The organism is Brevibacillus sp. NPDC058079 (assembly GCF_042885155.1).
Classification (GTDB): Bacteria; Bacillota; Bacilli; order Brevibacillales; family Brevibacillaceae; genus Brevibacillus.
Window position 1 is genome coordinate 57,672 of sequence record NZ_JBHVSO010000005.1, and the last position, 57,671, is coordinate 115,342.

43 protein-coding genes and 1 pseudogene (1 of these 44 only partly in view) are annotated in these 57,671 nt (G+C 48.6%); 40 read left to right on the forward strand and 4 right to left on the reverse strand.

All coding sequences use genetic code 11. From position 1 onward, the window contains the following. Nucleotides 1-53: 53 nt before the first annotated feature. Complete coding sequence (locus ACFVS2_RS16245; RefSeq protein ID WP_390235588.1) at nt 54-1,904, reverse strand: SgrR family transcriptional regulator; 1,851 nt, start codon at nt 1,902-1,904, stop codon at nt 54-56. 148 nt (nt 1,905-2,052) lie between these two features. On the opposite strand from ACFVS2_RS16245, the gene ACFVS2_RS16250 reads away from it, so the two are divergent. The 3 genes from ACFVS2_RS16250 to ACFVS2_RS16260 all read left to right on the forward strand — a co-directional run bounded on the left by ACFVS2_RS16250 (nt 2,053) and on the right by ACFVS2_RS16260 (nt 5,077). Beyond that, nucleotides 2,053-3,273, forward strand: a complete 1,221-nt coding sequence (locus ACFVS2_RS16250) for an MDR family MFS transporter (RefSeq protein ID WP_390235590.1) — start codon at nt 2,053-2,055, stop codon at nt 3,271-3,273. Between the two features lie 14 nt (nt 3,274-3,287). Beyond that, on the forward strand, nt 3,288-4,058 hold the full coding sequence (locus ACFVS2_RS16255) for an isocitrate lyase/PEP mutase family protein (RefSeq protein ID WP_390235593.1): 771 nt from the start codon (nt 3,288-3,290) through the stop codon (nt 4,056-4,058). Nucleotides 4,059-4,150: 92 nt separating this feature from the next. Then, nucleotides 4,151-5,077: a serine/threonine protein kinase gene (locus ACFVS2_RS16260; protein WP_390235595.1), complete on the forward strand. Its 927-nt coding sequence runs from the start codon at nt 4,151-4,153 to the stop codon at nt 5,075-5,077. On the opposite strand, the gene ACFVS2_RS16265 is transcribed toward ACFVS2_RS16260, so the two are convergent. Continuing rightward, the gene (locus ACFVS2_RS16265) at nt 5,058-7,097 is read right to left on the reverse strand and encodes a VWA domain-containing protein (RefSeq protein WP_390235598.1); all 2,040 of its coding nucleotides are present in this window, start codon (nt 7,095-7,097) and stop codon (nt 5,058-5,060) included. The genes ACFVS2_RS16260 and ACFVS2_RS16265 overlap by 20 nt on opposite strands. A gap of 550 nt (nt 7,098-7,647) precedes the next feature. On the opposite strand from ACFVS2_RS16265, the gene ACFVS2_RS16270 reads away from it, so the two are divergent. The 25 genes and pseudogenes from ACFVS2_RS16270 to ACFVS2_RS16390 all read left to right on the forward strand — a co-directional run bounded on the left by ACFVS2_RS16270 (nt 7,648) and on the right by ACFVS2_RS16390 (nt 36,118). Continuing rightward, the gene (locus ACFVS2_RS16270; RefSeq protein ID WP_390235601.1) at nt 7,648-9,816 is read left to right on the forward strand and encodes a transcriptional regulator; all 2,169 of its coding nucleotides are present in this window, start codon (nt 7,648-7,650) and stop codon (nt 9,814-9,816) included. 150 nt (nt 9,817-9,966) lie between these two features. Further along, nucleotides 9,967-10,392 carry a hypothetical protein gene (locus ACFVS2_RS16275; protein WP_007728098.1) on the forward strand — a complete coding sequence of 142 codons (426 nt, stop codon included), beginning with the start codon at nt 9,967-9,969 and terminating at the stop codon, nt 10,390-10,392. A gap of 102 nt (nt 10,393-10,494) precedes the next feature. After that, nucleotides 10,495-10,947 (forward strand): J domain-containing protein, encoded by a 453-nt coding sequence (locus tag ACFVS2_RS16280; RefSeq protein ID WP_390235604.1) that lies wholly within the window; start codon nt 10,495-10,497, stop codon nt 10,945-10,947. A 332-nt stretch (nt 10,948-11,279) separates the two neighbouring features. Then, a complete protein-coding gene (locus ACFVS2_RS16285; protein WP_173618743.1) occupies nt 11,280-11,834 on the forward strand; it encodes an FHA domain-containing protein in 555 nt (184 codons plus the stop codon). 69 nt (nt 11,835-11,903) lie between these two features. Next, a complete protein-coding gene (locus tag ACFVS2_RS16290) occupies nt 11,904-12,434 on the forward strand; it encodes an FHA domain-containing protein (RefSeq protein WP_017252081.1) in 531 nt (176 codons plus the stop codon). A 5-nt stretch (nt 12,435-12,439) separates the two neighbouring features. Beyond that, complete coding sequence (locus tag ACFVS2_RS16295) at nt 12,440-13,279, forward strand: PP2C family protein-serine/threonine phosphatase (RefSeq protein WP_390235606.1); 840 nt, start codon at nt 12,440-12,442, stop codon at nt 13,277-13,279. Nucleotides 13,280-13,299: 20 nt separating this feature from the next. Then, the gene (locus ACFVS2_RS16300) at nt 13,300-15,168 is read left to right on the forward strand and encodes a PP2C family protein-serine/threonine phosphatase (protein WP_390235609.1); all 1,869 of its coding nucleotides are present in this window, start codon (nt 13,300-13,302) and stop codon (nt 15,166-15,168) included. Continuing rightward, nucleotides 15,165-16,442: a normocyte-binding protein gene (locus ACFVS2_RS16305; protein WP_390235612.1), complete on the forward strand. Its 1,278-nt coding sequence runs from the start codon at nt 15,165-15,167 to the stop codon at nt 16,440-16,442. The genes ACFVS2_RS16300 and ACFVS2_RS16305 overlap by 4 nt, the downstream gene beginning before the upstream one ends. Continuing rightward, entirely contained in the window at nt 16,433-17,128 is a 696-nt protein-coding gene (locus tag ACFVS2_RS16310; RefSeq protein WP_173618739.1) for an iron-dependent peroxidase, read from the forward strand. The genes ACFVS2_RS16305 and ACFVS2_RS16310 overlap by 10 nt, the downstream gene beginning before the upstream one ends. 51 nt (nt 17,129-17,179) lie before the next feature. Further along, on the forward strand, nt 17,180-19,852 hold the full coding sequence (locus tag ACFVS2_RS16315) for a molecular chaperone (protein ID WP_390235615.1): 2,673 nt from the start codon (nt 17,180-17,182) through the stop codon (nt 19,850-19,852). A gap of 44 nt (nt 19,853-19,896) precedes the next feature. Beyond that, nucleotides 19,897-20,676 (forward strand): DNA and RNA helicase, encoded by a 780-nt coding sequence (locus ACFVS2_RS16320; RefSeq protein WP_390235618.1) that lies wholly within the window; start codon nt 19,897-19,899, stop codon nt 20,674-20,676. Between the two features lie 14 nt (nt 20,677-20,690). Continuing rightward, a complete protein-coding gene (locus tag ACFVS2_RS16325; protein WP_173618736.1) occupies nt 20,691-21,359 on the forward strand; it encodes a hypothetical protein in 669 nt (222 codons plus the stop codon). After that, complete coding sequence (locus ACFVS2_RS16330; protein ID WP_173618735.1) at nt 21,356-22,780, forward strand: contractile injection system protein, VgrG/Pvc8 family; 1,425 nt, start codon at nt 21,356-21,358, stop codon at nt 22,778-22,780. The genes ACFVS2_RS16325 and ACFVS2_RS16330 overlap by 4 nt, the downstream gene beginning before the upstream one ends. A 72-nt stretch (nt 22,781-22,852) precedes the next feature. Further along, on the forward strand, nt 22,853-23,998 hold the full coding sequence (locus ACFVS2_RS16335) for a pentapeptide repeat-containing protein (RefSeq protein WP_390235623.1): 1,146 nt from the start codon (nt 22,853-22,855) through the stop codon (nt 23,996-23,998). Continuing rightward, nucleotides 23,995-24,546, forward strand: coding sequence for an imm11 family protein (locus ACFVS2_RS16340; protein WP_390235625.1), 552 nt, complete (start codon nt 23,995-23,997; stop codon nt 24,544-24,546). Before ACFVS2_RS16335 ends, ACFVS2_RS16340 begins: the two co-directional genes overlap by 4 nt. Next, on the forward strand, nt 24,533-24,955 hold the full coding sequence (locus ACFVS2_RS16345; protein ID WP_390235627.1) for a DUF4280 domain-containing protein: 423 nt from the start codon (nt 24,533-24,535) through the stop codon (nt 24,953-24,955). Before ACFVS2_RS16340 ends, ACFVS2_RS16345 begins: the two co-directional genes overlap by 14 nt. A gap of 13 nt (nt 24,956-24,968) precedes the next feature. Next, entirely contained in the window at nt 24,969-30,941 is a 5,973-nt protein-coding gene (locus ACFVS2_RS16350; protein ID WP_390235629.1) for an RHS repeat-associated core domain-containing protein, read from the forward strand. A gap of 66 nt (nt 30,942-31,007) precedes the next feature. Beyond that, a complete protein-coding gene (locus tag ACFVS2_RS16355; RefSeq protein ID WP_390235632.1) occupies nt 31,008-31,598 on the forward strand; it encodes a CbrC family protein in 591 nt (196 codons plus the stop codon). 580 nt (nt 31,599-32,178) lie between these two features. Further along, on the forward strand, nt 32,179-32,493 hold the full coding sequence (locus ACFVS2_RS16360) for a hypothetical protein (protein ID WP_390235635.1): 315 nt from the start codon (nt 32,179-32,181) through the stop codon (nt 32,491-32,493). 191 nt (nt 32,494-32,684) lie between these two features. Further along, nucleotides 32,685-32,924 carry an HNH endonuclease family protein gene (locus ACFVS2_RS16365; protein ID WP_390235638.1) on the forward strand — a complete coding sequence of 80 codons (240 nt, stop codon included), beginning with the start codon at nt 32,685-32,687 and terminating at the stop codon, nt 32,922-32,924. After that, entirely contained in the window at nt 32,893-33,423 is a 531-nt protein-coding gene (locus ACFVS2_RS16370) for a hypothetical protein (protein WP_390235640.1), read from the forward strand. The genes ACFVS2_RS16365 and ACFVS2_RS16370 overlap by 32 nt, the downstream gene beginning before the upstream one ends. Before the next feature lie 381 nt (nt 33,424-33,804). Further along, nucleotides 33,805-33,945 (forward strand): annotated as a pseudogene (locus ACFVS2_RS16375) (hypothetical protein); the annotation flags it as partial. A 23-nt stretch (nt 33,946-33,968) separates the two neighbouring features. Further along, entirely contained in the window at nt 33,969-34,472 is a 504-nt protein-coding gene (locus ACFVS2_RS16380; RefSeq protein WP_390235642.1) for an SMI1/KNR4 family protein, read from the forward strand. A gap of 533 nt (nt 34,473-35,005) precedes the next feature. After that, nucleotides 35,006-35,692 carry a hypothetical protein gene (locus ACFVS2_RS16385; protein WP_390236219.1) on the forward strand — a complete coding sequence of 229 codons (687 nt, stop codon included), beginning with the start codon at nt 35,006-35,008 and terminating at the stop codon, nt 35,690-35,692. Nucleotides 35,693-35,878: 186 nt separating this feature from the next. After that, the gene (locus ACFVS2_RS16390) at nt 35,879-36,118 is read left to right on the forward strand and encodes a DUF7660 family protein (protein WP_047071494.1); all 240 of its coding nucleotides are present in this window, start codon (nt 35,879-35,881) and stop codon (nt 36,116-36,118) included. Between the two features lie 24 nt (nt 36,119-36,142). Here ACFVS2_RS16390 and ACFVS2_RS16395 read toward each other — a convergent pair whose 3' ends face one another. Then, entirely contained in the window at nt 36,143-36,397 is a 255-nt protein-coding gene (locus tag ACFVS2_RS16395) for a hypothetical protein (RefSeq protein ID WP_390235645.1), read from the reverse strand. A gap of 310 nt (nt 36,398-36,707) precedes the next feature. Here ACFVS2_RS16395 and ACFVS2_RS16400 point away from each other — a divergent pair, with 310 nt between their 5' ends. Genes ACFVS2_RS16400 through ACFVS2_RS16425 form a run of 6 tightly spaced genes read left to right on the forward strand, consistent with a single transcriptional unit; the run spans nt 36,708 to nt 41,084 of the window. Next, entirely contained in the window at nt 36,708-38,177 is a 1,470-nt protein-coding gene (locus tag ACFVS2_RS16400) for a contractile injection system protein, VgrG/Pvc8 family (protein ID WP_390235648.1), read from the forward strand. Nucleotides 38,178-38,194: 17 nt separating this feature from the next. Continuing rightward, the gene (locus tag ACFVS2_RS16405) at nt 38,195-39,298 is read left to right on the forward strand and encodes a pentapeptide repeat-containing protein (protein WP_390235650.1); all 1,104 of its coding nucleotides are present in this window, start codon (nt 38,195-38,197) and stop codon (nt 39,296-39,298) included. Between the two features lie 15 nt (nt 39,299-39,313). Beyond that, entirely contained in the window at nt 39,314-39,835 is a 522-nt protein-coding gene (locus ACFVS2_RS16410) for an imm11 family protein (protein ID WP_390235652.1), read from the forward strand. Beyond that, nucleotides 39,832-40,461 (forward strand): hypothetical protein, encoded by a 630-nt coding sequence (locus ACFVS2_RS16415; protein ID WP_390235654.1) that lies wholly within the window; start codon nt 39,832-39,834, stop codon nt 40,459-40,461. The genes ACFVS2_RS16410 and ACFVS2_RS16415 overlap by 4 nt, the downstream gene beginning before the upstream one ends. Before the next feature lie 26 nt (nt 40,462-40,487). Then, nucleotides 40,488-40,769: a hypothetical protein gene (locus tag ACFVS2_RS16420; RefSeq protein ID WP_390235656.1), complete on the forward strand. Its 282-nt coding sequence runs from the start codon at nt 40,488-40,490 to the stop codon at nt 40,767-40,769. Between the two features lie 39 nt (nt 40,770-40,808). Further along, a complete protein-coding gene (locus ACFVS2_RS16425) occupies nt 40,809-41,084 on the forward strand; it encodes a hypothetical protein (protein ID WP_390235657.1) in 276 nt (91 codons plus the stop codon). An 82-nt stretch (nt 41,085-41,166) separates the two neighbouring features. On the opposite strand, the gene ACFVS2_RS16430 is transcribed toward ACFVS2_RS16425, so the two are convergent. Continuing rightward, nucleotides 41,167-41,775 (reverse strand): MptD family putative ECF transporter S component, encoded by a 609-nt coding sequence (locus ACFVS2_RS16430; RefSeq protein WP_047071504.1) that lies wholly within the window; start codon nt 41,773-41,775, stop codon nt 41,167-41,169. Between the two features lie 444 nt (nt 41,776-42,219). Between ACFVS2_RS16430 and ACFVS2_RS16435 the strand changes: the two genes are divergently transcribed. The 6 genes from ACFVS2_RS16435 to ACFVS2_RS16460 all read left to right on the forward strand — a co-directional run. Next, nucleotides 42,220-42,999, forward strand: a complete 780-nt coding sequence (locus tag ACFVS2_RS16435) for a thioesterase II family protein (protein ID WP_390235659.1) — start codon at nt 42,220-42,222, stop codon at nt 42,997-42,999. A 4-nt stretch (nt 43,000-43,003) separates the two neighbouring features. Then, nucleotides 43,004-43,738 (forward strand): 4'-phosphopantetheinyl transferase family protein, encoded by a 735-nt coding sequence (locus ACFVS2_RS16440; protein ID WP_390235660.1) that lies wholly within the window; start codon nt 43,004-43,006, stop codon nt 43,736-43,738. Nucleotides 43,739-44,051: 313 nt separating this feature from the next. Beyond that, nucleotides 44,052-47,012: a salicylate synthase gene (locus ACFVS2_RS16445; RefSeq protein WP_390235661.1), complete on the forward strand. Its 2,961-nt coding sequence runs from the start codon at nt 44,052-44,054 to the stop codon at nt 47,010-47,012. Between the two features lie 29 nt (nt 47,013-47,041). Continuing rightward, nucleotides 47,042-56,116 carry an amino acid adenylation domain-containing protein gene (locus ACFVS2_RS16450; RefSeq protein ID WP_390235664.1) on the forward strand — a complete coding sequence of 3,025 codons (9,075 nt, stop codon included), beginning with the start codon at nt 47,042-47,044 and terminating at the stop codon, nt 56,114-56,116. Nucleotides 56,117-56,224: 108 nt separating this feature from the next. Beyond that, nucleotides 56,225-57,340: a saccharopine dehydrogenase family protein gene (locus ACFVS2_RS16455; RefSeq protein ID WP_390235666.1), complete on the forward strand. Its 1,116-nt coding sequence runs from the start codon at nt 56,225-56,227 to the stop codon at nt 57,338-57,340. A 9-nt stretch (nt 57,341-57,349) separates the two neighbouring features. After that, on the forward strand, nt 57,350-57,671 hold the beginning of the coding sequence (locus tag ACFVS2_RS16460; RefSeq protein WP_390235668.1) for a Gfo/Idh/MocA family oxidoreductase. Its footprint extends 2,006 nt past the window's final position; 322 of the gene's 2,328 nt are visible here — the first part of the coding sequence; it begins with the start codon at nt 57,350-57,352; its stop codon lies off the right edge, out of view.

Below are 57,671 nucleotides of genomic sequence, written 5' to 3' on the forward strand. Positions count from 1 at the left end.
GGAGGCCGAAGCGTAGACTGGAAATGCACTTCTTCCTCCACCACAGATCCTTCTTAAAACTGCTGTAACACATCCGGCTGAAACCAGATCTTATGAAAGTCCAGCCAGCCCGACGAATTGATCGACACGCCTCGCAAAGACTTGTGAAAGAACGTAAGCGTCTTTTTCTGAACCAGATACAAGACTGCATAGTTTTCCTTGATCATGGCTTCGATCCTGGCGAGATGGTGTTCCCGAGCAAGCCGGTCTGGCTCCTGGAACGTCAAGCAAATCTCCTTGTTGATCGCCCGAGCCAATGTTTCATCAAATGCGGGGAGAAAGTAATTTCTTTGCAAATACATCTCCAGCTCGCTAATTTGATCGCTGTTAAACACATTGCCGTAAAGCTGGCAGTCATGTTCAGGCAAACAATCGCGATTCGAAAACTCCCATGGTTCTCTCACGGCGACTTCCAGATGAATGCCATAATTGCCGCATCGTTGTTGAATCCACAGCGCATCTTCTTCATGGTAGGCTGTGGTCACGAGACGCAATGTTTCTCCCTGATAGTCGCTTTCCTGTAGCAGGGACATGATCTCAGCATGGCAGGGCTGCTGGTTCTCTCTCGCTCTTACCTCCCTTAACACAGGGTGATACGTGCGGAAGCCTTTTGCCGGGTGGAAGCGATCTCCGCCCAAATCGGCTATCATTTGATTTCGGTCAATCAGCCTATCCAGCGCTTGGCGGAACTTGATATGATTGTGCGGACCGCTCTTCCACTGGTTAAAAACAAGCAAATTACAGCAGGAAAAAAACGCCTCCGTATCGCACCAGTCCTGACCATTCTGAATGACTGCTTCCTTCAATGCTTGTGCTTTCGTCTGGACACCGTGCGACACCATCACTGATGCCCAGTTTGGTTCTTTTAGGCGCCCCATATCCAACTCGGGGAAGATCAAAATTTCCACACGATCCAACTGTGGTCTCCCAAGAAAATGAGCTGAAAATGCCTCTAGAATACAGATCCCCTCGTCAAGGCGGGTCAGCTGAAAGGGGCCGGTTCCAATTGGCTTTTCTCCAAAGCCTTTCTCATCCTGCCGAACGATTTCTTCTGGAACAATGCTTGCGGGAATCGTTGCCAATAGCCGCAACAGCAAGTAATTCGGTTCTTTTAGCAGGATGCGCACGGTTCGCTGGTCCATAGCCTCAATCAGTTCTATGTCACGAAACATCCAGCTTGCTTCATACGTGTCTGGATGAAAACGTAGTCGATTCAAGGAAAACACGACATCATGGGCAGTCAATTCCCGTCCATGGTGAAAAAGCACGTTCTTTTTCAAATAAAAGGTCCACTGCTTGGCATCTGAGCTGCTTTCCCAAGAGTGGGCGATGGAAGGCAAAATAGATCGACTGTTCGGATCATAATGGACGAGCGTATTGAATATCTGTCCCGCCAAATGGGCATCGAAGTGATAATAAGCGTGACCGGGGTCCAGCGTCACAATCGTGCGGTACACCGGAAAGCGGATGATATCTTGGGAACGGTTCGATACTGAGTGGCGTAAGAAGCCCATTCCTTCCGAGAGCCAATCCATGATCTGGTCTTTGACGGCTGCTTTGCCGTAGCGATTCATGAGCTCCATTGCTTCTTTGATGTCGCCCTTGTCTATTTGCAGCTTCACCTCGGCGAGGAGGATTTCATCGGAATCAGCATGAAGTGTCATGACAGAGACATTCCCTCGCCCGCGTCCCGCCTTCCATTCGACCCAACGCAGCTCGACTAGCTTACGGACAATCAGCTTGGCGTAGCGAGGCGTACAGTGCCAAATCCCAGCTAACTTTTCGATGGTGACAGGGAACGGTTTCCCGATTTCTTCTTGATGAAAAAACGAACGAAGCTCTAAAAAATGCAGAACGGTAACCATGCAGGCCCCCATTTCTCATATAAAAATGCATGTGCGAAAAGGTGATCAGATTCAATCAAATCGAACCCTTTTTCCCCTTTTTCTAGTTCCATATACTGAAGATAACACGAGAGATAACAAACGGGAATGGGAAAGAGAGATGGGGAGAATGAGATTTCATCCGGTGGCATGGGGTGTCATTATCGGAACCTTTTTGTCACGCACAGGCTTTTTTATGACACTTCCGTTTTTAGGCATTTATTTAGGAAAGGTAAAAGGAATTGATCCGGCGATTGTTGGCTCGATTCTCGCACTCAGTTTGCTGGTCGGAACGATTAGCAGCTTTGCTGGGGGAGCTCTGTCAGACCGATTGGGCAGATATCCAGTGATGATCACTGCGATGGGAGCTTGGAGTATCGTCTTGATCGGGTACGTTTTTGCGACGGAGACATGGATGTTCTTTGTTTTAAGTGCTTGTAACGGCCTTTTTCGAAACGTATTTGAGCCGACAGCCCGTGCCCTGCTGGCGGATGTCACGTCGGATGAGCAGCGGGCAGCTGTTTTCAACGCCAGGTATTTCGCGATCAACCTAGGTGGAGCAATCGGTCCGTTAATCGGCTTGCAGCTGGGCGCAGGAAGCACATCCTTATTACCGTTCCTCGTCACAGCCATCATTTTTGCCGTGTATGCAGCTGTGTTGGTAGTATTTATGGTCATATTCAAGGAACAGCTGAAGAAGGACGTGGCTGCTGATCCGGTCACCATGAATCAGATGGCACGCATTGTTTTTACAGACAAAGTATTTCTTTACTTGTTGCTCGGGAATTTGTTCGTCGCTGGTGCCTACTCACATCTGGACACCACACTCTCGCAGTACATTGGGCATGATCGAGTAGAGGCGTATTCCTTTTTATTTGTGGTGAATACCATCTCGGTTTTAGCGCTTCAATATCCGCTTGCGAAGTTTATGAAGCGGTACTCATCGATGACCGCATTGAAGCTGGGCTGTCTATTGTTTGGGCTGGGGCTGTTCGGTTTCGGGCTATTTACGGATTTGTTTTGGCTCTCCGTGGCGATGGTGGTATTTACGATCGGCGAAATCTTGTGCTTTGTCGTCGGAGATATCCTGATCGGGGAGATCGCTCCCCAGCATTTGCGTGGAGCGTATTACGGCGCCAGCGGCTTTGCCTTCCTTGGACAGAGTGTTTGTGCGTGGATCGGTGGGGTGTTGCTTCAGGTACTCGGCTTTGGGCAAGGGCCAATCATCTTCGCCATCCTCATGCTGTTGACTTTTATCGCGCTTCCGTTCTATCAACGCGGCCAGTACTTATGGGAGCAGCGGCAACATCAAAGAAAAAGCTGTGATAAAACTTCACAAGTAATGATTTGAATAGGGGTGCTAAAATGAATCACATTCAAAAATTCAACGCGCTACATCATACGGACGATCTTCTGTTTTTAGGGAATGCCTGGGACGTACTCTCGGCGCGATCTCTGGAGAAGAGTGGCTTTCAAGCAATAGGTACGACGAGTTGGGGAATCGCGGCATCACTTGGTTTTGCAGATGGAGAAAAGATCGATTTTGGGCTCCATCTAGCGATTATCAAAATGATCGTAGACCACGTCCACATCCCGGTTTCAGCAGATATCGAAGCAGGCTATGGTGAAGATGCAGACACCGTCGTGGAAAATGTGTTGCGAACGGCTGACTTGGGCGTTGCTGGCATCAACATTGAGGATTCTTTTAAAACGAAGCCGGGATTAAAAGAGATAGGAGAGCAGGCAGCCCTCCTGCAAAAAATGAGAACCGCCTTGGACGCTCATGGTTTTCAAGGATTTTATATCAATGCGCGAATCGATACGTATTTTCGGAAGGATGATCCTTTCGAGGAAACGATTTTGCGAGGAAAAGCCTATGTGGAAAGCGGAGCAAGTGGCATATTTGTCCCCGGGCTATGTGCGGAAGAAGAGATGAGAAGTATTGTGCAACAAGTGCCAGCACCGCTGAATGTCTTGTCACGGCCGCATTTGACGGACACAAATAAGCTGGCAGAGCTGGGCGTGAAACGATTCAGTATCGGTAACGATTTCTATGACCAAATAGCCGCATACACTAGTAAGAGTGCTGAACGACTCATAGCCGAGAAAAACAGCCTGTCACTCTATGAGGCATAATCCATAGAACTACCATCTCTCGAAACTGTATTGCCAGAATCCCCCATCTTTCGTTATCATTTTTTGAGAGGAAAGATAGGGGAGGCCATGACATGGGACAGGTAGAGCGGGAAAGAGGTCTGAAAAAAGGCACGATCCTGCAAAAAGCTTATCGGATCAAAAAGACCATTTCCACAAGTGAGCTGTCGAATGTGTATGTGGTCTACCATATGAAAAGCAAGCGGACACTCATTCTCAAAGAGTTTTTCCCTCAAGCATTGGCGATGCGAGATTTGGATCACGTGAAGGTCATTTGTCGCAGACCATCGTTAAAAACCAAATTCGACATGCTGCTAGACGGCTTTTGGCAAGAGGCGTCCCTACACAAAGAACTAAATCATGAAAATATCATCGGATACATCGACCATTTTGCCGAAAATGGTACAGGGTATCTCGTCGTGGACTATTGCAAAGGGAAGACGCTGGATGCGTATGTATTAGCCCAAGCCGAGCTTGATCTGGGAGCATTTTTGCATCAGACGGTACTTCCGGTATTTGACGGATTAGACTATTTGCACAAAAAAGGCATCATTCATCGCGATATCAAGCCCAAAAACATCTTGGTCACCGAAGCTGGTCAGCCTGTGCTGATCGATTTTGGCTCCGCGATCTATTTCGTGAATGATGAACCCAAGCCGATTGTGACGACAGAAGGATATTCACCGCTTGAGTTTTACTCGGGTCAATCCAAGCAAGGAGTCATCTCGGATATTTACAGCCTGGCTGCCACGCTGTATTACTGTCTAACCAAAGAGCGTCCCGTTGATGTGGCGGCAAGAGTGATTGAGGATCACTTACCATCGATCCGAAAGATCAACCCTGATGTTCCGCTGCTGCTCGCGAATGTCATTATGTGGGGATTGGCCGTCGACTCGAAAAAAAGATGCCCCACACTCAAGCTGTTTGCGACAGCGATTCGTGCAGAGCATCTGATTTGGAAAGGAAAGGCTCGCTTCTCTCTTAGGAAGCTTCCTCACTAGATGATTTCTTAAAGCGAATTTCGATCTCGGTCATCCGATCCTCGAAGGTCACATACACCTTGTCGTTGTATTGGAGGACGAGCTTTTTATGTCGGGGCATGGTTTCCTTGCCCCGCTCAACTGTGCAGTGACTATTATTGACTAGAAGCAGCGTCTGATTTTTTCCTGGCTGGAAGTAAATCTTTTGCGCTTCGGGCAAATGCTCATTCACATCCAAACTGGTGAACAGCTCCTGCAACGTGATCCGTTGTTTTTTGCCAAAGGAGGCGAGAGGCCAAAACTTGACAGGGATGTCGTGGCCGCTTGCCGTGTGCAGGAAATACCCCTCCAGACGACCCACAAAGGCAGGCTTGGGACGTGTAAGCAGGTAAACACCGTAGCCGATCGCTGCTACGAGCAACACAATCATGCCGATGGTAATGTAGCGATCCCATACCGAGTGCACGGTAATGACGAGCGGGCCTGTGACGCTTGCTCCTTCCGCATCCGTGGCGGTAATGGTGATTTCTGATGTGCCACTTTTCTCTGGTGACAGCTTCAGAGCCGCGTCTTGAATCGTAGCGACAAATCGTTCGTCGGGATCAGCAGTGACGATGGTATAGGTCAGCTTGTCGTTATTGGCGTCCGTGAAGAACGAACCCAAATCAATTGCCTGCTCGCCGTTTTCCTTCTCGATCGTCAAGGTATTGACCGAGGCAGCAACTGGCGCGATATTCGTGATATCAAAAACGCTCGAAGTCGTCTCGCGATAAAAGTCCGGGCCGTTCATAAAGATTTTCCACTCGTACTTGCCCGTGTGAGGGAAGACGTAGTCGACCGTAAAGCTATCACCAAGATTCTTCATCGGGATCTTTTCTTCTTTTTTCCCCACAAGATCGTTTACGATCAGTTCTGCTTGCATAGAAGCGTACACATCCTTGTCTTCCAGTCGTTTGCCACCCTCCAGATGGTGGAGATAGGTAGTAAACGCAGCAGGATTCCCCTTAATAACAGGTTCAGGCTTGACCTCTACACCAGCCATCAAGCTGTAATTCCCCAGTAAATTGATTTTCACCAAATCCCCGGGTTTGCCTCTAAATTTAACGAGATAGTTTCCCTTCTTCGGCTTTTCTATTTTCATCAGCGAGTATTTTTTAGATTTCATAAAATGCACATTTTGCGATTGATAGTACACTTGCGATTCCAGCAGCGGATTGTTGGACAACAGGATGATGTTCGCTTCCTGCATGCTGGAGTTAGGAATGGTCACGGTCACTTCCTGTAAGCCCCCGGTAGCTGTCATGGCTGCCACCGACACGAGCTGCGATTGAATATGCTTGGCAAAAATCTGATTGAAGATTTCAGGCAGATCATCCGTGCTTTGTGTGACAAAGGAAGTTCCGCCTGTTGCCTCTGCGATTTTTTTCAATTGATCCTTTTGGACGGAGCCATCGCTATTGAGGCCAATCGTATAGATCGGATAGCCTTGCGCTTTTGCTTTCGAGATAGCTGTCTCTGCGTCCTTGTTGGATGCTGCCACACTCCTGCCACCCGCATTTTGCCGCAAATCTGTTCCCCCGTCTGAGAGAAGGATCAAAAATGGCTTGCGAGCCGGGTCCTTTGCTTTTTCAATCATCTCTGCCCCTCTGCGCAAACCGAGCCCCAAATCCGAATACCCAGAGTAACGCAACCCTTGAATGGTTCGCTTGAGCTGTTCCCGATTTCTTGCTTCTGCCATGCTCGCTGGAGACTGAGCCTGTACAATCCGATCATTATAAGCGACAAAGCCAATGCGGGTACGCGTGGCTTCGCTCATATCAATGAACATACTCATGACCTCAGCGGCTGTTTTGCCAGGGTCTGTTTTGTTCATGGAATTACTCGTATCAATGACAAAGACCGCGTCTACTCCCGCATCTGCTGTTCCATTTGCCCCCGCAGTAAGAGGGGCGGACAAGAAGAGCATGGGAAGGAGCAGTCCAATGACCACCAGTCGAAAAAGTGGCGGCAGAGAGAGGGTTGACTGACGATTTTTGTACATACATTCACCTTTTTTCTGAAAAAAATTTTAAAAAGTTCATGACTTACTAAAATGGGACGATTTACCTATAAATGTTTGTTCGTATAAAAGATCGGTTTCCTATTGCCGATGTATATAAAAGTTAATAACACCCATTTTTGTAAATATGAGGTGAATGCATAATACTCCCCAGCGGCAACTAGGGAGAAATATCTATCAGTCCTTGTGCTTCTTTCCTAGTAAGAGAGTGGACAAGACGAGGCTTATCCCTATTTTTTCGAAGACCTAGGAAAGGAGACTCTGTGTCTTCAGCATAAAACGGAAATCCAAGAAAAGGAAGATTCGTGGAATAAAATGGGTCTAAATACTGAGAATGGTCGCAGAGGCATAGGGATTTTGTCACAATCTGCGGAATGTTGACAAATAATGCGGGCAAAGTTTAATTTAAAGGCAAGATTTTTTGTTTGTTTTTGGTATAAATGTCACGATTTGTATCTTTATTCGTGGAGTAGGACTCATCATCTATCAAGTAGGACTAAGTGGTTATGTAGACAACAGAAAGGGGCCATTTATGGACATTATTAACCAGACCAACCGAACCATGCTGTTCGAAGAGATCAATCCGGAAAAATTGGACCTGATCACCATTGTTGGAGATGTAAAAGGCATCGACAGTCTCAGCGACGACAAGATCAAGGAGATCAACGAGCATCTCCTCGTTCGCAGCTTCGATGAATTTTTGGACAAGTTCTCCCCAAGTGTGTATTCGTTCTACAATGCAGCGAACCAAAAAGTGATGTACACCTTGAAAAAGCCTGACGGAATTGCAGAGGATGCGATTTCCGAGATCAAGATCGATCAGAGCAACGACTTCTTGAAAATGCTGTTTACCCTGATTGATACGAAGCGTAGCCAAGGTATCACCAACGTGGATTTCAAATTCGAGAATTTGCTCGATATGATTTCCCCGAAAAAAGTGATGGATGACATCCGTCAGGTGCGCAAAGAGATTCACTACTTGTACGGTCATTACGAAAAGCTCGATGATGGCGATCCGAAGAAGCTCGATCTCGGTGACAAGCTGAACACGATGTTCGAGGATGCGAGCAAAAACTACAACAACGTCATGGCAATGCTGCCGCTGGCGATTGAAGATATCAAAACACGACTGCTCTTGGGCGGCGCACAAGAGGAGAACCAATCCGAAGCGATTCAGATCGGGATGCTGACGATTGGGGAAGACGGAGAACTGAAGATCATCGAGGCACCGAAGAGTGACAGCCGCGAGCTGATGGTTCTCGATGAAAACAGCGGAAACGGACTGATGAACGTTTTCGAAGAGGATTACGAGTCGATCACAGAGACGCCATCCTCCTATGTAAAAGATCTCGTGGTGCGCACCTTCTGCCCGCTGCCGACGGTACATACCGAAGTCAACATTGAGACAGAAGTACAGAACTACAATACGTATCTGGAGTTTTACAAAAACGCCAAGGACGACTTCGTAAAAACGGTGAAGCCTTTGGTCGAGAAAATTTTGGGCGTGAAGATGTTCTTCGATCAGTACGTGACCAAGAACAAAGGCATGCAGCCAGCTATGGTGATCACGAATACGAAGCTCGACATGCTCGTGAAAAGCAGCAACATTCCACGTCTGGAGACTTATCTGAACACGGTCAACGCGAAAAACGACTTCACGGATACGATCTGGTTCGGAATCGTGCCATCGGTTGATATGGATTCCGCTGGAAAAGCACAAGTGACTCGCGAGCGTTTCCGTGGGAATGAAAAAGTCGTCAAGCAGGACGGCAATACGATGGAATCGCTCACCATGCTGCTTCAAGTCGTCAAGGACTTCAAGGTACAAGTGTTCTTCAGCTTCAGTACAGGTGAAGAGACGACCTTCAACAGCATGGCGACAGCGGGTATTGATAAATACATCGACAAGTGCGGAATTCTGGTGCGCAAAGAATTTAGCGAATTCGCTATCCCGTGCATTCCGAACTTCACGATTATTCCGAAAGATAAATCAGGAGTCGTCATAGACAGCAGAATGCTGAAAACCGAAGACGGCGTGAAGCTGTCCCAGGAAAAAGAAGACATCCTGAAGCTGTGGATCGAGGGTGTTTACGTCGGTGCCAGCTATGTAGCTGCTGGTGTCGTGGCAGCATACCAGTGTCCAGAGTACTTGCGCGAAACATTCAAAGTGGTTAGCCGCGAATATCCGGGTGTGCGCTTTGACATCGAAGCAGGTGAAAATGGACTGCGCGCTATCACCACAATGGCCAAAGAAATCTCTGGCTTCACCAACAACATCAAAGATTCCATCAACCGCAAAAACTTTGGATTCGTCTTCTCTTCGGAAAATGCACAAATCCAAGGCAAAGATATCAAGCGCATCACGGTGTACAAGGCACGCAGCCTCGCCATGGCAGAGGACGGCTTTGATTCCATCTACAAAACACTGGTCAGCACCTATATCGAGCGGATTCTCCGCTTCCAGACGGGTGATTTCAAACACGATAACATCGTGAAGTTCTTCAGTAACAATCCGAGCAGCCAAAAAAGCAAATGGCTGGGCACACGCGGCTTCGTGAACTCCATCATTCACGATGGTGATGACATGAGCTACATCATCGATGATAAGAGCAATCTGTGCCATATCGATCTGGTGTTCAACGGCAATGTGAAAAACCTGGAGGTCACCATCACCAAAGGAACGACTCCGGTCAAAGCATAGCATTGATCCCCTGGAGAGCTGTTTATGAAACTTTTTGACACATTACGCAGGTGGTTAGAGGTGTGTTTTCCAAAACGCACCCTTACACATAAGCCTCGAAGCCAATCAGGTAATTCGAGAGCAAGATTTCATTTCAAGGAGGTTTTATTCATGGGTTTTCGACTCAAAGTAGAAGGTTCTGAAACAATTGAGCTGGGCATGGACAACATTCAGACAGTAAAGTACGACACTGACACGCCAGACGATTCCAACGCGCGCTCCACAGATGTGGGTGCAACACTGAAACTGACTGGCAAAATTATCACTGCAACAGATGGTGACAGTGCGGATGACACCATGAAGCTGGCTCTCTGGTCTTTGGTACCAGCAGAAAAAGCGGATTGCTACCGCAAAGTAACATTGGAAGTAATCGCTGCTGATCAAGTGATCCGCAAAATCTACTTCCCGAACGCTTTCGTAGTAGATTACAACGAGAGCTTCGGTGATACCGAGGGTGTAGGAACATTCAGCATCTTCATCAAGCAAAAGAAAGACAAAACCGAACTCACCAAAATCGAAGGCGGCTACGCTGTTTAGGTTTTGAGAGAAGTAAGGTAGGAAGAGCCGTATCTCGAAAGCCGTGTTCGAGGTACGGCTCTACAAAATAACCAAAATCATTGCCAGACAGAGGGTGCGAGAATGAAAAATTATTACGAGATTCTGGGGCTAACCAAACAAGCTTCCACGAATGACATCAAAAAAGCATACCGTCAACTGGCAAAGCAGCATCATCCGGATGTCAATGCCGGGAGCAGTGAGTCAGAGCGAATCTTTAAAGAAATTACCGAGGCCTATCAGACATTGCAGGACCCAGCCTTGCGCGAGGCGTACGACGCGCGCTACGAAGCTTTTCAGCAAAAGAAACAACAACAGACCAGCCATACAAGCAGCACAAAACAAGGACAAAGCAAACAGCAAGCACAGTCTGCAGCGGGTGTGAACTTCGAGGATTTGGGGAGCACCTTTGAACGATTTTTTGGTTTTCATCCGAAGACAGGAGAGATTAATCCAAACACCATGAAATCCGAAAAGAAAAATCCACTGGATACGACGGATATGTTTGAACAGTTTTTTCGCATGAAGAAAAAATAAAATGGAAAAATCGGGCTTGGATGACAGCTCTTTCATGACATAGAGGTAGTAGCAACCTGCTCCTGTCTTTGGATGGATGTCCATACATACACCATTCTCCCAAAGCTCGGAGCATTTTTCTTAAAAGGAAGTTCAAAAATTCGTCTTTTGATCACGAAGTCATTCTCGAAGGTAATTCGGCATCGAAATTTACGTTCACCTTTGAAGTCCGGTGCTCATGTAGGTCCCCTACACTGCGCTCCTCCTTCTTCAGGTTCACGTAACTTTCTCGGTGCTGAAAAGACAAATTTTTGAACAAGAGCATTTTGAGGTAGTTGATTGGGGGTAAAGATGTGGCGAAGAAAAAAGGGTACCAAAAGTCCATCAGAGTGAAGCTCATAGAGCTGCTGATTTCCATTCTTGTGATTAGTGCACTCATTTATGTCTTTGGTTATACGGACAGCAACGCTCTGAAAATTTTTACAGGAATTGCCTTCGGACTCTTTTTGTTCGGGGTCATTATCGTCAGATTCGGAAGCCCCGACGAACCGGAGCCAAAGAAAGAGGATGGCGTCACCAAACTGGTTCTATTAGATGAAGAGGGAGAGAGCGTGAAGGAGTGGTTCATCCAAGGGGAGACATCCCTTTTGATCGGCAAAAGCTCTGCGCAAAACGAGGTCGACATCGACTTGGCGGATGCGGAATACGCTGCCTTGATCAGCAAGCAGCATGCGGTTCTGAATCAAGCGTCTGGGGACTGGTTCATCGAGGATATTCATTCCAAAAACGGCACAGGCATCAAGCAGCCGAACAAACGCGACAAGAGCAAGCTGGAGATTGAACAGCCGCATAAAGTTAAGGCTGGCGACGTCATTTACATAGCTAATACCCGCTTATTGCTGAAATAACAACGGGGTAAACATCGCTTTTACACATATATATCGTCCTTGCACGGAACGAAACGGGGGAGCAGAAGAATGAGTTTGACAAGATGCGCGAATGGTCACATGTTTAGCACTAGAAAACACGGAAGCACCTGCCCTTATTGCAGTATGGTCGTTGAGCCTGGGGCGAAACCGGACAACAAAGCACCAGCGAGAGTGGCAGACGACGATAAGACGATGCCGTACCTGGGGGAAACAGAAGGAATTGAGCCTGTTACCGGCTGGCTGGTATGTATTGAGGGGCCGCAACAAGGTCAAGATTACCGCATTATGGCGGAGAAGAACTTCATCGGTCGCGCAGAGGATATGCATATCCGAATCGTCGGAGACAACACGATCTCTCGCCGCAATCATGCGGTAATTGTCTACGATCCGAAAAAACGCAACTTTTACTTGCTCCCGGGTGATGCGTCCGGGCTTGCCTATCATAACAATGAAGCGGTGTACACTCCAGTTGAGCTCACTGCGTACGATGTGCTCCAGCTCGGAAAGAGTACCTTTATTTTCATCCCGCTGTGCGGTGTTCACTTCGAGTGGGACAACTCCAACAAAGGCAAGGAATGATGAGCATGTTTCAACAGGGCGCAATCCCGTATCTGGTCGTCCTTGGCGTGATCATTGCCATTACTCTTTTGTTTCGTCTACGTGCAGCTTTGATTCGGGAAGAAAAGAATCCTGTCATCCAGATCGGAAATGGACAGACGATCGGCAGACGAGAAGAGCAGGATGATTACTTTTCTACGGCAACATCGTCTCATGGGACGATTGCGGTCTTGGCTGATGGAATCAGTGGACTGGCTAACGGCAGACTTGCTTCAACGCTTGCCGTGACTACTTTTATCCGTGAGTTTACAAAGCTCGACAATCCGAAGCATATGTCCCTCTTCTTTTCACGGGCTGCTTCCCTTGCGAATTCGGAGATTTTGCAGACACTGAGAGGAAGTCGGGGTGGGACAACGCTGGTAGCTGGCGTAATCGTCGAGGACAAGCTGTACTGGGGAGCGGTTGGAGACAGTATCATTACCGTTTTCCGGAACGGAGAATTCATCCCGATCAATCAAAAAGATATTTATGAGTCGGTGCTGGAGGCGCGTTTTCTGTCCGGTGAGATTACGAAGGACGAGGCGTTGGAGCATCCGCAGAAAAAACAGCTGATCAACTACTTGGGCTACGAGAGTTTTCAAAATATCGAAATTGGCCGTGAGCCGTTTCCTCTTGAGAAGGGAGACAAGGTCATTCTCTGTAGTGACGGCGTCTACGATACGTTAACCGAGATGGAGCTGGAGCAGATTTTGTTCCAAAAAATCGCTGCCCATGACGCGGCTGACCAAATCATTGAAGCGGTGGAAAGTAAGCAAAAAGCCAATCAGGACAACGCAACCATTCTCATCCTGGAAAAAGGCTGGTAACGGGGGAGCGGGTAGTACGAATGAGAAAGGACAACAGTGAATTCATTACCGGGTTTCTATCCGAATCAGGCAGCTTCGTTCGCAACAAGGATTACTTTGCCTTCGCCGAGCTGGATGATATCGCGTGCTGGGTAATCGCCCGCGGATTAGACAACGATCAGGAAGTAGAAAGTGCGGAGTTGGCGGCCAAAAGCGTTCTGGGCTACTTTTTGCAGAAGCCGTCCATTTCGCGTTATCGTATTCGCCGCTATTTGCAGGAGGCCCATCGTGTCCTGCAAGCCGAGAGCCATCGCGTCAGACTAAAGGCGAGCTTGACTGTAATCGTAACGGACTATGCCAGAGTGAGGTACGGGGTCGCTGGTAACACCCGGCTGTATCAGTTTCGCAATGGTCGATTGCAATGGCAGAGCAAGGATCAGAGTCTTGCCCAACAGATGGTGGATGGGGAGGAAATCGCAGAGGACGCGCTTGATCAGCACGAGGAGCGACATAATCTCTTGAGCTATTTGGGGACGCCCAATGAATTTCGCCCGTTTGTCTCCAAGAAGCTCCCACTCTATGACGGTGATGTTTTTCTGCTTGCCACCCCTGGTCTGTGGGAGAAGGTAAATCCGGCCGAGATGCATGACGGGCTTCAAGAGGCAAAAGATCCAGAAGCCTGGATCGATACGCTGGAAGACGTGCTTTTGAGCAAGCAAGAGCATGTCATTCAAAACTACACGGCAGCCGCTATTTTTGCGAACAAAATATTCAAGACAGACCCGCAAAAAAAATGGCGGATTATCAAACGGGTGGCACTCATCCTTCTCGTGCTTGCCTTGGCTGGAGGCGGGGCTCTGCTGTTCAAGATGAAGGAAGCGGAGCGCATCGCGGATGCTGCGACAGGGATGTTTGAGCATGAAACAGCCGGAGACGCTTTCATTGCGGAGAGCGATTATCCGAAGGCACTAAAGGCATACAGCGATGCCAGAAATGCTGCAAATATCGTCAAAAACAAAATTCAGGCCACTCTCTTGGCGAAAAAAATCCGTATTACACAGTTGATCGTGGATGGAGATACGGCTGTAAAAGATGAACAGTATGCCAAAGCATTGGAGAAGTACGACAAGGCGCTCAAGGAAATGAAAGGGCGCGAAGATTTTAACGAACCGGAGATTTTGGAGAAGAAAGAAAAGACACAATCGTATGTGCTCGTCATGCAGTGGAAAAAGGAAGGCGATCTCTTGTTTGAGGCGCAAGATTACGCTGGTGCAGAAGCCTATTACCAAAAGGCGCGCAAGCTGGCGTTGGAAACGTCCTTTGTAACAGGAGAAAAGGAGCTTCGCACCAAGCTGGACGAGGTAGCTTCCAAAAAGACTGGTATCGATAAGGAAAAGAAGACTCTCGATGGCGACAAGCTGGAGAAGCAAGGCGATGAGAGCTATGCGGCGCAAGACTTCGAGGGAGCGATCCAATCGTATACGCTGGCGCAGGAAATTTATCAGGAGATTGGTGTGCTGGAGAAAGTTTTGGCGGTGGAACGCAAGGTGACAAAGGCAGAGGAGAAGCTGAATCCTCCTGCTGCTCCGCCTTCGGCAGGTGCGCCAGCAGGCCAGCCACCTGTGCAAGGGACGAGTGCTGCGAGTCAACCTCAGGCAGTTCAGGTGAATCAAACGGCACCAGTGAACCAGACGGCTCCGATTAACCCAACTACCCCGGTGAACCAGACAGTCCCAGGCAATCCGGTGGCTCCAACGTACCAGCCAGTTCCGGCGGCCCAAGTAGCGCCGACCAATCAAGCAGTCCCGCCAGCCGCGACAGCTCCGGCGACTCAGCCAGTTCAGCCACCACAAGCTAATCCACCAGCTACAGCCAACCCGACACAGGAGGAGGCAGCGAAAACGCCATGAAAGAGATCGTACTGGATCGTTTGAACAAAATGGAGGAGCTGGAGCAGCGCAGATTGCTCAAGCAGATCATGAACGGTGTCTTCCTCAACCTAGTCGAGTATCAGGAGGAGATGCAGAAGAAGCTGGAGGAGCGTGTTTTTACCGAGATTGAGGACAAGGAAGATAAGCATGACATCTACGTGACCCTCTGTCATCGCGATGACTTTGACCCGATTCACGAGTATTTGTACCCGATGATCCCTGGCGATGAGGAAAAGAAGATATGTGATCGCAAAGAGTTGGCGGTCAAACTCAGCAACCAGGAAGAAGCGGTCATGATGACGATCTTTTTAGAGTGTGAGTACGACAAGATACAGGCGCTGATGATGAGCAAGCGAACCTTCAAGGGTCGGCTGAATACGGGAGGCAATCACTATCCAATCGAAGTGCGCCTCCAACAAAGCCGTGTGTATATGGATGAGCTGGAAAAGCTGTACAACATGTTTCAAAAGAACGGGATGCCGTGGAAAACGGTGAATCACCCTTACGCTAGCAAGTTTTTCGATGTCATTCTGGTTGCCTGTGAGGGCACGTTTACAGAAGACGAAGAGATACTGGAAATGTCGATTACCCTCGATGAGTGGGAGCCTTACAAAAAGCTGGACGTCATTCCGCTATGGAACATCGAGCGTCTGGCTTTAAAAAACATCGGCTTTCCCGTACCTGCCATTGACCGGGTGAACTTCGAGCATGTCCTGTCGTTACGCAAGACAGGCAGTGAGCACGGTTATTTGGTGGATGGAGATGAGGAGCTGATTCGCTACATCAAGCGGTCACCGGAAGAACTGACAATAGTCTCGCCTCAGGAGAAGTCGGGAGTTTGGAACGTATGTAAAATTACACAGCCTGTCACGACCCGTATCGGAAGACTCGATTATGAATTAGTGTCCAATCGCCGCAAAAACAGCTTTGTTGGGAGCTATGCCCGGAAGCAGGCGATGACCGTACGAGCCAAAGGAGAGATTATCCGAATCGTTCATTCCTTTGAAGCCGCTGAGCAGCTGGAGCTAGTGAATGTTGAGATTCGGGACAAAAACAATCGTCCTCCCGCGACGTACGGCTTGAATCCGTTCATTAGCGATAACGTTCGTGTAGAAAACGACAAGAAGATCATGGCTCTCGGCTTTCGGAGACGCGGGGCGAACAGCTTTATTCTCCAAGATAGGATGAGCTTCCTCGTCTCCGAGGTTCAGATGTATTTTCCGGAATACAAGTGTGAAGGAGAATGGGCTTGAATTACATCTGGGATTTGGTTATTCGTGCAAAACGCGCCGGGATCGCCAATAAAGACATCCAGTTCAAAGCGGCCAAAGTGTATTCGCCCTACATGGAGCTGAGTCATGAGGCCATCAACGCCAAAACGGTGGACAAGACAGTAGAAGTGAATCCGTACTACCGCTTCGACGATATTTTCCGTGACCTTTTTGACGCCAATTACTCGGAAGATGCAGAGCTTCGGCATACCTTGTTTGATATCATCATCCATTTGCTAGCCGAGATCGATCTGTCGCAGGGGATGAACAAGCGTGAATACCACATCCGCTTTGTATTGCGCGACTTGGAAGCGGGTCTATTCGGCAGTCGGGTACAGGAAAATATCCGGCTTTTTACCAAAGAGGAGCGAGAGATTATCGCAGGCAATATTTTGCGCTTGTATGAGACCGGCGAAGCAGTGTACCTGCTCAAGGATACGATGCGCAAAATTTTCTCTCACTCTACCATTTACGCCAATTGCGAAGAAAAAGATGAGCTACTGATTTACGTCGGGCAGTCGGAGAGTGAAACCGCACATGCCAAGCTCGCTTTAATCAAGGATATTTTTCTGCCGGTTCGGTTCCATACAGAGATTTATTGGCGAAATCATTTCGGCATTTTGGATGTCGAGGAAACGATGCAAATCGACAGTGTTGCACTGTACTAAAGGTTTTTGACCGATTGACCCCAACGAAGGTCGGGAGAGAGGAGAGTTGGGATGACTACCTATTCATATAAGCTTCATCTCCAAAAAGGCAGCGGGGATGGAAATCAACGCAATCATCCAGACGAAGCGACCTACACACGGGACGAGCTGATGGAGATGACGACCTTTCAGCTACGCAATATTTGTTACAAGGAAAAGCTAGTCGGCTCTGTCGTGAACAATCTCGATCGGGAGGGACTGCTGCACACGATTCTGCGTTTTCGCGGCGCAGAAGAAAACCTCCTGATTGAGCGTGCTGTTCCAGGGGGTGTTGAACGCCTCGAAGCCGTACTCCACAAATATTTAAACACACCGATGCCAGGTGTAGATGTGATCAAAATTCCAGCGAAGATGTGCTTGTACACGGGTCTCGCCATTGACAGGCTGGACAACTATCGCGTCGAATCCTCCCAGGGCTTGTCCGAATCCAATGTGCTTTTGGTGAATGACCATATGGAGCTATGCGGCATTCTGCATCTGCACAAAGACAAAGATGATAGGAGAGCCGGGCATTTTACGTTGCACGCCCACCAAGATGCTCAGTTGAGAAAAACCGTCAATCAAAACTACAGCCTGCTCTTTTTCCGCAAGCAGGATTCGGAGTATTTGTACAAGGCGTATCATCAGGACCATCCGTTGCCGCCTGTCAATCTCCACTACTACAAAGTACCGGTGACTGACCTCGAGATCAGGGAATTGGAAGAAACAGATGCCGTTCTCGCGATTGATTTTGGTACCTCCTCGACGACAGCGGGTGCTTTTCTCGACCATCAGTATGTCAGCTCCCCTTCTAGCAACGATTTGTTGAATGGACGCATTCGCTTGAATGCGATCAATTACGTCTCTTTCCCAGATACCACGCAAAAAAACGAGGAATGGATCGAGGTGCTGCCGACGGCTGTCAGTGTGGCGGATTGCTCCTCTCCAACCGATGTTCGCTTTCACATCGGTTATGAAGCACTTCGACACATGAAAAAGAACGGATACAGCACGAACGCGACGGTGTTTCAAGGCATCAAGCGCTGGGTGAACAGCTATCACAAGATCGAAGAGGTCATGGACAGCCAAGGGAATACCGCGACTGTGAAACGAAGCGACATCCTGCGCCAATACCTTCTTCACGTCATTCAAATGGCTGAGCATCAATTCAAATGCCGCTTTCGTCATCTGCATATCACGAGTCCGGTCAAGCTGAAAACGCAGTTTCTTGAAATGTTCACCGAGATTTTACCTGAGTATCGCATCGAATCAGAGCACGCCCTCGATGAAGGAATGGCCGTCCTGTTTAACACGATTGCGGATCAAATTGACAAAAACAGCTTTCTGGACGGTGAGACATATCAAGCGCTCGTCATCGACTGCGGCGGAGGAACGACGGACCTGTCATCCTGCCATTTTCGGATCGAGGACGGACATATCTCCTACCGGATCGATATCGATACAACCTATGAAAACGGCGACACCAATTTTGGCGGCAACAACATTACGTATCGCATCATGCAATTTATGAAAATCGTCTTTGCGGACTATTACGGAAAAGGGCGGCAAGTGACCGACATCGACCAGATCATCGACATCCCTGGATCGGAAATATTCCGGTACGTGGATGAATACGGCGTCGACTCCATCTATGAACGCTTCGAGGCGAGATATCGGGAAGCTGAGGCGATTTTGCCGACTCGCTACAAGGAGTACGAGAACAAGAGCCGGGACGAGTATCAGCGTGTCCGCAACAATTTTCACTTTTTGTGGGACCTTGCTGACCATATGAAAAAAGAATTTTTTCGCCAGACCGGAATCTTGCGCAATCGCTTCACATCCGATACGGAAAATCGTCAAGAGCCTGATCTAAAGCTGACGGCAGTCGAGCGATGGGTGTTGTCGATACGAGAGGATGGTCGCTTCCGGGATGTGTTTGATTTTCCTGATGTCGTCTTCAACGCCAAAGAGATCAATCACCTGATTAAGGCGGATATTTACGAGATTTTGCGCGACTTCTTGGACGATTTTTACCAACAGGGAAGGCTGGCTGACTTCTCGATCATCAAGCTGACGGGGCAGTCGTGCCGGATTGATGTTTTCCGTGAAGCGCTCAAAGAGTTTGTCCCTGGACGCAGTATCGAGTTCCGGCAAAAGTCGGAGGATGCGGGCAAGGTGCCAGACTTAAAGCTGTCTTGCTTACGTGGAGCACTGCGCTATCAAAGTGCCAAAAAGGCAGGATTCATCGAAGCGCAAATTACGAATCATGCGCCGATCGTCCCGTATTCCGTGACCGCCTTCACTCATAACAAGCAAGAGAGAGTGCTTATTCACAGTCAGGAAAAGCTGAGTCTCGTGCATGGCTCTATCTCGCGTCCCTACGGCGTGAGCGAGGTTGAATTTTATCTCAAGGAAAATGACGGTCAGCTGCGCCAACGGTACCTGTACATGGATGATCCTGCTCAATACAAAACCGTGTTGTATGAAGACATCGCGAGCAAGTACGGTACACATATCCCGCAGGATGAGACTGACTCGATTCAAAATGGCGAGTCGAAATACTTCGTTTTTGCGAGCGGTAGCGAGTGGGGATTCCATGTCGTGCCAGTAGCTCGTCTGAATGAACAGCTTGCTTTGGGGAAAAAGGTTTTCTTTGCTTTTGAGAGTGACTTGTCCGAGCTGGATTTCTTTGACGGGATGAAATGATCAAATAACCAGGCAGCTTAAATGAACAGGAAGGGGGAACAGCGGTGTTTTCCCATCTCTATCCCAATTTTCATAAAGGGCGAATTCTCAAACGAGAGATGCTTGAAAATCTGCGTGATTACCCGCGGCATTTTGTAGATTTATACTTTCAGGATTATACAGACGGCATTATTTCCGGGATGGATGTAACGATAGGCGAAGGGCACCTCACTGTCGGCAGAGGGATCGTCAAGCATCAAGGACGCATTTACTTGTTCGACCGCGAAGAGCGTGTCCCTTATGAGGCCATAGGTATGGAGACGGTGCTCAAGATTCGCTTTCAAGAGGAGACTTCGCTGACCGACTATTACGTTTACGAGACGTCGTATGTTCTCGATCAGGAGATAGAGTCACGCCCGGATGAAAGGGAGTTGGGGCGCTTCAAGCTCAAGCAAGGGGCAAGGCTTCGCGGGGATTATCAGGATTTAGCCGATATGGCGACCGAATTCAATACGTGGAATATCGTGCATGTCGAACATGCCGGGAGAAACGAGCCAACACTTGCTCCCTACATCCTGCGGTATTTTGCGAATGAAATGCTGAAAACGGTCACCAATCACCCGTATGATCTCGCCTTTGCCATGCAGTGCTTGAATGCGGACAGAGTAGAGCGGGGGCTCATTCTTCATTATATAGGCAACAGACTGGGGACTGGTTACCGCGAGTACACGAATCTACAGATTCTCAAATACCTCGCACGCATATTGGATGACGCCAAGAGTGGCGGAAAGTCCTCAAAAACGGAGTGGAAAACAGGCGGGCGTCAGCGGGTTATTGTTGATTAACGAGAGGATGGTGAATGGAAATGGCGCGCATGGATGAAAGCATTATCGGCATGTTGAATGAGCTTTCCGGTGAGGATGCACAGCCAGCAGCAATACGTTTTGGTCCAAAGGGCAAAAACCGACTGGATGTAGTGAACAAATCATTGATTACAGTCGGTGAAGAGAGAATTCCCATGGAGGACAAGCGCGTCCTCGACGATCTCGTACAGATTAGACTCCCGAAGACATTTTCCATCATGAGTCCAGAAGTAGCTGCTCTGAAGTATCCATCGGAACGTAGGCCTTCACTGATTTATACGAACGAAACAGCGTCAATTAACATGGCTTTTACCTATACCGAGAGCAAGCTGACCGATACTCCTGCACAGCTGAAGGCCTTCATGGATGTCATGAAGCAGGTTTTGCGGAGAACACAGCCGCTCGCTCGTTGGCAGGAGGAAGGAATACGTGAGATCGCGGGGAACAGCGTCGGATTTTTCGAGTTTGTTGCGCCCGCATTGGATACGGACATTTACAACCTGATCAGCTTTGTATCCCTACAGGGACGCGCTCTTCTCTGCACGTTCAATTGCACGGAGCAGGAGTTGTCAGACTGGAAGCCAGTAGGCTGGGGAATCATGGATTCCTTGTCGCTGGTATCTAACAATTCGGATGAAAATGGGAAGGGAGAAGGGAAAATATGAGTCTTCCTGTCATTGCCTACAACAATTTGCAAATCTCTCCTTATCAATTGACGCATCTGGTAGAACTGACGATTACGAAAAAGATCAATGAGCATGCCCGCCTTACATTTACGGGGATCGTACCAGAAGAATTGAAGGACAGCTATGTAGAAATGACGGAAGCACAGACCCCGATCGAAATCAGTCAGGTGGATAACGAAGGCAACGCCACGCCGCTTTTTGCGGGGATAGTTCTGGAGATAGGTATCAAGGCCGTACGAGACGTTTATTATTTGTACGTCGAAGCCGTCTCGCCTACTTACAATCTCGACGTGAAGCGCAAGAGCCGTTCGTTTCAAAACAAAGCCATGACCTACGGTGCCCTTTTGAAAACAATCGCAGGAGAATACCCAGGCATGGATATTATGGACATGGCCTCCAATGGCGGGAAGCTGGGCTCCTTTACCATGCAGTATCAGGAGACGGATTGGCAATTTCTCAAGCGGCTTGCTTCGCGTTTTCAAACTGGACTGATGCCAGCATCCGTTTTTGAAAAGCCAAAGTTCAGCTTTGGTGTGCCAGAGGGTGCATCGAAAGGCAAGCTGGACGATTTTCATTATCGGGTGCGCAAAAATTTGAATGAATACCGCCATTCCTCGGAAAACGGGGTCAAGGGTGTGGATGAAAATGACTACATCTTTTACGAGGTAGAGACGGACCGCGTGCTCGATTTGGGCAACGGTGTGGATTTCAAAGGGAAGAGCCTGTATGTGTATGAGGCCTATACCGAGATGAAGAAGGGCTTGCTCAAACACAAGTATTTGCTTGCGTCCAAAAAAGGAATGAGCCAAAAGCCGCTCCACAATTCGCTCATTGTAGGGGCATCGGTGCAGGGGAAAGTCATTGAGGTCTCAAAAGACAACGTCAAAATCCACCTCGATATCGATGAGAGCCAGAACAAGAGCGAAGCGCACTGGTTCCCGTACTCCTCGGTTTATACGGCCGAAGGAAACAGCGGTTGGTATTGCATGCCAGAGCTCGATGACTACGTCCGCGTCTATTTTCCGAGCAACAAGGAAAGTGACGGGATTGCGATCAGCTCTGTCCGGAAAAATTCAGACGAGGGCGAAACGAACAAGCTCGGGAATCCCGATATCAAATACTTCCGCACGGCCAATGGAAAAGAACTGATGTTCAGCCCGTCGGAGGTATTGCTTAGCGCAAAGGACGGGGAAATCCTCATTCGCATGACCGACGCGGACGGCATCCAGATATTCAGCAAGAAAAATATCAAGGTTGTCTCTGAAAAGGACATTTTGATGGACTCTGCCACGAAGGTGATTATCTCGGCGAAAGAGGAGATTAGTCTCACCTGCAAAGAGAGCAACATCAAGATGGACGGAAATACAAGCATCGTCGGGCAGGAGCTCAAAACCAATTGACACACATGGTTGCCACGCGGGTAACCGTGTGTTTGGTGTATGCAAAAACGGTGAGAAGAAGGGGGGATTGGCATGGAGAGAGAGGAAGCCTTGCAGCATTTCAAGGAGCACGAGGTGCCGAAGCGAACCATCGCCAGCCTGCATGCCTTGGATGCTTACTATCAGGCGAATAAAGAGAGGCTGGCAAAAGAATTTCTTCGTTCCTTTGAAGCAATATGCCGACGCGTGGTTGATAAGCAGAAGCAAGGGACAAAGGGCAAGCTGGCGTACTTGACCTATTCCATGCTGCGTACGGAGCTCGTTGAGGGCAGTAGTCATTATTTGCTGGAAGCTACGGACAGCAGTTGGTTTTTCGATCCGGTGGAGTGTCAAACCTCTTATGATGCGAGCTGGGCGTACCACTTTTTGGATCGGCTCGCAGACGAATGGAACGAGGCTGCCAGAGCGTATGCCGGACACGTAAGACTTCCCGATATCGAACGGATCAAGCTCGTGGAGGCAGAGAAGTTTCATCAATATGTCGTTCACCTGATCCGTTATGCCATGGTGCAGGGTGTTCAGCTGGAAGCCTTTCAACAGGTGGACAAGGAGCTGGAGCTGGAGGTGCGTGTCGGAGAATATTTGGATCAAAGCGAGATCGTGTACTGTCTGGACACTCGCCACAAAGATTCTGAGATGATCCGTGCTTGGCTGGAGGAGAAGCAAGAGCTGGAATACGGCTACAAGGTTTTGGCTGGCCTCGATCTGGGACAAGGGCAATTCGATGGTCTTGATCTTCGTTATTCGGACCTCTCTGACAGTCAGCTAACGAAAGCGAACCTTCGCGAAAGTGTTTTGGTCGGAACGAGATGGCATCGTGCCCAGCTAAAAGCGGTTGATTTCGGCGAAAGTCTCATTCACGGAGCGGATTTTACTGGAGCGAATCTGCTAGGCGCGAGCTTTCGTGAAGCATCCGGGCCAAGGGGGCTTTTGGAGCCAGATGCGTGGGAGATGCCCGGTTTTGATGGCGTCTTGTTCGTCGGGGCGGACTTGACCGGGACAGATTTTACTGGGGCCGACCTGCGCGGCGCAGACTTTACAGATGCGATTTTAACTGGGGCGAATTTTAGCGGAGCGCTTCTGGAGAGAGCCGTATTCTCGAAGGAATCTAGGGAGTCCATTCTGTTGGATGAGCTTCAGGAGCGACATGTCGTTTGGCGAGAGGGGAGTCAGGTATGAATTATTTCATCTTGTCACAGGACGAGCGAATCGGGAGTGCGGTAGAGCCAACTAACGTTTTTGACGTCATCCGGCAGGAGTGGCTGACGCCAGATTATCAGGAAGAGCTTGACGAGGCGATCATCCAGTTCGACATCAAGCAAAAGAAAGAGAACGACTACCTGGATTTTCTCGACAGACCGATCCCGCTCTATTCCAACCGCTTAAAGACAATCATCCACAAGTTCGCGCCGAAGCTGTTCGTCAAATCCGTCGTGCTCGTAGACAGGGAGCGGATCAAACAGGATTTGTACTGGATGATGATTCTGCCGCGTGTGAACTGTTTGTCAGAGCAAAGCGAGTTTCACAGGGACGGCTCACTCAAAAGGCTGGTTCTCGATCCAGAAAAGATTGGGCGTCATACGATTTTTCAAATCGAAGGGATTCGTGAACCGTATATCATCATTGATTTGCGGCTGGCGGAGGCTTTGCTGCGCAGGGACTTTTTCGGTATCCGCTTGAAAAAAGCAGAGCAAGCAGGGAGGAGAATGAGTCATGCCCATGATTGAAGATGTCGATGTTGTACCGTCATCCGCTCCGAAGAAAAGCTACGTTGTGGCAGGAGCAATTCTCTCGTGCGACTACGGGAGCCAGCAGAACAAGCTGAAAACGCCGTTTAGTCATGGCGTGTACATTCGCAACCAGGCACAGATGAACGTGAATGACTATATGCCGCAAGTGAATATCATGCCGTTTGGCAAATGCAAATGCGAGAAAAATCCAACCGTCGCAGCTGCTACTGCTGCCAACAACGGTGTACTCAAGCCGATGCCTTGCATTCCCATGGTGACAATGCCCTGGATCGAAGGCAAGGCAGATGTACTCGTAGAAAATCATCCCGCCCTGTTAAACACCAGCACGAACATGTGCGTATATGGAGGCTGCATTCGCATCGAAGACGACGGACAGGAGCAATAGTGAGGGGGATTGTATGAATACGACAGAGAAGCTGGCTGGATACGAGAATATCCAGTTGGTCTCACCCTTTGAAATCCAAAGCCTAGAAGATGTCAGAATCGTGAAGAAAGTTAATGAGCACGCCAGATTGTTCGTCACCGGAATCATCCCGGAGGAGAAAAGCGACCGGTACATCGAGATGGCGACGAGCGAGGATACAGTTGCGCTGAATTTGGTGGAAAACGGTGCGCTTACGAAGACACTGTTCAAAGGTCTCGTGGATTCCGTCAGTGTGAACTTTGTTCACGGCGTGTACCATTTGGAGCTGGAAGCGGTCTCGCATACGCAGCGAATGGATGGTCAGCGCAAGATGCGCTCTTTTCAACATAAACAAATGACGTATGCCAGTCTGCTCGATGAAATCACGAAGGACTATCCCGGTTCGGATTATTTGGACCATGCTTCGAACGGAGCGCCGCTGGGAACCATCGCCATCCAGTATCAGGAGACAGATTGGGAGTTTTTAAAGCGACTGGCCTCTCGCTTCGGCTCTATTCTCGTGGCTGAGGCTGTTGCGGATAAACCAAAGTTCTGGTTCGGCATGCCCGAGGGACGCACCGCTCAACTGACAGACGCCAGCTACACCATCAGCAAAAGGCTGTCACCCTTTATGGAAACGACAGAAAACGGTTATGCGGCAGGTATGTCGGAAAACGATTTTCTCACCTATGAAGTAGAAAGCGGACAGGTCCTCCAGCTCGGAGACTGCGTGAACTACCAAGGCAAAGAGCTGGTCGTCGCCGGGTCAACAACGAAGATCGATCATGCCCTTCTCATCCACACCTATCAACTCATGCCCGAAGTAGGCATCCGCCAGAACCCCATCCGCAACGACGACATATGCGGAGCTGCCCTGGAAGGTAAGATCATCGACATCCAGAAGGACACCGTCAAAATCCACCTCGACATCGATCCAAAGCAGCCCAAGGCAGAGGCGAGCTGGTTCCCGTATGCCACGGTTTACTCGGCAGAGGGCAACAGCGGCTTTCACTGCATGCCGCAAATGGGAGACTCCGTCAAGCTGTACTTCTCCACACCAGATGAAGAAGGCGCCATGGCAGTCAGCTCCGTGCGAAAGGGTGGAGGCAGCACGGCGAAAACGGGCAATCCCGGCATTAAGTACTGGGGAACCAACTTCGGCAAAGAGCTGATGATGGGTGGCAAGGAGCTCGTTCTTACTGCGAAGGAGAGCGAAGAAGGCAATATTTTTATCAAGCTGCATGAAGAAGAAGGAATCGAGATTCACAGTATGCATCCGATCGTATTTTCCTCGGAAAAAGATATGGAGATTACGTCAGATACGAAGGTCGAGATCAAGGCTAAGGAAGCGATCTACCTCATGTGCAGCACCAGCAGCATGATTTTGGATGGAGAAGTGGATCTTCAAGCGCCGAAGATTGAGATGGTAGGGCTGACGAAGGCGCCTGTGGTTGTGGAGGATTTGCCGCAGGAAGAGGAAGAGGAAGAAGTCGTCGAAGAGGAGCAGGAGGAAGAGGATTCTGGATGGGGTTTTCTCGATAGTCTACAGCTTGGACTCGATATCGTCGGAATGATCCCTGTCATCGGAGAAGTCGCAGACGTCGTCAATGCGGGGATATCTGTCGCACGTGGCGATTATGCTGGAGCCGCTATGTCCCTTGCAGCCGCGATTCCAGGTGCGGGTACGGCAGTGACTGCGGCAAAGCTGACGACGAAAGCAGTGAAGGCAACAAAAGCGATGTCCAAGGCAACGAAAGCGGTCAAAGCAGCGGACAAAGCACTGGGTGTATCGAAAGCGGTCAAGGCGACTGCCAATGCAGCAAGTGCGGTGAAAGGCAAGGTCGTCACTGCTGCGCGGAACATTCAGGAGAGCTTGAGCAAGCTTGAGGCTGTGCAGAAGCTGAAGAAGAGCATGCTCGGCAAGTTCATGCAGAAGCCTGTTGTGAAAGAAGTACTAAAGGAAGCCGGATCTGAGGCATTAGATTATGCGACGGATGGTGTCTTCTCAACCGTTGCGGGAATGGCCGGACGCCGTAAAAAAGTTCGTGTGACGAAGAAGAACACCAATAGGCTGAAAAAACGGAACGTCAAAAAAGCGAAGCTGAAAAGTTGCCTTCGAGACCCTATCCACGGAGGGACCGGAGCACAGTTTATCGTTCATCCTGCCCTCAAGCTGTATGGAGCCGAGACGTGGACGTTTGAGCTGCATTACAACTCCCTGCTTTTGCAAGAGGGAGCACTGGGTAAAGCATGGACACACAATTACGAAATGAGCCTGGAATTCCTGGATGAGACACGCGAAGAAGTTACGGTTTGGTGGCATGCTGGTCGCGCCAACACCTTTACTCGTGTTCAGGACGGATTGTACCGCTCAAACGATGCGGACGTCTTTTTTGACGAACTGCGGGAAAGACAAGATGGTTATACGCTGTGGGTTAAGGAAACGAGAGAGACGTACGATTTTGCCAGAAATGGACAAGCACTTCGCCATACGGTGGCTGCTGGAATGTCGCTGCTCTTCGGATATGACCAGTATGGCAGGCTGAATCGCTTAACAGAAGAGCGGAGTCGTCGAGCGTTTTCTTTGGAGTATGGGGCAGAAGGCTTGGTGTCAGCATTGTCCGATGGGACTCGTTCCCTTCGCTTTTCGTATGATGCCGACCGCAGGATGACTCGCTACACCAATCCCAATGGTGTTGTCACTGACTTGTCCTATACAGGAAATGATCAATTGGAATCTCTAGCATCCGATGGTGTCATCGTCTACACGAATACGTTTGACGAAGAAGGGCGCATCATCTGCCAGACAGATGCGGCAGGCATCCCTGGTTATATTCACTACGATACCGAGAGCCGTCCGGGCATGATGGTCACGACCTTCACAGATGGCAATGGGAATGTCGAGGTTATGCTCCATGACGACAATGGCCAGTTGCTGGAGAAGACCGAGAAGGATGGGACGGTCACCAAATACTCCTATAATGAGTGGGGCCAAACAACTTCTGAAACAAACGGAGCGGGCGAAACAACCACTTACACGTATGACAATCGCGGGAATCTGGTAAAAGAGACAGATCCTCTTGGCAATACAACGACGTATACGTACAACGAAAATGACCTCATGACAGCAGAAGAAGACGCGGAAGGCGGAGTCACGACTTACGCCTATGATGAATACGAGCGGCTGGTCAGCATGACAAGACCAGATGGCTGCACCTCTTCTATCGAGTATAACGAGCACGGGCAAAGAAGCACTTATATCGATTTTACAGGTGCAAAAACTACTTATCATTACGATGGACAGGGAATGCTAGTTTCCGCTCAGGACCCAGAAGGGCGTATCTTCCGTGTTGGCTTCGACCCTACAGGCAGGATGACAACCTTTACGGATGCTTTTGGGGGTTCGCTACGTCAGGTATTCGATGCCAATGATAATCTTGTTGGTGTCACAGATCCTCTCGGAAGGATGCATTCCTTTACCTACGATACACAGGATTGTCGCGTAGAGGAGACAACGCCTACCGGAGCATCGACGAAGATCGGCTACACGATTACGGAAAAAGTAGAATCTATAACGAACGCCTATGGTGAAGCCACTCGTTATGAGTACGACAAGGAATGGCAGATCGTTGGGGTGGTAGATCCAACCGGGGCGAAGACCAGCCTCGAACGCGATGCCATGGGCAGAGTGACGTCTATCACCGATCCGTTGGGGAACACCCAGCGCTATGAATACGATGCGGCGGGACGTTTACTGGCCGTCTATGATGCAACCGGACAGAAGGTGAGCGGGCTCACCTATGATGGCGCGGGCAATGTTCTTGCCCATATAGACGGACTCGGAAGAACAACCCAATACCAATTCAACAAGCTTCATCAAGTCATTGCCACAACGAATGCGGCTGGACAAAAAAACAAGTTTTCCTATGACGCAGCCGCAAGACTAACGGAGGTATTGGAAAATGAAGCAGCCGTATACAAGCAGCAATACGACGGAGAAGGCCGTCTAACGAGCTATACGGATGCTAATGGTAATGCCACCACCCTCGCCTACGATGCCAGTGGTTTGCTTTTAGCTGAGCGTAATGCTACCGGAGAAGGATCGACCTACCGCTATGATAAGCGCGGATGGCTGACCGACAAGACCAATGCACGTGGTCAGGAAACGCACTACCGCTACGATGCAGCCGGACAGCTCATTGAGCAGCAGGACGAAGCGGGGACTGTTCGCAGGTCTTTCGACGCCGAGGGTCGCGTGGTAAGTGTCAAAGAAGATGGAAAAGACACCAAGCGCCGTACCTACGATCTTTTGGGACGAATCGTCTCCAGCACAGATCAGTATGGGAATACGCTACAGTACACCTATGATGCGGGAGGCAGACTGGCGACACTCGTCTATCCAGATGGCAAGTCGGTTCGCTATACCTACGATCTTGCAGGTCAATTGACCACTGTCACAGACTGGGCAGGTCGGGTCACAAGGTACACGTACGATGAAAATTACCGTCTCATCCGTACAGAGCGACCGAACGGTACAGTAGAGCAGCGTCACTATGACGCAGCCGGACAGCTACTGCGTCTTTGGGATCAAAATGCGCAAGGCGTCATGCTCCAGCAATATCGGTTTGTGTACAACGAGCTCGGGCAGATCATCCAAGAGGAAGAAAAGCAGTACACCTATGATGCCCTGCGGCGCCTGACGAGCGGAGCCATGGCAGGACGAAAGATTCTCTATACGTATGACCAGGGCGGGAATATTACCGCTATTGGGGATTCAGGTTCGAGTCTTGCTGTGGCGATGACGTACGCCAAGGACAATCGGTTGGACACGGTAGATGATCAACCCGTTCAGTATGACGAGGACGGCAACTTTCTGCTGCTCCCGGGCAAGCAACAGCCAGAAACGTATGTGTACGATGCCCGCAACCGTCTCGTACGCGCCGGACAAGCTCGCTACACCTATGATGCCGAATACGTGCGCACCTCCATGACATGGAACGGTAAGACGACACGGTATGTGGTTGACCAGAACGCCGATTTGACCCAGGTTCTCATGGAACTGGAGGAAAGTGGAGCAGCCAAAGCGTATTATGTATATGGACTGGGGCTCATTGGTCGCGAGGATGCGCAAGGCGATTATTTGTCCTATCACGCGGATACGCGCGGAAGCACGACCCTGTTGACGGACGAGCATGGTCGAGTCACAGACCGTTATACCTACGGATTGTACGGGGAACTGGAAGTACACGAGGGCAGGACGAAACAGCCGTTTTGCTATAACGGCCGCGATGGAGTCATGACCGATCCGAATGGGTTGTATTACATGCGGGTGCGGTATTACCATCCGGGGTTGAAGCGATTCCTGAACCGAGATGTGCTCCAAGGGGATATGACGGACGGGCAGACGTTTAACCGTTTTGCTTATGTGAATGGGGATCCGATTGGGTTCATTGATCCGTTGGGGTTGATGAAGTGTGAAAACGAAAAATTCTTAGCGTTACCTGCACCAAAATCTGCAACGGTACGACGTAATAGCCCTGGTACTGTTACTGGTGGTCATAAAGCCGGATCGCTTGAAAAAATGCTTCGTGGGACACATGGTAATGTAGGGCTTATACCAAAAGAGGTGGCAGATCAGTTAAAAGGTAAATCATTCAAAAACTTTAGTGATTTCCAGAAATCGTTCTGGAAAGCTGTATCTAATACTAAGTATGCGGACGAATTTGCTTCATATCACAAAGCAAATAAAACAAGAATGCGAAATGGGAATGCACCTTTTGCGGATATTACACAGCAGTTAGGGCAATCTGCATGGCCTCAAATGGTTTATAATATTCACCATAAAACTCCAATTGGACGAGGTGGAGCAGTTTATGACTTAGATAATTTACTCGTTGCAACTCCTAGAACGCATGCTGAGATTCTCGATGTGGTATACCATGGATTTAATGGATTTAAAAAGAAATAATTCAAAAAGGCTGATTTGTTTTGTTCTTACTCATCAGCCTTTTTCTAAATCGGAGGAATATTTTAAATGAATAACCTACCAATATTTAAGTATCAACCAAATGCGTACGATATTGGAGTATTCAAAAAGGTCCCTGCACAAAATTGTAGTATTTGTAATAAAGAAACGGATTATATCTACGTGGGACCATTTTATTCAATAGACGAAGTTGAAAATGTTTGTCCATGGTGCATTTATGAAGGAACCGCTACTAAGCAACATAATGGTGTCTTACAGGCAGCAGTAGAATATAAGGATCAGTTGTTGTCCGTGACTTATGATGACGAAAATAATGAGTATATGTATTTTATGGGATACGATGAAGTCGAACAGTTTAAAGATGATAACCTAGAGGAGTTACTCTTTCGTACCCCTGGTTACATTTCATGGCAAGAGCCACAATGGTTAAGCCACTGCGATGAATTTTGTGCTTTTATTGGATACGTGAATAAAAGTGAGATATCAGCGACGAAGATAGATTTACGAGATGAAGAATTGTTTGCAATAAAGGAAAACTATGGTATTGATACTTTGGACCAAGTAAGTGAGGATTCAGGAATATATTTGTTTCAGTGTCTTAAATGCGGACAACATAGAGTTCATATTGATCACACATAATTTGTGAAAAGAATGATGTTACTAGCTACTTAGAGTTGTTTCAAGTACGTTATCGAAAATTTATTATGAATGGCTTATTCCAACCTTTCAACTAAGTTGGAATGAGCCTTTTTTGCATCTTCCAGCCATAGGTTTGTGTACAACTGATAGGGACAGTTGATAGGGAAGTGAGACACCTATGATGCAGAATACGTGCGCACCTCTATGACTTGGGGCGGAAGAAGATACGGTATGTGATTAACCAAACGCTGACCTACACAGGTTCTTATGGAACTGGAGGAAATTGGAGTAACCAAAACGTATTATGTATTTGAAGAAACTAAGAAACCAGCAACAGGAAAAGGAACTGCATAGGATATTTTTAATATTACTAGTTTTGAAAGGATATAAAAATGAATCAAGAACTAAGAATACTAATAAATAAACTTATTGGCGGTGAAATAACAGATCTAGAATTTTTGGATTTGTTCAAGGGAAATATAGAAATAACTAGCTACATTGACAACCTGTTAGAAGTTATTTGTAGAGAAAAAATAAAGATGACCTAGGATTACTATTTTATATAGGATTTACATTTGATTTGTTTGATGAAAGACATTTGGAAATGTTAAACCAGTTAATTACTGAAGCTTGGCATAAGGCACATGAGGATATTGCTGGCTTGCTTCAATATTTTCAATCAAATTCATCGGTAGAAAGTCTTTATAAAGCAGCATTAACAAAATTTGAGTATCTTCATTACACAAATGCCCTTGCCATAAAATGTATTTGGGCTCTAGGTGATATAAATACGCCAGAGTCTAAAGAGAAATTAGAACTCTTAAGTAAATCAAAGGAAAAAGAAATGAAAAAGAATGCTTTACACCAATTAAAAAGAATCTCAATAACAAAGTAGTGTAAAATTTACCAAAGTGAACACATTTATGAAATATTCGAAAAAGCGACAGGTGGTTTAGTTACTTGTCGCTTTTTGAAATTTTTTATAATCGAATTTAAGGAGAGAGACTTCAAAAGTAGATATAACCGCAAATAATACCGGTTACAATAAAAATTGCATCCCCCACTAATCGATCAGGAAATTACAGAGTGGCAAATACAGAAGCTAAATTGAATAAGGATACGGATTCACCAGTACCGGCACCTGATAAAGCACCTGAAGGTTATATAAAGCATCATCATGAAGATGGAACAATAATGATTCTTGTTGAAAAAGTTATTCATAGGGAGTTTCCTCTTAGAAGATTAAGTGGAGTATTGGGAGTACAGTTAAAAGATGTTTCGAAAGGTGAGGAATATGATCGAATTATTAATCGGAAAAATAGATAAAATTAGTGGAATATTAAGTGACGACCCATTTAGTCTGACCTTTGCGGACATTACTAAAAATACGAATGAAGCACAATTCAAAAATTCCGAGAATAGTCTTTTAAAAGATTATTACTTGATTACAGATCGATATGAAAGATTAATTGGAGGGGTTATCAATATTTTTGGTCATCGGCAAGTTGCCGATATTCAGTTTTATGTAGAGGAAATGCAAAGGTTTGATGGTGACTGGATCTGTATAGGAAAAATTGAAAGGTATCCTTTGTTCATTAATAAGGAAAATGGTCAAGTAACGTGTTTATTTGGAGATCCCTTAGATCAAAATTTTGTTTTGGAATCGTATGGAGACTTCTATAACTTCTTACTTAACTATTTTCTAGGAGAACGATATGGAGAAATTGGATTGAAGTTTGTTGAATCTGGAGGAAGTATAAATACCGTTGGTTCAAAAGATGATGAATGGTATAAAATGTTAGAAGAGAATGGTTTGTTAACATAGCAAGAGTCTTTCAATACAACTAGAGAAATACTTTCACCTGATAAACGAAAAAAGGCTTATTCCATCTTGAAAGATGAGGATGGATAAGCCTTTTTTCATGCCAAAGAAACGAGACCGTCATGTTCTATTTTTATACGAAACATTAGCCATAGTGGTCAGATGCGGGCGCGGTGTTCCAATCCGGGGTTGAAGCGGTTCTTCAACTGAGATGTGCTACAAGGGGATATGGCGGACGGGCAGACGTTTAACCGTTTTGCTTATGTGAATGTGGATCCGATTGGGTCCATTGATCCGTTGGGGTTGATTAAGTGTGAAGTAGTTAAAGAGTATGATGTCGTACCGTAACGTCCAGCCAGTGGAAAATATGGACTTGAGAATCATTATGGTGTAATGAACGAATGGGCAAAACAAAATGTACCGGGATACTCTGAAATAGTTAATATTTCTCCTACAGTAGAATTAAGTAAAGAGAATAACGAAGAGACTATTCAGATAACCTTAGATAATCATTATATGATTTAGACTAAAAATGGAGGGAGTAATTAATGAATATCAAAGAAATTATCGACAAAATAAAAGGTTTTGACAATTGTGTTATACATCCATCTATAGGTTTACCCAAGATTGAAGACCCACACATATTACCAGATGATGTGAAAGAGTTCTATGAGCTTTGCGGGGGGATTGAATTATTTAAAGATGAAGATTTTGGTGTAGACATTGTATCTCCAAAAAAATTCGAATTAGCAAATCCGGTTATAGTAAAAGAGTTATGTGAATATGATATCTCTTCTAATTGGTTTATTGTTGCCGATGATAGAAATGGAGACTATCTCACAATTGATCTTCATAAAGATAGATTAGGTAAATGTTATGATAGTCATTGGGATTGTCATGCTATTGCAGGTAGTTGTGCGATTATAGCCAACTCTTTTACGGACTTACTTAATAGACTTATAGTGACAAAAGGTGAAGGCACAACATGGTATTGGTATGAAGAGGATTTTGAGTCTCTTGGAGATGCTTATGATGGTACCGATTTAGATTAACAATGAGATAGTAAATAAGGACTACTTATACCTCAAGCGAGTAATATTGTCAGCTTGTCTGGGGTTTCTTTTTTTTAGTTCCAAAGTGTATCACATCCAGAAGACCTTAATTTGGTTACTCGGAAAAAAAAGAAGGTTTATCTATTGAACAAATAGTAGACAAACTATTGAACTATCAACCAATTATTTTACCATCTTCACTAAGAGTAACATGACAAGCTAGAAGTGTGTTTCGAGTAACTTCCGAATTTTCCGTAAATTAGCACGACCTAACTATAGGGATATTCCACCAAATTAGGAGAGGGATATGCCTATTTTGTCTAAATCCATGAACTATGACGTCAAGACAATGTACTATGTGGCAGACAATAACGCAGACTCGGCCTAGTACTCTCCTAGGTTTTTGTGTTCTCCCAAATCCCACACTTTCCCCTTACTTTTCACGAGGTTATCCCGAACATTCCCAACGCTCGTACGGTACGATTGGTTTGTAAGAAACAATAGAAGACAGGGAGTGTTCACACGTGAAAAAAATGCTTTCCGTATCTGTAATCGCAGCGAGCTTGCTGGTAACGAGTGCAGTTGGAGCTTTTGCCGCTGAGAAAGAAGGGAAAGAAGCAGGGTGGAAGAGCCTGCCTGAAGTTCAAGCACTAAAAGCACTGCAAGTGGAGCAAAAAGCTCTCCAAGATAAACTGAAAGCTCAAACCCAGACCAACAAACAAGCATGGGACATTCTTTGGGGCGAGGTGACGCCAGAAGTACGTGAAACCGTGAAAAGCGCGCTGGCAGAGACAAAGCCGCTGCGTGAAGAGAACAAGGCGCTGTCTGCTGAATTGAAAGAAGCGAAGAAAGCAAAGGATAAAGAAAAGGTAACGAGCATCAAGGCTGAAATCGCCGCAAACCATACCGCCATCGAAGAAAAACTGGCGCATATCCAAACAGAATTGACCCAAGTAAAAGAGAAAAAAGCGTCCTTCAAAGAGATGAACCAAGAATTGAAGCCAATCCGCACAGAAAAGAAAGAGAACAAAGAGCAAGCAAAAGAACTGAAAGCAAATGAGAAAAACACAGTGAAAGTAGCAAAAGAAGTATTCAAGGCTGGTGACAAGGAGCAAGCAGCTGCATCCTTGCAAGAGGCTGCTGATCTGTTGAAAGAACTGATACAGGTACAAAGCGAGATTTTGGAGCAAAAGCAAGCGATTTCCGAGATTATTCAATAAGGAACGTCTACGAGAGTAGTGACAGCCCGAATCCTGTTATCGACTAAACAGATGTTCCCCCTCACATAAGAGACAGAAAGCCCGTTGCACGCCAGCGGGCTTTTTTCATTTCTCCAATTCGTCAAACTCCTATGAAGCATCTATACTTAAATGGAAGATAAAGACATAGGGGAGGAGGAGTTTCGCATGGATATTCTAGAGAGAGCGGGTACGGTTGAGAGTAGAGAGGATATGGTTCAATTCATTTCTCATTTGATTAAGGATTATCAGCAAAACAAAAAAGAGTGGGCGAATATATCACTTGAAGAGTTCCTAAGTGGGATGGAGTCATGGATTGAGGATTGCGATAATATGTTAGCTGATCTTGAAGGTGTAGACTGGAATTTGTTTGCTACCATTTTAATTGCAGGAAGCCGTTATGAGTAAATAGGAAAGGCCCTTGAACCAAATTCAAGGGCTTTTGACGATATAAGGGTTATCCAGTTCATCTCCGAGATTATCCAGGTCTCGCGTAATATTAATGATAATTAAGTATTTTGATTTGCCTTTATGCTTTCCCAAGTCTACAACTTGATGAACCTCGATTAGATCGTTTTCATACTCTTTCTGAGAGTAGCAGATTTCAATTAACGAGGATGAAAGGTCTGTGTTGTCCCAATTAGCTACTTCCAGTTCTACAAATACTTGATTTTTCTTTATGTTCACCTGGCTTCTCTCCCTTATTTGATCTCTATTAATCCCCTTATCATCCTATAAATGGTAGCGTAATTACAAATCGCAGGAATAGACGAGGTGAAAGAAGGACTTTCATCAGGCTCTCGAGCAGATAAGAAATGGTACGAAGCCCCTCCCCATGCCTCCAAATCATACCATCCAGGACTAACGACCCATTCAAAAAATCCCAAATAATACCGATTGTAAGATTGTGTGTAAAATAATGGTCTTATTTGGAAGGGTGAATCCATTTCCCTAGGAGCATCGGAGGAGGGGGTTCATCTGGCAGGGAGGGGATACCATGAGCAATCGAACACTCACTTATGGAGATATACAAGTTTCGCCCTATGAATTTACTCATCTGCAAACGATGAAAGTCGTGAAAAAGATGAACGAGCATGCGCGACTGACGCTCACGGGAATCATTTCTGAAGAGCGAAAAGATAGCTACGTAAACCAGACAAATGCGCAAACACTGATCAGTGTGGCACTGGCGGATGAATCGGGCAAGCCGAAAACATGGTTCCAGGGAATCGTCTTGCGCGTCCATGTCAAAGCGGTACGCGGTATTTATTACTTGTCGCTGGAGGCAATTTCTCATACCTATTTGTTGGATGTCAAAACGAGAAAGCGTTCGTTTCAAAACCCGGAGATGACCTACGCGGGGCTCGTAAAAACGGTGCTGTCCGGTTACGGAAAAGCTGACTTTATTGACTCTGTTACGAACGGCAAAGCTTTGAATACGTTTGTCATGCAGTATGAAGAAACCGATTGGCAGTTCCTGAAGAGGATGGCGTCGCGCTTTTATACAGGTTTGATCCCGACAACGGCTTTTGACATTCCAAAGTTTTATTTCGGTTTGCCAAAAGGTCAAGATAAAGGAAAGCTTGCGGTTAGTCATTATACGGTGCATAAGCGTGTCGGGGATTATCAGAGTGATGCAGAGAACAAGGTTCCAGGAATCGATGACCAAGACTATACCGTGTATGAAGTGCAGAGCGAACGAGTGCTGGAGGTCGGCAATGAGGTGAACTTCAAATCCAGACCACTTGTGGTCGGAGAAGCGGTCACGGAGATGAAGGAAGGCATTGTCACGCATACATACAAGCTTTATCCACGCCTAGGTCTGGCGCGTAAGAAGCAGTATAACCATGCCATCATCGGGGCGTCCATCCAGGGCCGGGTGCTGCAAGTCCAGAAGGACAATGTGCGAGCCAAGCTGGATATGGATGATCAGCAGGATCAGAGCACGGCATATTGGTTCCCTTACTCCACCATTTATGCTTCCGAGGATCAAACCGGATGGTATGTCATGCCAGAGCTGAACGACCAGATTCGGATTTATTTCCCGAGCAAAAAAGAAGAGGACGGTATCGCGATCAGCTCTGTTCTCAAGGAAATTCCAGACGACGACAAGCCAGCTCCCAAGCAGAAATCCTCACCGAAAAGCAGTTCAGGAGGAGGTGGCGGGGGAGACCGGATGAAGGACCCTGCTGTAAAAACGTTTCGTACCAAGTATGGCAAGGAAATCGTACTGGCTCCTGACAAAATTGTGATCACGACAGGTGATATGTCGATCACGATCAGTGATACGAGTGGAATCGATATCCAGAGTAGCCAGAATGTGAACATTACAGCCGGTAAGGACATGAAACTGTCAGCTGCTTCTCTTCATATTAGTGCGGATAAAGTAGAACTGAGTGGAAAAGGAAATACAATCAAACTGGAAGAGAAGATCGAGATGAAAGGTTCGGAAATCAAGATGAACTAGAGGGGGCACTGACATCGATGAAGAAAGAGGAAGCGCTCCAGCATCTGCACGATAACATCTTCCTGCCAGCGTTGGCTGAAAGCGTAGCGGCACTCGAGCGCTATTTCCAGCAAAACAAGGATCAGCTCGTCCGGGAGTTCGTGGAGTCTTTTCGGCAAATACTCCAGCATTTTGCCTTCATGCAGAACAATCAGGAGCTTCCCCCTGTCGGTTTTATTCACTACTCGTTACTTCGGACAACGGTATTGGATGGCACACACACATTTTTGATAGAGGCTTATACGGATCAATGGTACTGGGAGCCAGTGGAATGCTATGCACGGTACGATGCAGCGTGGGCATTGCAAGAGGTGTCCACGCTCATTTCGCTACTGGACGAACGCCGAAAAATGTACATGGGGATCATACATGCAGCTGATGTGGAGTATATGGTGTTAAAGGAAATGGAGCTTTTCTGTCAGTTTGTCACAGCGCTTGTCCGAGTAGCGATTCCGGAAGTCATCAAGCTGCCTGAGTACCAACAGATTAGGAAAGCGGATCGTCTGTACATACGAGTGGGCGAATTCAAAGACATCAGCGAAGTGGTGTACGTAGAAGAGCGAATCAAGCGGGAGGAGAAGGAGAGCAGAAGCCTGCTTGGGCAACCAAAAGGAACGTTTTGCACCCATGAAACATTCGCCCACATGGATTTGCCGCGAAGCAATGTGGATGCACTGGATTTGCGCTATTGTGATTTTAGTGGTAGTAATTTTACGGACAGTCAGTTCCGTGAGTGTGTCCTATTCGGAACAAGATGGGTAAAGAGCAAGCTTCAACGCACCGATTTCAGCCATTCGCTTCTTTGTGATGCCGATTTTCGTCATGCTAACTTGAGTGGAGCCATCTTTTCTTATGCCGAGGGACAAGGAGTGAGTGCGGACGAGCTGCATCGTGTACCGGGCTTACTTGGTGTCCAATTTGCATATGCTGATTTGGAAGGAGCGGATTTTCGCCATTCTCGTCTGTATCATGCGAATTTTCATGGAGCGAATTTGCGGAATGCCGTTTTTTTCGAGAAGGACCGGGAGCGCTTTGCATTGAGTGAAGCACAGATGCAGCAGATTGATTGGAAAACGGAATAAAGGAGGCGGGATGATATGCGCGATTATTATTTGCTAGCAGATGATGGACGAATAGCTCAAAAGGTCGTACCATCGGGTCTGGGGCTGCAAAAGGAAAACACCTTCGAGCAACTCCCTCCGATATCCGTTCTCGAGGTGAACACGGATGGGGCCAATACCTACACAGATTGGTTGGAAAAGCCGATGCCGATGATTTCGGAGCGGATGAAAACCATTACTGCCAAATACAATCCCAGCGTGCAATGGAAGCGCGTCGATTTGATCGACAGCGAAACCAATCTGCGAAACGTCTACTGGGCCATGCAAGTACCTGCTGTAGATTGCCTTTCAATGGAGACGGCATTTCATTTGAACGGAACTGTAAAGAGGCTTGTATTAGATACCGATAAGATAAAGGCACATCATTTCTTTAAAGTTCAAGGGATTTTGGAGCCGTATATCGTGGTGAGTCTGGATGCTGCGGAAAGCTTCCTTCGCAGAAGCTTGAACGGATTTGTTTTGCAAAAAGTAGAGCAGGCACTGCGGAGGGAGCTATGACGATCTACTGGGATGAAAAGATTTTGGATGTATGGAACAGCATCCAGACACGGCGTCAACTCGCTGAAAGGGAAGAACAACAGGTGCAATTGACGCTTGCGGAGTGTCTGGATGGCGTGCGAAATGGCTACCTGGAGTACGAAGGACGCAGATTCGAATTCGCGGAGAAACTCCTCTTTGACGGGCAGCTCGGCATTCAGTTGCCCCATTCGATGCAGCTCATACCGAGGGGGCGCGGGTCAAATAGCGGAGGGAATTCTCAGCACGAGCAGATTTCCTATAAAGAGGAAGAGAGCGCGGTCATGCTCGGGATGAATCATATGGCACATCTGTTGCCGATGAGCGGAGTGGAACCGTTTGTGCAGGCGATGACAGCACAAGTCAAAAAGGCGCAGGCAGGCTTGCAGGTCGTACATCATGAGCTTATCGAGCTGGATGGATGCAGGATTGCCTGCAGCGAATTCATCATTCCGATTGAGGACAAAACCTACTATCAAATCTTGTTCGCGACATCGGTAAATGGGCGGGCACTACTCGGAAGCTTTCATTTTGAGTCTGAGGAAGTGCTCGTTTGGCAGCCTCTGGCTCATGCGTTGATTCGCACACTACGGGTAGAGAAAATTTGATCATGACATAACAGGGAGGTTTCGAATTGGAACAGCAGCAACATCCACAGCAATTGCAAGTGAGCGTGCCTGAAAATGAGCAGGTCATGTCAGTCAAGGATTGGTTGATTACTTTTTTAATTATGATGGTGCCCGTGGTCAATCTCGTGATGTATTTTGTTTGGGCATTTGGCAGTGAAGGCAATCTAAACAGAAAGAACTGGGCCAAAGCGAACTTGCTCATCTTAGGTGTTTGCATCGGGTTGTACTTGAGCGTTTTCTTTTTAATTTTGATCTTGGCATTCATTGGAGCTTCGATTGAACAATAGCGAGAACGGTGGATTGGCAAAAAACGTGGAGGGTGTAAAATGGATCACCAAACGTATGTGGAAGGAAGCGTAGCGGAAAACGAAAAGGTCATGACAATGAAAGATTGGATTCTCGTCTCGTTGTTCATGATGATTCCGATCGCGAATATTGTTTTGTTATTTGTCTGGGCTTTTGGCTCAGATGGGAATCTGAATCGTAAAAATTGGGCAAAAGCCGGCTTGTTGTTAATGGCCATTCTTTTAGGTTTATACTTCGTCTTTGGTACGATAATCGCAATTATCACGTTTATTTTAATCGCCATGGAAGGGCAATAAGGGACGATACTAAGACGTCGATCAGGCATATTCCAACTCGAATCACCGAGGAGGAATATGCCTTGTTTTTTTACACGGAGCATTACACCAGTTTTGCTTTTTTGACGTGCTTTTTCATCAACAGATTGCCGAAATAGCAGCCGAGCAATCCGCCGACAAACGAAATCGAGCACATGATGAGAATCATACTGGGGGTTTCAAAGTAATAGAGCATCGCAGAAAGCTGCTCGGGTGTATAGCTTTTTTCCAAGGTCGCGAGATACGATTCGCGGAAGAAAATAAGCGGGACTACCCCGCAAAGCGAATAGCCGACATAAAAAACAGAATAGCTGATCGCATTGCGCACAGGATTCAGATAAGAGCCTTTTCCCCATAGGATCAGTTCGCAGATGAGTCCGATAACAGCTAAGGTAAGTAAGTAATTCGCGTAGCCAAAACCGACAAAATACAATCCAGTCAAGACAGCTGTAAAAAATAGAGTCCCAGGCTTGGCGATTTTATTAGACATGACCATATAAATCGGACCGTTGAGTAGGGCAGTAAAGCCGCCAACCAGTAAATGAGAAACAACGGTAATAATCGGGGCGATCGTCATCAGTATCAGCATGACGACGTTAAAGATCGCGAGCGTAATAATATCCCGCATGGTCCATCTGCCGCTTTGGGCAGCTAATGATGTTTGGGCTTGCATGTAACATCCTCCCTCAGACATAAGTAGCCGATCTGCATGACTAACTCTCTCTACTAGCGATCCCCCTTTTGTAGGAATGCTGGAAAACAGTTTGCTAGCTGTACGCACGGTTGTCAGCATAAGAACACAATATTGATAATGAGAATCGTTGTCAAAATAAAAAAAGCTCAAATTTCAATATTTTGGGATATTTTTCGAGCTTTTTCGCCTATTATCTCCGTATTTTTCCGTTTTTCTTGAACAATCGCCAAAATATTACAAGTTGGAGGATCCGCAAAATAATCATTCTGGTGAACGTAGGACGAGTAAATCAGGGATAATCGCGGAAATGTACCAGAAAACGGAAAAAGAGGGGCTTGTATCTATTTGGCAATGATGCATGAGAATCATTATCATGTTCGTTGTATTAAGCGTTTAAGCAAGAGACGAAATGGAGGAGTACATATGAGCATGGATACGATAGCGAAATCATGGCTGCTAGCTCAGCCGCAAGCAAAAGACAGCGTTCGCCTGTTTTGTTTTCCTTACGCAGGGGGAGGGGCCTCGATTTACAGGGGATGGGCACAGGCTTTTCCCAGTGATGTTGGAGTTTACCCACTTCAGCTGCCAGGGAGGGAAAACAGAATTGCCGAGCGATCTTACTCAGATATGGGAGCACTCGTGGAAGATCTGGCCCAAGTGATTCATCCGTATTTGGATCGCCCGTTTCTATTTTTCGGTCACAGTATGGGAACGCGAATTGCCTTTGAGCTGGTACGTACCATACGGAGCAAATGGGGGCGTCTTCCGCTTGGCCTCATCGTTTCAGGAGGACGAGCTCCACACATCCCGGAGCCGAAGCCTATTTACCATTTGCCTGATGATGAATTTGTCGCAGCGCTGCGACGCTTTTCCGGAACACCAGAGGCGATCCTGCAAAGCAAGGAGCTCATGCAGTTGTTCATGCCGCTATTGCGTGCGGACTTTACCCTCGACGAAACCTATGTGTATGCCGAGGAGCCCCCGCTTGATTGTCCGATTGCTGCGTATTGCGGGACAGAGGATGAGGAAGCCACGCAGGAAGAAATGGAGGCTTGGGCTAGCCATACAAGTGCCGGATTTACGTTGGAAATGGTAAACGGGGGACATTTTTTCCTGACGACAAACAAAGAGGTGCTTCTGCAATCGGTAACTAAAATGATCGGACAATACCGGCGTGCGGTAGCAGGAAAAAGGGAGCACTAACGGGATGCAGCAGGTGCGAATAACCCACTTGTCTGAGAGGACAAAATCAGCTCTGGAGGAATCGTCTTCGTTGTTACTGGCTAAAGGGGAAGTACATATTTGGTTGACGTCTATGCAAGCATGGGAACACAGGATGCAGGAGCTGGAAGGCGTGCTGTCTGCCGAAGAACTCGATAAACGGGAACGATTTCATTTCCACGCAGACAGGGAACGCTATGCTGTCGCACATGGACTGCTGAGAAGAATGATTGGGCGGTACCAAGGGATTTCTCCTCGCGCGGTTCAATGGGAGTACAATTCGAACGGGAAACCGTTTTTATGTGGACCAAACAGTGATTCCGAAGCACTTTTTTTCAATCTGTCGCATTCGCATGAGCTTGTGGCGGTCGCTTTATCACGCGATCGCCTTCTCGGCGTTGACGTGGAGCAATTGCGACACATCCCGGAAATGGAACAGCTCATGAGCTACTTTCACCCGGTGGAGCGAGAGGGAATCTTGCGTTTACCTTCTGATGAGCGGCAGCAGGCTTTTTTTGATTGCTGGACACGCAAGGAGGCTTTTGTCAAAGCGACAGGGGAGGGCCTGAGCCGTCCTCTCGATTCTTTTTTCATGGAAAAACAGGATGGCAGCTTCACGGTAAATGGAGATGGAGTCAGGAGCGGGGATTGGAAAGTTTACGGGTTTACGCCTGTCAGAGGCTATGCGGGAGCAGTTGCAATCGGGATAGGAAGACCGTAAATCGGAGTACTTGAAACGAGAATCATCTATTATACTGATAAACTTTATCGGGTTTAATGAGGTTATATAAGTGTGTAAGAATATGGAAAACTTACAGTGAGAAACGAAGAAATCGTGAGAAAACGGAAGATAATCTAGCCTATTTTTCCCAAATGTAGAAAAAACAGCTTACAGATGAAATTGACAATGAGAATCACTATCAATATCTTGTTGTTAGACAAACCAACACGATGCGTACAACGACAAGGCAGTCTCTGCATGATCCGGCTTCGGGCGCAAAGAGTGACCCGCAGTTACACAGGAGGAGGACGGAATGAAAGTAAGTACGGAGTGGTATGAGCAAGCTGCAATAGCTTATGAACAGCGTGGTTTTTGGGAGCCGCTGACACTTGGGCAGCAATTGCGCAAATGGGCGGAACAGTACCAGAACAAAGAAGCGCTGGTGGGGGACGAGGAGAGGCTCACTTATCGCGAGCTCGACAGCAAGGTGGATGCGCTTGCTTCCGGTTTTTATCACATGGGAATTCAAAAAGGCGACAATGTAGCCGTACAGCTTCCAAATCGAATTTCTTTCGTACTGACTTGCTTTGCCCTGTTTCGCATCGGCGCTGTGCCGATTCTCGTATTGCCTGCCCACAGAGAGGCTGAATTGGACGGGATTTTTGCACTCGCGAAGCCAGTTGCCTACATCATTCCAACGACGTTTCTCGGTTTTGATTATACGAAGATGGCAGAAGATTTAGTCAAAAAACATACATCGGTCAAATTCGTCATGACGGATGGGGACAGCCCGATCGGGAGGAACTTGGCTGAAATAAGCGGACCGCCAATCGAGCTGGAAGCCCCTTCGTACAAAGACACTGCGTTATTGCTGTTGTCTGGCGGTACGACAGGGATACCGAAGCTGATTCCTAGAACCCACGCAGATTACGTCTACAATGCAAAAGCAACCGCAGCCCGTTGCCAACTGACAGAGAAAAGCGTCTATCTCGCAGTTTTGCCGATTGCCCATAATTTCCCTCTGTGCTGCCCAGGTATCTTAGGCACACTGTCCGTTGGCGGTAAGATCGTGCTATGTAAAACTACTAGCTGCGACGAAGCCTTTCCGCTGATTGAGAAAGAGCGTGTGACCATTACTGGTCTCGTGCCTTCGATCGTACAAGTATGGCAGGAAGTGCTGGAATGGGATACAGAAAGCGACCTGTCGAGTCTGGAGGTTCTTCAGGTTGGCGGCTCCATGCTGGATGATAATCTCGCCAGCCGCATCACGCAAGAATGGAAATGCAAGCTCCAGCAAGTATTTGGGATGGCCGAGGGGCTCATCTGCTGCACATCACTGGATGATCTAGAGTCGATCATTACCAGCTGCCAGGGCCGTCCGATTTCTGAAGGGGATGAAGTGCGAATCGTGGATGAGCATGGAAACGATGTCGCGCCAGGTGAATACGGAGAATTGATTGTGCGGGGACCGTATACGATTCGCGGCTACTACAGAGCGGAGGAACAAAACCGCGAGAGCTTTACGCCTGATGGCTTTTATCGCTCTGGGGACAAGGCTAGAATCACGCCAGAAGGAAATATTCAGATCGGTGGACGGATCAAAGAGCAAATCAACCGAGCGGGCGAAAAAATCATGCCGGCTGAAGTAGAAACGTACCTGCGCATGCACCCAGCAATTAAAGACGCGGCGCTGATCACACTTCCCGATCCAGTACTGGGCGAGAAAAGCTGCGCATTTTTGATCACCGACGACGAAACGATCAGCCTGGCGGACGTCCATGCCTTCTTCCAGGAAAAAGGGGTGGCACGCTACAAAATGCCGGATCAAATCGAACTCATTGATTTCTGGCCGCTGACCAGCGTCGGAAAAGTCAATAAAGCCAAGCTAAAAGAACTGGCGTTAGCGCCAAAGTCAAAGGCGAAGCCAGCGGACATCGCCTATCTGGAAGAGACGTTTGCTTTTGCAGGTGATGCGCATATGGCAGCGGCGCTGATTGCAGAGCGCAGCGGGTATGAAAACTACCTGCTCTATGAAAACGGAGATGAGCTATCGCTAGGAATGGGGATTCATGCGCTTCTTTACGTGGATGGGGAGCAGACGACTTTGACTTATCGCAACGAGACTCTCCGTTTCGACAACAACGAGCTTAGTGAGACGCTCGAAAAAGCAATGGCACAGGTGCCGATTCAAAACTGGCGCGCTTATGGAACCGTCAATTTTGGCATGGCGCGTTATTATCAAGGTTTGCCGCTCATGCCAGAAGAGGATGGCTTGCTCAAGCTATTTATTCCTGAGGTTGAGCTGCGGTTCAACAAAGGCACGGTCCTATTGAGAGCCTTGCGTGAAGAGAAGCGGAGCGAATTCAGCCAACTGCTACGCGAGCTGTCTATGAACACGCAAGCCGAGCAACAGCTGACCCAAAGAGTGGACAAGCCAAAGCTGTCCGTCCCGCAAGCCGATACATACGACGCTGAAGCCTACATGCAAAACGTGGCCGAAGCTGTACGCGAGATACAGGAACGCAAATACCACAAGGTCATCTTGTCGCGAAAAATTCCGCTTGATCACGAGCTGGATCTGGTTGCGAGCTATATTGCTGGCAGACGAGTGAATACGCCGGCACGCTCTTTCCTCGTTAGCTTGGATGGTCTCGGTGCGGCTGGTTTTAGTCCGGAGACGGTAGTAGAAGTCGATAGCGACGGATGGGTGAGTACCTTCCCACTCGCGGGAACACGGGCAAAAGGCAACAGTGAAGACGAGGCGAACAGGCTCAAGGAAGAGCTGCTGAATGACCCGAAGGAAATTGCCGAGCACGCTGTTTCCGTCAAGCTGGCATTCGAAGAGCTGAAAATCGTTTGCGACTCAACAAGTATCGTCTTGAGCGATTTTATGTCAGTAGCTAGCCGAGGAACGGTTCAGCATATCGCTTCTCGCTTGAAAGGGAAGCTGAAACAAGAATGCAATTCGTGGGATGCCTTCCGCGCATTGTTCCCAGCTGTTACCGCTTCGGGAATCCCGAAAAAAGAATCGATTGAAGCGATTGGCAGATTAGAGACGGTGCCACGAGGTCTGTACAGCGGATGCGTCATGACTTTTGACAGCGACGGTGCCATGGATGCCGCTCTTGTGCTGCGAACGATTTATCAAAAGGACAAGCAAGCTTGGCTTCATGCCGGAGCAGGTGTCGTCGAAATGTCTTTGCCGTCCAGAGAACTGGAAGAAACGCGTGAAAAACTGAGCAGCTTCTCCAGGCAGCTGATTGGAAAAGAATAGGGGCTTGCACGAGAGAGGAGGGAACGAGGATGTCCAAAATGCTCAATGACAGTCTGACCGCAAGTCCCGCCGCTTCCTTGAGCTATGAGGAGATGAAGAGGCAAATTCAGGCGTTGCTGCCCGCGCCTGTCGCGTTTTCCGATGATCAAAACCTGATCGAGCTGGGACTGGATTCCTTGCAAATGATGAGGATGGTCAACAAATGGCGCAAGGAAGGCGCAAAGGTTACGTTTGCCGAGCTGATCGGTGCTCCTACCTTGCGTGATTGGCAGGCGTTGCTGCAAAAAAGCAGCCCGGCGCTTCCCCGTGTGGACGAAAGGAAAGCAGATGTGGAAGTACAGGTGAATGTGCCCTTTCCACTCACGGATGTGCAATACGCTTATTGGATTGGACGCCAGGATGATCAGCCTCTCGGAGGAGTCGGGTGCCATGCGTACTTGGAAATAGACGGTGCGGGCGTGGAGCCGGATCGATTGGAAACAGCGTGGGGCAAGCTGCTGATGCACCATCCAATGCTTCGGACTAGATTTTTGGCAGATGGACAGCAAGAGGTGATGAGTGCCCCGACGACCACTGGTGTAGTGGTTCATGATCTGCGGTCTTTTTCTGAGGGCGAATTGGCACGAGAGCTAGACCGTATACGAGATCGGTTGTCTCATCGCCGTCTGGCGGTGGAAGCGGGAGAAGTAGCCGGTTTGGAGCTGAGCTTGTTGCCAGAAGGCCGCACCCGCATCCATTTTGATCTGGATTTGCTGGTCGCTGACGTACAGAGTCTGCACATCGTATTACGCGATTTGGCGGCAGCTTATGCACGAGGCAGCAAGCCTCTTGCCCCGACCAACTGGAGCTTTGCCAATTATCTCGGGCAAGAGGCAGAGCGTCGGGCACAGGACAGACAGGAAGCAGCCCGCTATTGGCAGGAGCGCCTTTCCACAATGCCGGGAGCGCCAGGGTTGCCGTTGAAGGAAAAGCCGGAAATGATCAAGTCGCCTGTTTTTACGCGACGGACACATTTCATGAGCGCAGCCGATTGGGCACTTTTGCAAAAACGATCCGCAGCACAGCGGGTCACACCAGCGATGGTACTGTTAACGGCTTATGCAGAAGTACTGGATCGCTGGAGCACCCATTCGCAGTTTCTCATCAACATTCCGCTATTCGATCGCCAAACCGGAGACGCTGGCATTGAAGACGTTGTTGCCGATTTTACCAATCTACTACTGCTTGCGGTTGACATGCGGGAGCCAACCTCTTTTCTGGCGCGGGTGCGAGCTGTCCAATCGCAGTTTCATCAGGATGTAGCACATGCGGCTTACTCCGGGGTTCAGTTGCTGCGAGATATGGCTCGTGTTCGTCAGGGAGAGCGGGATTTTGCCCCTGTGGTGTTCGCGTGCAATTTGGGTACGCCACTAATCAATGACGAATGCCGCGACACATTGGGCAAGCTCTCATACATGATTTCGCAAACGCCGCAAGTATGGCTTGATTTCCAGTCGTATGAAATGGACGGCGGGCTCCTGCTGGCGTGGGATGCAGTTGATGAGCTGTTTCCTGACGGGATGCTTGACCAAATGTTCGGCGCTTTTTGCCAGCTGATGGACTCCTTGGTGATGGAGGACAATGACTGGCAAGGCGCATCCGTGCTGCTTCCCGATTTGGAACAGAAGAGGAACGATCCATCTGTAGACGATTCACAACCGCAGTCGAGTCAATGCTTGCACAGTGCCTTTTTTGCCTATGCAAAAGAGAATCCACACGAGCTGGCATTAATCGATAGTCATGCTTCCACTACTTTTTCGTATGGAGAGTTAGCGACGTACGCATTGCAGATTGCAGCGTATCTCCAAAAGCAAGGAGTTGAAGCAGGAGACCCTGTGGCAGTCAGCCTGCCGCGCGGAATCGATCAAGTCGCTGCGGTTCTTGGTATCGTGGCACGAGGAGCATGCTACGTCCCGGTTGGGATTGGACAGCCATCTACAAGGCGTGAGCGCATTCATCAAAAAGCGGGGATTCGCTATGTGCTTACGGATACGGAGCGGGCACAAACACTGGAGTGGCCGGAAAACGCTGTAGTTCTGGCGGTTACAGATGCGTTAAATGTCTCACCGCTGGCTGAACCCGTGTCGATTTCTTTTGACAGTCTTGCCTACATCATCTTTACTTCTGGCTCCACAGGTGAACCAAAAGGGGTAGAAATCAATCATTCCGGGGCATGGAACACCATTGCAGAAATAAACAGACGCTACGAAATCGGGCATACGGATCGGATTTTGGCGGTTTCCTCGCTTGATTTTGACCTGTCTGTCTATGACCTGTTCGGATTGCTCAGTGTAGGCGGCTCGATTGTGCTCATAGGGGAAGAACTGCGACGGGATGCGGCTCATTGGGCGAGACTGGTGGACCAGCATCAGGTGACGCTGTGGAACTCTGTGCCTGTGCTGCTCGATATGCTCTTAATTGCTGCGGAGAGCGGAGAGTACGATAGCTTGCCGCTTCGCCTGACCATGCTTTCCGGGGACTGGATTGGCCTCGAGTTACCGCAACGATTGAATCAGCTCGCACCCAACAGCCAGCTTGTGGCGATGGGGGGAGCGACAGAAGCGTCGATCTGGTCCAACTTTTTTGATGTGACGCTGCCGTTGCCCGCTCATTGGACATCGATTCCGTACGGTCGACCGCTCGCGAATCAGGCTTATCGGGTTGTCGATGCGGGTGGACGTGATTGCCCTGACTGGGTAGAGGGAGAATTGTGGATCGGCGGAGCAGGTGTGGCAGTAGGCTATCGGGGTGATCCTGTACTAACCGCAGAACGCTTTGTCAACTGGAACGGTTCACGCTGGTATCGGACTGGTGATCTCGGACGTTATTGGTCGGATGGGACCATTGAATTTCTCGGGCGCAAGGACTTCCAGGTGAAAATCAGGGGGCATCGCATCGAGCTGGGTGAAATCGAATCGGCCATGAAGCAGCATCCGGGGATTCGCGATGTAGTTGTAACCGCAGTAGGTGATCCGCGCGAGAACAGGCAGCTGGTTGGGTATGTGGTGCCAGAACGGGAAAGCGAATCAGCGCTGTTTGATCGTATAGAGGCTGATCCGAAAAAGAGCGAAGAACTGTGGGCAGATGTCGTGGATACGGGTCGTGTGCAGTCCTCATCGGAGCATTTTGCAAGCGTCAAACTGGAAGATTTCACCTCTTTTTGGGCGTACATGGAGCAACTTGCCGTTCGATTCATTTACCGCGCATTAGAGATGGCGGGAGTGAGATTTGAGCAACACGCCACCTATTCCCTCGATGATTTGATGCAGAGCTGCGGGATTCAAGAGCGTTATCGCGGGCTGGTCAGACAGTGGCTTCAAACATTGGAGGACGAGGGCTTTGTCCGTAAAGACAAATCGGATGTCTACAGCATCACGCAGGAGAGCCTGACTGAATGGTTGCAAAGGTCGCAGGTCTCCCAGGTATCGCCCGCATGGGAACCGCATGCACAAGCCCTTTTACGTTACTTGAAAAAAGTCAATGACGAGAGTGCTCCGCTTTTGCGTGGTGAGCTTGACCCGCTGGCCCATTTCTTCTCGGAGGAATTAAGTTTGACTCCGAATGATCTGATGCAGACACTCCCTGGTGTAAAGCAGCGTGACAGCGCGGCACTGGCGTTGATCGAAAGGCTGATCCACCGTCTTGGGGAAAGGTCTGAATCGGGACCGATACGTGTGCTGGAAATCGGGGCGAGGAGCCTAGCGTTAACGGAATCATTGCTGGCTGTGCTCCCGGCAGATGCGACACATTTTACATGCACAGACACCTCGACTTTCTTTACGAATGCAGCAAAAACGAAGTTCCAAGAGTACCCATTTGTGCACGATCAATTGCTGGATATTAATAAAAGTCCACTATCTCAAGGTTTTGAAGCACATCAATTCGACGTTGTTATTGCCTCCGATTCCCTGCATCGTGCGAAAAACATCGGTCTGGCCCTCTCGCATGTACAAAGCCTTTTGGCTCCGGGAGGCATGCTAGTTTTGCTGGAGATGACCCGCAACAGCCGATTGCAGCAAATCAGCACGGCATTTCTCGAAGATGGCTTTACGCATTTCGAAGATGAGCGACGTAATGAACAGCTCCCCTTGTTAGCGGTGGAAGCATGGCAACAAGCGTTGCAGCAGCAATCCTTCGCACAAGTGGCAGCTTTCCCGGAACAGAACGATTTTGGTCAGCATGTACTGGTTGCGCAGTCGCCACTTCAAGCCAAGCGCTTCAACGCTGCACCACTATCTGGCTTCTTGAGTCAAAAGCTACCTGATTACATGGTTCCGACTGCTTTTCTTTTGTTGAACGAACTGCCGCTTTCAGCAAACGGCAAGGTAGATCGGCAAGCCCTGCCGACTTCTAACAGCCTGATGAAGGCAAAAGCAGAAAAAGCGTATACAGCTCCAACGACACCAATCGAAACAGCACTTGCGGCTATTTGGTGCCAGCTATTTGAAGTGGATCGGGTAGGCGTCACAGACAACTACTTCGAGCTCGGCGGGGATTCACTATTGGCAACCAGACTCAGTGCAATGGTTCGCAGCAAGCTTACGGTAGAGCTGTCGTTAGGGCGCATTTTTGAAAAGCCGACGATTGCCGGACTTGCCGAGCATGTGCAGATGCTTCTGGAGGAAAAAGGAACAGCGTCAGGCTTGCCAGCAATGGTGCTGGCTCCACAAGACAGGCATCAGCCTTTCCCGCTTACAGATATCCAGCAAGCCTACTGGGTCGGGCGCAGTGGTGTTTACGCCTTGGGTCATGTCTCCACGCATTGCTATTTCGAAATCGAAGGGCAGCACTTGGACCTCGAGCGGATCAATCGAGCTTGGCAACGATTAATTGACCACCATGAAATGATGCGGGCCGTGATTTTGCCGGATGGCTGGCGACAGCAGATTTTGGAGCAGGTTCCTGCTTACCGAATCGAGGTCGCTGATTTGCGGAACCAATCGGCTGAAGAAGCTGAGTCTGAGCTGCAAGCGATTCGGGAGGAAATGTCCCATCAGGTATTGTCTACGGATGTATGGCCGTTGTTTGAGGTGCGCGCTTCGCGCTTTGGCGACGAACGGGTTCGCTTGCATATCAGCTTTGACAACCTGATTTTTGATGGATGGAGCATGTTTCATCTCTTGAGCGAGTGGACGAGGCTGTATCATGAGCCGGATGCGCCATTGATACCACTAGATCTAAGCTTCCGCGATTATGTACTGGCGCAAGAAGCGCTCAAATCTACAGAGCTGTACCAACGCGATCTGGACTATTGGATGGATCGACTGCCTGATTTGCCGCCAGCACCACAGCTGCCTTTGGCGAAAAATCCTGACACAATTACCGAGCAGCGTTTCCATCGTTTGGAAGCCAGACTCAATCGCCAAGCTTGGCAGCGGCTCAAAAAGCGGACAGCAGAGGTCGGTCTGACGCCTTCCGGGATACTGTTGACAGCGTATGCCGAAACCCTCGGTGCATGGAGCAAGAGTTCGCGTTTTACGATCAACCTGACGCAATTCAATCGACTGCCGTTGCACGCGCAGGTAGGCGAAATCGTGGGCGACTTCACTACGCTGACCTTGTTGGCAGTCGAGTTGTCCGCTGGCGAGACGATTTTGGAACGCGGCAGGAATTTGCAGCAGCAGCTATGGCGCGATTTGGACCATCCTTATGTGGGCGGAGTTCAAGTCCAGCGTGAATTGGCGAAGCAAACAGGAGAGCACAACGGTGTTGCCATGCCGGTTGTCTTTACGAGCGCATTGGGTGTAGAGCAGTGGAGTGGGTCTGACTCCGATGGAAAATGGCTGGGCAAGCTCGTCTACAACATCACGCAGACACCGCAGGTATGGCTGGACCATCAAGTGGTTGAGCAAGACGGCGAACTGCTGTTGATTTGGGATTCCGTAGAAGGACTGTTTCCAGAAGGACTCCTTGCCGACATGTTTACGGCCTATTGCGAGCTGCTGCATCGACTGACAGAAGAGGATGCGGTATGGCAAGAGTCGGCACCGAGCCTGATTGCTGTCCCTCGACTGGAAGAAAGAATCGCCGCAAACGATACGGCTGCGCCTATATCCACAGAAACACTCGTCGGACTCTTTGACAAACAAGCTGCATGCCAAACGGATCAACCTGCCTTGATCTCCACTCAACGGATGTTGACCTATGGGGAGCTTGCCGATGCTGCTGACCAAATCGGGAAGTGGCTGCGTTCACAAGGAGTTCAACCGAATACGTTGGTCGCTGTCGTGATGGAAAAAGGCTGGGAGCAGGTCGTTGCCACGCTCGGGATTATAAAGTCCGGGGCCGCTTATTTGCCGATTGACCCGCTGCATCCAGAGGAACGACGCTCTCAGCATTTGCATGATGGACAAGTACAGTTCGTGCTGACGCAGTCTTGGCTGGATGAGCGATTGGGCTGGCCTGCGGATGTGGAGCGGCTGATTGTGGACCAGATGACGGCATGGGATGAGGCAAGCACGGAGAACGCAGTGACTCCAGTTACCGGGCAGCCGGAGGATTTGGCCTATGTCATCTATACATCCGGGTCAACGGGCCTGCCAAAAGGAGTCATGATCGACCATCGAGGCGCGGTCAACACGATTGAAGATATCAATCAACGATTTGCAGTGGAGGCACAAGATCGGGTGCTCGCTTTGTCCAATCTGAATTTCGATTTGTCGGTCTATGACATTTTCGGCATGCTTGCCGCGGGTGGGACGATCGTCATGCCAGATGCTGATAAAGCCAAAGACCCTGCACACTGGCTGGAGTGGCTGGAAGCTGAGCAAGTGACAGTGTGGAATACAGTTCCGGCGCTGATGCAGATGCTGATCGAATACGCCGTGGGGAGAAACCTTCACTTGCCGCAATCGTTGCGTCTCGTCTTGTTGAGCGGTGATTGGATTCCACTGGATTTGCCAGACAAGATCAAGTCGTTTTTCCCTCACGTTCAGGTGATCGGTTTGGGCGGCGCAACAGAGGCCTCAATCTGGTCAAACCTTTTCAAAATCGAAGACATTGATCCTGGCTGGAAAAGCATTCCGTACGGCCGTCCAATGGTCAATCAGCGCTACCATGTACTGAACGAATCGATGGGGGATTGCCCCGTTTGGGTGCCGGGACAGCTGTTTATCAGTGGCATTGGGCTTGCCAAAGGCTACTGGAGAGATGAAAACAAGACGAATGAAAAATTCATCACGCATCCACAGACAGGAGAAAGATTGTACCGCACGGGGGATTTGGGCCGTTACTTGCCAGATGGCACGTTGGAGTTCCTCGGTCGAGAAGATTTCCAAGTGAAAATCAGAGGGCATCGGATTGAGCTGGGAGAGATCGAGACGGCATTGAAACGCCATGACGGGCTCAAAGACGTTGTCGTGGCCGTGCCAGATGACGGTGCGGATGAAAAGCGCTTGGTCGGGTATGTGGTGCTGGATCGCGAAAAGGATTCCGCGTTATTCGAAACAGAGCTGGCCGATCCCGCTGCAAGTGCTGCTCGATGGCAGGCGATCAACAGCATGAGTCACGCGCAGGCCGATACCATTCCTGCGAATGTCGATGTGGAAGTCATTAAGCAATTCCTGCTGGAGGCTGACCGTGTAAGCACCGCCTATATGTGCCGCACGCTGGAGCATATGGGGATGTTCTCGCAAGTAGGAGAAAGCACTTCAATTGCGGAGCTCATGCATCGTTTTCAGATTCCCCCCCGTTATCAGACCTTGCTTGCGCATTGGCTGGAAGTGCTAGTAGAAGAGGGCTTGCTGGAAAAACAAGCTGCGGGTACATACGTGAGTCTGCGTTCATTGCGTGAAGGTGTGCCGGATGTTGTTCTGTCCGCTTCCTCGCTTCGTACGGAAGCGGCACGTGAGCTCGAAGCCGTTTTCCGCCGCGACTATCCGTTGTTTATTGGCCTGTTAACGGGTGAGCTCGATCCGTTAGAGCTCTTTCTAGCCGACGATGCCTTCTTAACACCTGCTGGCTTGAGCCGCTTTGACCTGACAAGGGAGTTTTATAGCAGTCTTGCCGGGGCGGTGTTCGGCGGTATCGTAAACCACCATCCGTCTGACAAAACATTGCGGGTGCTAGAGCTTGGGACGAGAGCCGGTAGCTTGACGCAAACGCTGGTGTCCACCTTGCCTGCAGAACGCAGTCGTTATTTATACGTCGACGAATCCTCCTTTTTTACCGACAGGGCAAAGAAGGAGTGGGGAGAGCAGGCTCCGCTTGAATACGGTCAGCTTGACATGAACGTAGCACCGCTTGCGCAAGGCTATGATCCGCATTCGTTTGACGTCATTGTTGCGGACAATACGCTGCATCGCTCTCGTGATATAGGGAAAACGCTGGCGTACTTGAAAGGGTTGCTCGCACCTGGGGGGCTTCTGTTCCTGGTCGAGTCGACGCGCAACAGTCGTCTGCTGCTGACCACTGTCGGCTTCTTCGAGGATGGGTTTAGCCATCTGGAGGATGAGCGCAAAGTCAATCATCTTCCTCTGCTTACGGCAGAGCAATGGCGAGCGGGCTTGGAAAAACAAGGCTTCACTAATGTCCTTGCCATTCCGGATAAAGCTCAGGTCGCAGAGGCGTTCGAGCGCCATCTGATTGTGGCGCAAGCACCGGAGGCGGTTCGTTTGTTCCAGCCGGAAAAATTGTCCGAAGCCTTGCGGAATAGCTTGCCTGACTACATGGTGCCAAGCGAGTATGTGCTGCTGGATGAACTGCCGCTATCCGCCAATGGAAAAGTAGATCGGAAGGCAATCACAAAGATTGGTAAAAGAAAGGCAAGCATGCCGAAAAAGATGCATGTAGCGCCTTCCAACGAGCTCGAGGTCAAGCTCGCAGGCGTCTGGGAAGAGGTGCTTGGTGTAGCGGAAATCGGCATCCACGACAGCTTTTTTGCGCGGGGTGGAGACTCATTGCGCGCGATCCAATGTCTCAATCTTTTGAGAGAGAGATACCAAATAGATTTGTCTCTGCAAAGCTTGTTTGAAGCTTCCACGATCTGCACCCTTGCCGAGCTGATCAAGACGAGCACACAGGCAACGGAAGCTCTCGCAGCGGATTTTGACGAGGGGACCATTTAAATATAGAAAAACCGCAGATGAGAGAGGTGGGCTGCGACTCAGTGGCAGGCGCAGCCCCGCCTTTTCTTGGAAAAAGAATGCGGGGAGCAGGCTAGGAGGGAGCGAACGTTGGGTATCAAAAAGATTGGCATTTTGGGAGCGACTGGGGTTGTAGGCCATACAGCCTTTAAAACGATTTTGTCTAGGACGAACTATCCGATTTTGCTTGGCGGCAGAAATCTCGAGAAGCTAAGTGAGCTTTTCACTGAAACGGGCGGTAGGCTGGAATGCCAGCAGGTGGATGTATTCAACGAGGAGGAACTGCATGACTTTTGCGGCCGAGTCGATCTCGTCATCAATTGTGCAGGGCCATCCAAGCAAATCGTTGATAAAGTTGCTGTCGCATGCCTCAAACATGAGGTTCATTACGTAGATGTGTCTGGAGATGAGCATCTGTATCAACAATTGCTCACGCGAAAGCAGGAAATCGAGGAAAAGGGACTGCTCTTTATCATCTCTGCTGGCGTTTACCCGGGGCTGTCGGAAGTCTTCCCAGCTTACGTCGCTGAAAATGATTTCGACGAAGTCGATTTGCTCGAAGTCTTTTTTGCAGGACAGGGCGGTTTCTCACTCAATGCGGCCTATGACATCGTTTGCAGCATTGAAGAAGATACCGGATGGGGAATGTCTTACTTCAAGCAAGGAGAGGTCAAAAAAATAGACGGGCCGTTCCACCGCAACTACACGCTGCCGCATCCCGCTGGCAAGCGCGATACGTATCCGGTAGTGACCAAGGAATTCGGCCTCATGACCAAGCAGCATAAAATCGAATCCGCTTATTTTTACAACAGCTATCAAAGCAATGCCATCCTGAATCAATTTGTGATGATCAAGGCTTTGCAGCAATACAAGACCGAGGAACAAAAAAGAGCGTCAGCCAAGCTTCTGCTGGAACAGTTTGAGGCGAAGAAGTCAGGTGTGAAAGATTTTACGATGTTCCACCTGCATACGACAGGAAAGCGTGACGGTAAAAAAGTACGGGTCTTCTCCACTCTTCTGTACCCGGGCGACTGGAATCGGATATCCGGCATCATCGCGGCCTCAGTGGCCTACTTGATCGCGGAAGATCAGAACAGAAAAACAGGCTGCTTTTTCGTGGCAGAAGGCATATCGGCGACACGCCTGATTGATGCGCTTCGCGAGCAGCAGGTCGAACTCATGCATTCCATCATGGAAATGAAGTAGGGGTGACGTATGACAAAGAATCGTAAGTTGCGTACCGTGGTATGCGGTTCCCGCTTTGGACAGTTCTACTTGGAAGCGGTAAAGGCATTGCCTGAGCAGTTTGAATTGGTAGGCCTGCTGGCAAAAGGAAGTGAACGCTCACGTAAATGCGCCGAGCGAAATGGCATCCCGCTGTACACCGATGTCAATCAATTACCTGCTGACATTGATCTGGCTTGCGTCGTATTGCGTTCCACCGTGATGGGCGGCAATGGAACAGAGCTGTCGATCCAACTGCTTGCCAAGGGCATTCACGTCATTTCGGAAGAGCCGATCCACCACAAAGATTTGG

Coding starts and splice junctions, on each gene's coding strand:
- ACFVS2_RS16385 (WP_390236219.1), top strand. CDS start 35,006: ATGCTTTCCGTATCTGTAATCGCAGCGAGCTTGCTGGTAACGAGTGCA.
- ACFVS2_RS16415 (WP_390235654.1), top strand. CDS start 39,832: ATGACGATCTACTGGGATGAAAAGATTTTGGATGTATGGAACAGCATC.
- ACFVS2_RS16250 (WP_390235590.1), top strand. CDS start 2,053: ATGAGATTTCATCCGGTGGCATGGGGTGTCATTATCGGAACCTTTTTG.
- ACFVS2_RS16425 (WP_390235657.1), top strand. CDS start 40,809: ATGGATCACCAAACGTATGTGGAAGGAAGCGTAGCGGAAAACGAAAAG.
- ACFVS2_RS16435 (WP_390235659.1), top strand. CDS start 42,220: ATGAGCATGGATACGATAGCGAAATCATGGCTGCTAGCTCAGCCGCAA.
- ACFVS2_RS16370 (WP_390235640.1), top strand. CDS start 32,893: ATGATCGAATTATTAATCGGAAAAATAGATAAAATTAGTGGAATATTA.
- ACFVS2_RS16255 (WP_390235593.1), top strand. CDS start 3,288: ATGAATCACATTCAAAAATTCAACGCGCTACATCATACGGACGATCTT.
- ACFVS2_RS16310 (WP_173618739.1), top strand. CDS start 16,433: ATGGGCTTGAATTACATCTGGGATTTGGTTATTCGTGCAAAACGCGCC.
- ACFVS2_RS16245 (WP_390235588.1), bottom strand. CDS start 1,904: ATGGTTACCGTTCTGCATTTTTTAGAGCTTCGTTCGTTTTTTCATCAA.
- ACFVS2_RS16430 (WP_047071504.1), bottom strand. CDS start 41,775: ATGCAAGCCCAAACATCATTAGCTGCCCAAAGCGGCAGATGGACCATG.
- ACFVS2_RS16400 (WP_390235648.1), top strand. CDS start 36,708: ATGAGCAATCGAACACTCACTTATGGAGATATACAAGTTTCGCCCTAT.
- ACFVS2_RS16265 (WP_390235598.1), bottom strand. CDS start 7,097: ATGTACAAAAATCGTCAGTCAACCCTCTCTCTGCCGCCACTTTTTCGA.
- ACFVS2_RS16355 (WP_390235632.1), top strand. CDS start 31,008: ATGAATAACCTACCAATATTTAAGTATCAACCAAATGCGTACGATATT.
- ACFVS2_RS16275 (WP_007728098.1), top strand. CDS start 9,967: ATGGGTTTTCGACTCAAAGTAGAAGGTTCTGAAACAATTGAGCTGGGC.
- ACFVS2_RS16440 (WP_390235660.1), top strand. CDS start 43,004: ATGCAGCAGGTGCGAATAACCCACTTGTCTGAGAGGACAAAATCAGCT.
- ACFVS2_RS16380 (WP_390235642.1), top strand. CDS start 33,969: ATGAATATCAAAGAAATTATCGACAAAATAAAAGGTTTTGACAATTGT.
- ACFVS2_RS16335 (WP_390235623.1), top strand. CDS start 22,853: ATGGAGAGAGAGGAAGCCTTGCAGCATTTCAAGGAGCACGAGGTGCCG.
- ACFVS2_RS16390 (WP_047071494.1), top strand. CDS start 35,879: ATGGATATTCTAGAGAGAGCGGGTACGGTTGAGAGTAGAGAGGATATG.
- ACFVS2_RS16350 (WP_390235629.1), top strand. CDS start 24,969: ATGAATACGACAGAGAAGCTGGCTGGATACGAGAATATCCAGTTGGTC.
- ACFVS2_RS16305 (WP_390235612.1), top strand. CDS start 15,165: ATGAAAGAGATCGTACTGGATCGTTTGAACAAAATGGAGGAGCTGGAG.
- ACFVS2_RS16410 (WP_390235652.1), top strand. CDS start 39,314: ATGCGCGATTATTATTTGCTAGCAGATGATGGACGAATAGCTCAAAAG.
- ACFVS2_RS16300 (WP_390235609.1), top strand. CDS start 13,300: ATGAGAAAGGACAACAGTGAATTCATTACCGGGTTTCTATCCGAATCA.
- ACFVS2_RS16405 (WP_390235650.1), top strand. CDS start 38,195: ATGAAGAAAGAGGAAGCGCTCCAGCATCTGCACGATAACATCTTCCTG.
- ACFVS2_RS16450 (WP_390235664.1), top strand. CDS start 47,042: ATGTCCAAAATGCTCAATGACAGTCTGACCGCAAGTCCCGCCGCTTCC.
- ACFVS2_RS16345 (WP_390235627.1), top strand. CDS start 24,533: ATGCCCATGATTGAAGATGTCGATGTTGTACCGTCATCCGCTCCGAAG.
- ACFVS2_RS16295 (WP_390235606.1), top strand. CDS start 12,440: ATGTTTCAACAGGGCGCAATCCCGTATCTGGTCGTCCTTGGCGTGATC.
- ACFVS2_RS16325 (WP_173618736.1), top strand. CDS start 20,691: ATGGAAATGGCGCGCATGGATGAAAGCATTATCGGCATGTTGAATGAG.
- ACFVS2_RS16340 (WP_390235625.1), top strand. CDS start 23,995: ATGAATTATTTCATCTTGTCACAGGACGAGCGAATCGGGAGTGCGGTA.
- ACFVS2_RS16270 (WP_390235601.1), top strand. CDS start 7,648: ATGGACATTATTAACCAGACCAACCGAACCATGCTGTTCGAAGAGATC.
- ACFVS2_RS16315 (WP_390235615.1), top strand. CDS start 17,180: ATGACTACCTATTCATATAAGCTTCATCTCCAAAAAGGCAGCGGGGAT.
- ACFVS2_RS16330 (WP_173618735.1), top strand. CDS start 21,356: ATGAGTCTTCCTGTCATTGCCTACAACAATTTGCAAATCTCTCCTTAT.
- ACFVS2_RS16260 (WP_390235595.1), top strand. CDS start 4,151: ATGGGACAGGTAGAGCGGGAAAGAGGTCTGAAAAAAGGCACGATCCTG.
- ACFVS2_RS16290 (WP_017252081.1), top strand. CDS start 11,904: ATGAGTTTGACAAGATGCGCGAATGGTCACATGTTTAGCACTAGAAAA.
- ACFVS2_RS16280 (WP_390235604.1), top strand. CDS start 10,495: ATGAAAAATTATTACGAGATTCTGGGGCTAACCAAACAAGCTTCCACG.
- ACFVS2_RS16445 (WP_390235661.1), top strand. CDS start 44,052: ATGAAAGTAAGTACGGAGTGGTATGAGCAAGCTGCAATAGCTTATGAA.